We start from the raw sequence: 54,035 nt of genomic DNA on the forward strand, positions 1-54,035 counted from the left end.
GGCCGGACCGCCGGCCGTGCCCCCGGTGCAGGCCGGGCCGCCCGCCGGACCCCCGGTGGCCGAACCGGCCGGACCGCCGGCCGTGCCGCCGGTGGCTCCCGTTGCAGCGCCTGCGGTGCCGGTCGTCGAGCACGTCGTGTCCCCGGCCGTTGACGTCGTCGTGCCTCCGGTCGTCGAGACAGCGGTCCAGCCAGTCCTCGCGCCGGTCGCCCCGGTGCCCGCGCCGGTCGTTCACCCCGTCGCGAAGGACGTGCCGACCGCGGTCGTGCCCGTGGTCGAGGCGGCCGCCGAGCCGGCTGCACCGGCCGTCGCGACCACTCCGGCCGTCGCGACCACTTCGACCGTCGCGACCACTCCGACCGTCGCGACCACTTCGACCGTCGCGACCACTTCGACCGTCGCGACACCGACGGCCGGCAGTGCTCACGAACCGGTGGCCGCCACGACGCAGAGCGCCGTCGGCCAGCCCATCGTCTTCCCGACCGTCGGTGTCGCCGCATCGGTAGCCCAGGTGCTGGTCCCGCGTGCCGCCGCCGCACCGGGGACCGGACAGTCCGTCGAGTGCCGCGCGTCTGCTCCCCGCACCGCCGGCCCGGCTGACAGGACCGCGCCGGGGGAGCGCTCCTCAGGCTCGTTGCCCGTCGAGTCGCCGCTCGCCGGCGACCTCCCCACCGAGCCCGACTCCCCGGCCCCGCCGGAGCCCAGACCGATCGCGCCGACGGCGCCCACGATGTCGTCCTCGACGTCGCTGACCGCCATGGCCGCCGTCTGCACGGCCTGGGCGCCGCCCACCGTCGTCTGCACCGTCCGGACACCGGCGTCGGCTCCGGCCGTCGCGTCCGCCGCCCTGCGCGATCCGTCCTTCTCTCCCGACTGACCTCCTCACCAGGCGCGCACCAGCCGCCGGACGAGGTCGGGTTCCTCCCGTACCGCACCGCCGGCCGTGCGCTGCCTTCCCGGGCGTGGCCCCGACCTGGCTCCCGCTGGGTCCGGGCCACCGGGCGGGGAGGTATCGGGGATGGGGGTTCTGCACCGGCCGGTGGCCGAGGGGGCACCCCTGACCTCCCCGCCCAGCTATCAGGACGACGGGGGCGGTGGCCATACCGCGGCCCCCGCCCCCGTCGACCGCTACGACCGGACACCCGGACGACGCCGCGCGGCCATGCCTACGACACGGCCGCATGCTGTCATGACGTCATAACGACTACGCGCATGCTGCGTCCGCTGCCCGAACGCGCCACCGTCGTCGACGTGCACGGCTCCCGGTTCGTGCTCGAGTGGCTGGACCGGGACACCCTCGCTGATGCCGCAGAGACGGCCCGGCGCACCGGGGACCTGCCGGAGGAGCGCGCCGAGAGCTGAGGCGCGCGGACCTCTGTCGCGCGGGCCGGTCGTCGGGCACAGTCCCGCCCGTGTTCCCCGTCGTCGTCATGATCGTGGTCGTGTTGGTGATCGCCGGCATGTTCACCGCTGCGGCACGCCGGAGCCGAACAGCCGGTGGACACCGCTCCGGCGGCGACGGGTCCGGCTCCGGCTGGTCCGGTGACGGCGGCTCCTGGTCCGACGGCAGCCACCACGGCCACTCCGACGGCGGTGGCTGGGGCGGCGATGGTGGCGGTGGTGGAGACGGCGGCGGAGGTGGCGGCGGCGGGGACTGACCTGTCGCCGCGGTACGCCGAAGGATCCTGTCGCTAGGCGGGAGCGTGCCTCACCGTTCCGTCATGACGACCATCGTGGTGCTCGGCGTCCTGGCGACGGTCCTCCTCCTGGCCCTGGCCATGCAGCGGTCCCGGACGCAGGCCGAGGGGCGGTCACGCACCTGGGCGGCCGGCGGCGGCTACGGAGTGGGCGCGCGGACGGGCTCCGCCCACTCGCCGGGGTACCTGGCCGGCGGCGTCGTCGTCTCCGGCGCGGACGGCGGAGGAAGTGGCCTCGGTGACTGCGGCGGTGGCGGCGGAGGGGGCGACGGCGGCGGAGGCTGCTGACCCTCAGTCCGGCAGGCGGCGGGCGACCAGTCGCCCGTAGAGCACCGGCACGGCCGCCCACAGCACGAACGCCCACCGGTCGACCAGCGGGAACAGCGGCACCGAGACGAGGAAGCCGAGCGCACCGGGTGCCGCGCGCCGCCACGGGTGGGCGCCCACCGCGGCCGGCGCCGAGGGCGCGAACAGCCCCTCCCGTGCGGCCAGCGACACCATCGCCGCAAACACCAGCTGCAGCAGTGCCTGCGCGACGGCGAACATCCCGAACCGGACCGTGTCCAGGTCGCCCTCGGTCAGGACGCGCGTGAGGAACGGCGTCAGGACGATCAGCAGCAGCCAGGTGAGGGCCAGCGTGACCAGACGCGGGTGCTCGCCGACGAGCCAGCGGAACACGCGGTGGTGCGCCCGCCAGTGCGCGGCGACGACGAGGAACCCGATGAGGAACGCCAGGTACTCGTAGGCGTGGTCGCCCAGCGACCGCAGCACAGCCGCTGCCGTCGCGCCCTCGGGAGCCGGGAGCTCGAGCGCGAGCAAGGTGATCGCGATGGCCACGACCGCGTCGGAGAAGAACGTCAGCCGGTCGGCGGCGCCCCGCTGGACGTCGGCGGCGTCCGGGTCGAGCGGGTAGCCGTCGGCCATGCCGGGAGGCTAGTGCCGGCGCTCCTCGTCCCGCCGATGGCCGATGCCGCCGGGACCGTGGGAGGCCGGGACCTCCTCGCCGGGGGCCACCGGCCCGGGCGCGGTGCCGTCGCCGAAGGGGGCGCCGCCGAGCTCCTCGCGGCCGTGCGCCGTCAGCCAGTTGCGGGTGTCGGGGCCCATCGGGATGACCTGCGTCGGGTTGATGTCGGCGTGGACGACGTAGTAGTGCTCCTTGATCTGCGGGAAGTCGGTGGTGTCACCGAAACCGGGCGTCTGGAACAGGTCGCGCGCGTAGGCCCACAGCACCGGCATCTCCGCCAGCTTCTGCCGGTTGGCCTTGAAGTGGCCGTGGTAGACGGCGTCGAAGCGGGCCAGCGTGGTGAACAGCCGGACGTCGGCCTCGGTGATCGTGTCGCCCATGAGGAAGCGGCGGGTGGCCAGGCGCTCCTCGAGCCAGTCCAGCGCGGTCCACAACCGGTCGTAGGCCTTGTCGTAGGCGGCCTGGTCGCCGGCGAAACCGCACCGGTACACGCCGTTGTTGACCTCGGTGTAGACGCGCTGCATGACGTCGTCCATCTCGTCCCGCAGGTGCTCGGGGTAGAGGTCGGGGGCGCCGTCGCGGTGGTGCGCCGTCCACTGGGTGGAGAAGTCGAGCGTCATCTGCATGAAGTCGTTGGTGACGACGGCCTTCGTCGCGACGTCGACCATCGCCGGCACCGTGATCCCGCGCAGGTACTCCGGGTCGCGGGCGAGGAAGGCCTCCTGCAGCCGCTCGTAGCCCAGCACCGGGTCGCGGCCACCGGGGTCGAGGTCGAAGGTCCAGCTGCGCTCGTCGTGGGTGGGCCCGCAGATGCCCATCGAGATGACCGGCTCGAGGCCCAGCAGCCGGCGCACGATCGCCGCGCGGTTGGCCCACGGGCAGGCCCGGGCGATGACCAGGCGGTAGCGGTCGGGCTCCACCGGCCAGGGGCCCGAGCCGTCGGCGGTGATCCGGTCGGTGATGTAGTTGGTGTCGCGGCTGTACTCCTGGCCGCTGGTGACGTAACCGGATCCCTTGTCGTCGCTCACCCGACGAGCCTCGCCGACGGCGGCTCCCGGCGCCCGGCGGACGGTGCTGACCCGCAACTCCGTGCTCTGGGTCACCAGCGGACTCACGCCACGAGCCGGCGGGAGGTGTCCTGCGCCCGCTCGTGCTCTGCCCACACCTGTAGGCAGAGCACGACTGCGCGCGGGACTACAACCGGGACGTCGTCGCGTCGTCCTCCTCCCCGCTGAAGTACTGCTCCAGCACGGCCCGGAACACCGGTTGCGACGGGTCGGCGTGGGCGAACAGCGTCATCGACGAGCGCAGCTTCTGGGCGTCGACCGGGCCGAGCACCGCCGCGGCGTCGCGACCGGGCAGCTCGGTGAGCGCCTGCGCGCACTCGACCAGCCGCGCGCCGAGCACCGGGTGGGCGAGGTAGGCGCGCGCCTCGTCGAGGCCCGAGATCGCGTAGCGCTGCGCCGTCGCGCTGCGGCCGAGTCCGGCGACCTGCGGGAGGACGAACCACATCCAGTGGCTGGTCTTGCGCCCGGCGCGCAGCTCGGACAGGGCCTGCGCGTAGGTGTCGGTCTGCGCGTCGACGAAGCGGTGCAGCTCGTACGGGTCGTCGTCGGTCATGGCGGAGGGCTGCCCTCCACCTGGCCGACCGACACCCCGACCGGACCCCCGTCCCGCGCCGAACTGGAGCCTCAGCAGGCCTGTGCCGTCCCGGCGAGCGCCCGAGCGCCGGCCCGCAGCGACGCCGCGCGGGTCGTGGCGGGCACGGACCGCAGGCGCCGGACCGGCCGCGGCGGGAGGACGTCGCGGCACCACCGCTCGCAGTCGGCCAGCCGGTGGCCGGTGGAGAGTGGGCGCGGTACCACCCGGAGGGACTCGAGCCGGGTGCGGGGGAGCATGCGGTCCTCTCTGCAGGGGCGTGGTCGCGCCCGTTCCCCTCAGGTATCGGCAGGCCGGGTGCGCCCCGGAACGGTCGCCATCTCGGAGGCGATCATCGAGTTGTTGCCGCTCGCCGCGGCGTGTCCGCGTGTGTCGGCGGCCACGACTCGATGATCAACGTGGTGTCAGAGGTCGGCGCGGCACGACCGTGACGGCGCACCGGATGCCGGGCGCACGGGCCAGCCACCCGTCGGCGGTGACGACCGTGCAGTCGAGGGCCTCGGCCAGTGCCACGTAAGTGGCGTCGTAGGCGGTCAGGTTGTCGCGCAACTGCCAGACCCGGTCGAGCAGGCCGGAGGCGGGATGGCGCGTGACTCCGAGCCGCCGCCAGGTGTCCAGCGCCGCCCAGCCCTCGTCCGCCGTGACGGTGCCGGCGGACACGGTGCGCCGCAGTGCGCTGGCGACCTCCGTGTCGACCAGGTGGGGTACCTGGATCCGTTCACGCCCGAGCAGGTCGCGGGCGGCGCCGGCGTTCAGCAGCGCGGATACGATTGCCGAGGCGTCGGCGACGATCACCGTCCGGCGCGCTCGGCGTCCAGGCCGGCGATGACGTCCTCGGCTGGGACACCGAGATCGGGCAACGCGCCGAGCAGCGCGGGGTTGTCGGCGCGACGTGATGCCTCCGCGAGCTCGCGGACGGCCAGTGCACCCACGGACGTCGCCTCGTGGGCGGCCAGTCTCTCCAACCGGTCGACGACGTCGTCCGGGACGTTCCGCAGGTACAGCGTCCTCATGTCGCAAGATGCCAGCAGTCTGCAAGCAGGTTGGCTGAAGTCAGGCATGTAGCCGCAGGCCGGCGCAGTGGGTCCGCAGGTGCTCGCGGTGGTGGCGCATCCAGATGACGGTCTCGAGCGCGCGCAGGTCACCCATCGTCACGAGGCCGGCCTCCGCACGGGCCGCGGCGACGACGTCCCCCAACACCCCGCCGTCCGCGGTGAACGCCCACACCGCCCAGCCCCACGGGTCGTCCGTCGAGCCCAGTGCGCACAGCACGACCGGGTCGGGCACCGGCACCAGCAGCGGCCGCTTGCGGGCGAGCAGCGTCCCCGCCGTCCGGAGGTCCATCCCGACCGGCTCCTCGAGCAGGTCCCGCGCCATCCCGAGGAGCCGGAGCGGGTCGGGAACGAGCGGAGAGGCGACCGGCACGTCGGCGGGGACGTGCCGCAGCAGGTCCGCGACGTCGAGCCCGAGGTCGCCCTCCAGCAGGTCGAGCGCGACGCCGGCCGGCACGGAGACGCCGACCAGCGTCAGCGCCACCAGGTCGCCGGGGGTCACCCGGACCGGATCGACGTCGCCGAGGAACTCGAACCGCCGTCGCGGGTAGAACGGCGAGTCGGAGCGGCGCAGGTCCGCCACGGCGAGGGGGTCGTCGACGAGACGGAGCAGGTCCTCGAGCACGGCGACACCGTGCCGCAGGGGTCCGACGAACTCAGGCCGGCAGCAGTGCCTCGAGGCCCTGCTCGGAGTCGGCGGCCAGTGCCCGGCCGACAGCGACCGCGTGCGTCATCCGCAGCGACCCGGACAGCCACAGCAGGACGTCGTGCAGCCGCAGCCGGGTGAGCGGGCGGCCGAGCAGCGTCGCCGTCGCCGTCTCGAGCACGGCGAACGCCCCGGCGTTGGCGACGAGCTCGCGGTGGACGACCGCCTCGGGCCCGCTGTCGCCCTCGCGCAGGTGGCCCCACAGCTGGCGCCGCGTGACGCCGTCGACCAGCGGCACCAGCGCCGGGTGCCGGTGGTGCAGCGCGGCGACGACGTGCCGCGCGCCCGGGCCCTCGGCCAGCGAGCGCAGCGCCGCACCCACGGTGCCGGGCTCGGCCAGCACGGAGAACTCGTCGTCCGGCAGCTCCCAGAAGGCCCGACCGTCGGCGCGGCCGACCGCCTCGGCGGCGAGTGGCCAGGCGGCGGCCAGCCGCGCGCGGACGGCGGACCAGGCCGCCGGGTCGAGCCGGCCGTGCAGGCCCTCGGCGAGCAGGACGTCGCGGTCGGTGGCACCGTCGGCGGTCTCGGGCGGCTGGCCGTCGAAGCGGTCCATCGCGTAGGCGAGCACCTGCACCCACCGGCCCTGCGGCGAGCTGGGGGAGCGGAAGAACAGCGGCCGGCGCCCGCGCGCGTACCCGAGGACGGCGGCCAGCGCGGTGGCCATCGGGATCGGGTCGGGCCCCGCGCTCGGGAGCACGAGGGCAGCGACGTCCGGTCCCCCCATCACGGATCCCATTGAACGCCGTCGCCGACCCGGCCGGTGGACCGCTGAGTCCCCGGGCCCGTGGCAGTCGTACCCGCATGACGACCGACCTGGGACGGGCGGCGGCCACCACTGCACAGGTGGTCGCCGGGATCCGCGACGAGCAGCTGACCGCACCGACCCCGTGCGAGGGCACGCCCGTGGCGGGGATCCTGGCCCACCTGGCTGGGCTGGCGTACGCCTTCCGCATGGCCGGTGAGAAGACGCCGGTCGACGGTCAGGCTTCCCTCGACGCCGGGATGCTGCCCGCCGACTGGCACACCCGGATCCCCGCCGAGCTCGACGCGCTGGCCGCCGCCTGGCGCGACCCGGCGGCGCACGAGGGCATGACCGCGGCCGGCGGTGTCGAGATGCCGGGGGAGGTGGCCGCCGTCGTCGCGCTCGACGAGGTGGTCGTGCACGGCTGGGACCTCGCCGTCGCCACCGGCCAGCCCTACGACGTCGACCCCGCCGACGCCGACGCCTGCCGGGCGTTCGCCGACTCCTTCGGCGACGACCGGCCGCCGGGCCTGTACGGCCCGCGCGTGGAGGTGCCCGACGAGGCCCCCGCCCTGGACCGGCTGCTCGGCGCCACCGGCCGCGACCCCGGGTGGAAGCCGCCGGTCTAGGGGAGCCGCCAGAGCGTCGGCTCGCCGCGGCAGTCGCTGACGACCGACCCGCGGCCCGTGCCGTCCACGTCGGCCCCGTCGACGGCGCCGCTGTCGCAGAGCTCCACCTCGGCGACGACGTCCCCGGCCGACAGGTCCACGGTCCGCAGCAGCACGCGCGGGACCTCGCTGTCGGCCACGGTGTCGACGAGGGTGGCCTCCCCGCCGGCCGGGTCGACGACGAGGACCGCCGGCAGGTCACCGGCCACCGTGGCCAGCACCTCGGCGCCGCGGGTGATCCGGAGGTCGCCCCTGCCGCCGACCGTCGCGTACACCTCCCCGTCCACGACGGTCAGGGGGCCGGCCGCACCCGGACCGAGGGGCGTCTCCGTGACCGCGGCCAGGCCGGGGTCGGCGGTGACGACCACGGCGGTGCGGCCGGTGTCCGTGGCGACGACGACGCCGTCGTCCTCCGTCGTCCCGAGGTCGCGGGGTGTGCCGGGCAGCCCGACCTCGGCGCGGACGGCGCCGGTCGCGGGGTCGACGGCGAGCAACAGGTCGGTGCCGTCGATGCGGGAGAGCGCGAGGTACAGCACGCCTTCCGCAGCGGTGACGTCGAGGGCCGCGACGTCGGCGGCGCCGAGCGTCCCGACCGGCTGCGGCGCAGCGGCGCCCTGCGGACCGGCGGCCACGAGGGCGACCCGCCCGGCGGCGAACCCGACGACCACCACGCCGTCGCCCGCCGCGGCGATGCGGGTGAGTCCGGGCCGGTCGGCGTCGAGGCCGGGGAGGGGGACGGCGGTGGCGGTGCCGTCCGCCGCGACGTCCGCGAGGGTGAGCGGGCCGCCGGGCGGGGCCAGCAGCACGACCGACCGGCCGGCGTCGGGAGAGACCACGCCGAGCACGTCGGCGTCCACCCCGGCCACCTCCGCCAGGGACACCGACGGCGGCCGCTGTCCGGAGGGCGCCGCGTCCTCGACGGAGGTGCCGCCGCACCCGGTCAGCAGGACGGCGGCGAGCAGGAGCGCCGAGGGGCCGCGCACGGTCGGGGAGTCTGACAGGCCCAGCGGGCGGGGACGAGGACTCGCGGCGCGGTCGCCGGCGCGGCATCGTCGCGGGGCATGCGACCGCTGAGCGAGCAGACCGTCCTGATCACCGGCGCCACCGACGGTCTCGGCCGGGCACTGGCCCTCGACCTCGCCGGCCGCGGCATGACCGTGCTCGCCCACGGGCGCGACGAGGACCGGCTGCAGGCGCTGCTCGCCGAGCTGGGGCCGGCGGCGCGGTCCTACCGGGCCGACCTGTCGTCGCTGGCCGAGGTCCGCGTGATGGCGGAGACGGTCGAGGCCGACGTCGACCGGCTCGACGTGCTGGTCAGCAACGCCGGCATCGGCCGCGAGGTGCCGGGCGGGCCGGGGCGGCAGGAGAGCGCCGACGGCCTGGAGCTGCGGTTCGCCGTCAACTACCTGGCCGGCTACCTGCTGACGCGGGAACTGCTCCCCCTGCTCAGGGCGGCCGGGGAGGCGCGGATCGTCAACGTCTCCTCGGCCGCGCAGATGCCGATCGACTTCGACGACGTCCAGCTCACGAAGGACTACGGCGGCACCCGCGCCTACAGTCAGAGCAAGCTCGCGCAGATCCTCTCGACCGTCGACCTCGCCGAGGAGCTGCAGGGCACCGGCGTCACGGTCAACGCGCTGCACCCGGCCACGTTCATGCCGACGAAGATCGTCGCGAACCCGACGTCGACCATCGAGGAGGGCGTCGAGGCGACGGCGCGGCTCGTCGTCGACCCGGGCCTGGCCGGCGTGACCGGGCGCTACTTCGACGGCCTCCGCGAGACCCGCGCCCACGAGCAGGCCTACGACCCCGAGGCGCGCCGGCGTCTGCGGCAGCTGTCCGACGAGCTGGTCGGGTGACGGCGCCGCCGCCACCCGACCGCCGTCGTCAGGCCTGGCCCGCCTTCTCCTTCTCGTACCGCTCGGTCATCGTGGCCACGGCGGCCATCTGCGCGGCGGCGTAGTCCTCGCGCTTGCCCATCGCGTACTCCTTGGCGCCCAGCGTCGCCTGCGCGTGACTGATCTCCCCGCCCTGGAAGTGCGGCATGACGTGCTGCGCGATGAGCTCCCACGACCGCTTCGTGGCCTGCGGATTGGCCCACTCGTGGCCGAGCAGCAGCATCGCGCCGAAGCCGCCGGACTGGTCCCACAGCCGCTGCACCTGCGCGCGGGCGTCCTCGACGGTGCCGATCGCGCCGACGCCGGCCTCGTTGATGAAGTCGATCATCTCCGTGGCGTCGCCCCCCTCGACCGCCATCTGCGGGAACGCCGCCGTCTTCTGGAAGTACCGGAACCACGTCTCGATGCCGTGCTGGACCTCGGCGTAGGCCTGCTCCTTGGTCTCGGCGACGTGCATCAGCCCGACCAGCCGCCAGTCGCGCCGCGACACCGTCTGGCCGAAGTGCGCCGCCCGCTCCTCGACGACGTTCCAGTGGTGGGCGAGCGCGTCGAAGCCGTCCTTGCTGAGGGTGGCGCCGATCGACAGCAGCCCGATGCCGTGGGTGCCGGCCATGCGGGGCCCGGTGGGGGAGGCGACGGCGGCGACGGCGATCTCGAAGCACGGCTGGCTGTAGGGCCGCAGGTGCAGGCGAGCGTTGACCAGCTCGTGCGTGCGGGTCTTCTGCGTGACCGTCTCGCCGCGCAGCAGCCGCATGATGATGTCGAGGTCGACCTCGAGCAGTTCGCGGGTGTCGGTGGGGTCGAGCCCCAGCATCATCGAGTCGGTGGGCAGCGAGCCGGGGCCGCAGCCGAGCATCGAGCGCCCGCGGGTGAGGTGGTCGAGCAGCACCATGCGCTCGGCCACCCAGAGCGGGTTGTGGTAGCTGATCGACGTGACGCCGGTGCCGAGCTTGATGTGCTTCGTCCGTTCGGCGGCCGCGGCGATGAAGATCTCCGGGGAGGCGATGATCTCGGTGCCGGCCGAGTGGTGCTCGCCGATCCAGGCCTCGTCGTAGCCGAGCCGGTCGAGGTGTTCGACGAGCTCGAGGTCGCGCTGCAGCGCGAGGGTCGGGTTCTCGCCGGCGGGGTGGAACGGGGCCAGGAAGGTGCCGAAGCGCAGCCGGTCCATGAGGGTCTCCTCGAGGTGGGGGGAAGGCGCTCATCGTGGCGCAGGTCACACCCCGTTGACCATGGTCAGCCGACGACGAACGCGGTGGACGACGCGGCCTCGGCGGTGATGCACGAGCCGATCACGGTGAGCCGGTCGCCGGACAGCGCCACCCGGCCGAAGGCGGCCTGGCCCTCGCACAGCCGGACGTCGGCGAGCTGCTCACCGCTGGCCAGGTCGAGGGTGACCACGCCGGACTCGACCTCGAAGCCGGCCACCGGCAGGTGGGCCACGCGCCCGTCGGCGGAGACGGCGAGGTCGGCCAGGGGGCGGTCGGTGCCGGGGACGGCGTGCGAGGCCTGCACCTCGCCATCGCGGACGGTGACCACGCGGAACGGGTCGTCGCTCGACCCCGCGGTGAGGCTGACGACGGCGGTGCCGTCGTCGGCCAGGCGCAGCGCGGACGGGATGCTGGCCGGGCGGTCGGGGGCCAGCTCGACGAGGTCGAACTCCTCCAGGTCCTCGTCCCAGGTGCCCAGGACGGCGACGTCGGCCAGGTCGGGGGCACGGGCGTCGCTCATGAGCGCGGTCGGCCCGCCGTCGTCCGGCACCGCGAGCGCCACGACGGTGAGCCCCTCGTCGAGGTCCGTCTCGGCTCGGGTGTCCCCGGTCGCCGCGTCGAGGCTGACGAGCCGGTCGGCGGTGGCGGCGTAGAGGCGGCTGCCGTCGGGGGAGAGGGCGGCGGCGGCGAGCTCCTTGAGGACGACCTCGGTGACCGTGGGGGCTCCGCTCGCCGGAACGCTGGTGATCCGGTCGGGGCCGACGACGAGCGCGGTGCCGTCGGGGGCGACGAGGAGCTGTGTGCCGACGTCCTCGAGACGCCGGACCTCGCCCAGCCCGTCGTCGGTCAGCGTCGCCAGGTAGCCGACTCGCGGGTCGGCGGTGTCGCCGAGGAGGACGAGCGCGCCGTCGTCGGTGGGCCCGAGGCCGAGGACGTCGACGCCACCGGGCGCGACGGCGTCGAGGTCGACGGTGGCCTCGACGTCGGTGAACTGCTGGGGCGGCGGGGGCTCGTCGTTCCCGCCGGTGCAGCCCGTGACCGACAGCGCGACGAGGGCGACGGCGGCGCGGCGGGCGGGCATGGGGGCTCCGGGGGTCGGTGCGGCGAGTGTGGAGCCGGGCCGCGCGGGGCGGCAACCGCGCGCCGTGGTCTGATGCCCGGGTTGGTCCCCGGGCCCGCGGGCCCCAGATCCGGAGGTGCGCTCGTGGCTGACGCCGAGGTCCTGCTCGAGGTCGACGGCGGCGTGGCGGTGGTGACGCTCAACGCGCCCGACCGCCGCAACGCGCTGACGCCGGCGATGGCGTCGGAGCTGATCGGCGTCCTCGACCGGGTGGATGCCCAGCCCGAGGTCGGCGCGCTGGTGCTGCGTGCGGTGGGCAGGTCGTTCTGCGCGGGCGGGGACGTCGCGACCCTGACGAACGCCGGCAAGGACCCGGCCGCGCCCGAGAACTACGACGGCATGGGCCGGATCTACGACTCCTTCTACCGGCTGGGCCAGGTCAAGGTGCCGACCATCGCCGCCGTCCGGGGCTCGGCCGTGGGCGCCGGGATGAACATGCTGCTGGCGGCCGACCTGCGGATCGTCGCCGACGACGCCCGCCTGCTGGCCGGCTTCCTCAAGCGCGGCCTGCACCCCGGTGGTGGGCACTTCGTCATCCTGTCGCGGCTGATCGGCCGCGAGGCCGCCGCGGCGATGGCGCTGTTCGGCGAGGAGATCAACGGGACCCGCGCCGTGGAGCTCGGGCTGGCGTGGGAGTCGGTGGACGAGGCCGCCGTCGAGGACCGCGCGATCGAGCTGGCCCGTCGCGTGGCCGCCGACCCGGAGCTCGCCCGGGTGGCCGTGGGCAACTTCCGCAGGGAGGTCGTCAACGGCGCGGTGAGCTGGGAGGTCGCCACCCAGTTCGAGCGCCCCGCGCAGATGTGGTCGATGCGCCGCTCCGCCCAGGCCTGAGCCGCGGGAGCCCCGGCCCGGTACGAGGGTCGGGGCGCCGGCCGTGCTCACGCCTCGCCGCAGGCGCGGTACCCGCCCTGCTCCGCCACGACGAGCAGGTGCTCCAGACGGATCTCGTCGCCCCGGATGAGACGGACGTCGACGACGTAGGACCGCGGCGTGGAGATCCCGCGCGGCCGGACGTCTCCGACGTCGACGGTCACGCCGTCGGTGAGGGGTCCGGTGATGGCGACGGCCTCGTCGTGACTGCGGCTCCAGCGCTCGACCGTCCTGTACTCGGCCTGCACGTCGGAGCACACCAGCTCCCAGGGCCTCGCCAGTCGTAGCGCTGGTTGGCGGCGACGAAGGCCTCGGCCACCGCACGCGGTGAGCGCGTCGCCGAGGCGAACGTCAGGTGAGCGGCGATCCCGGCCACCAGCGCGACCACCGCGAGGACCGTTCCGCCGGCGACGAGATCGCGGCGCCGCCACGCACGATCTCCCGCGTCCGGCCGCGGTGGTGGTGCGAGGAGCCCGCGGTCCTCGGGCGACCAGCCGTACCGCACCGTCACCGGGGGCCGTCCTCGTCGCGGCTGGCCGTCGACCGCGCGACCTCGCCGAGGAAGTGGTGCGCCTCGACGAGCGGCTCGACCCGCCCTCCGGCGGCGAGGTGCAGGCTCCAGGCCTGGTCCAGCCCGTCGCCGAGGACGTCGTGGAAGGCGCACAGCCAGTCCGTGTCGATCTCGGTCTCGACCGGCTCGCCGGGACGGCACAGGGCCATCGCGAGCAGGACGTCGTTGGACCCGAGGGACGCGGCCACCTCGTCGTGGACGCCGAGCAGACCGCTGACCAGTCGCAGGTCGGGCCGGGCGGAGATGTCGTCGACGGGCAGGAGGACGGGGGACTGCCTGCCGTCCGGGCCGACCCAGCTCAGCCAGAGACTGCGGGTGTCGAAGAGCAGGGGCTGCAGGAGGCTCGCCCAGCGGCGGGTGAGCGCGAGCGGTGAGCGGACGGGGACGTCGGCGAGGACTGGTGTGGACATGCACGACACCGTGGCAGCGGCGGACGACCGGCCCGGGAGTTGTCCACAGGCTGCCCCGTCACTCGATCACGAAGGCGGTGGTCGAGGGGCCGTCGGCGCCGATGCACGAGCCGACGACGGTGAGGGTCCTGCCGTCGGCGGACGGCGCGATCGCGCCGAAGGCGCCGGCGCCGCCGCACAGCGCGACGGTCCCGGTGCGCCCGCCGGTCGCGAGGTCGATCGCCGTCAGCTCGGCCGGGTGATACGAGGCGGACAGCACCACGTAGGCCACGCGGCCGGTCGGGTCGACGGCGAGGTCGAGCGCGGTGTCGTCGGTGCCCTCCAGGTCGGCAACCGTCTGCACCCTGCCGTCGACGACGGTGACCAGCCGCCCGGCGTCCAGCGCCTCGTTCACGTAGGCGGTGACGACGACGGTGCCGTCGGCGGTCACCCGCAGGGCGGTCGGCGTGCCGCCCCCGGCGACGAGCTCGACCGGCTCGTCGTCCGGCCGCAGGTCGGGGCTGAGCCGGAGGAGGTCGACGCCGCCCCCGGGACGGGTGACCAGCGCGAGGAGGTCGCCGTCCGGAGCTCCGGCGAGGTGCGTGACCGGACCGGGCGCAACGGCGGTGACCCGGACCTCACCGGTGCCGGCGTCGACGGCGGTCAGCCGGGTGTCGCGGGCGAGGTTGAGGACGTCGCCGTCAAGGAGGACGGCGTCCGGCGGCCCGTCGAGGCGGAGCGGCAGGACCGCTCCGCCGACCCGGGTCAGCGCGGTGCCGACGATGAGCGGCGTGCCGTCGTCGGCGATGACCAGCTCGCTGTCCGGGTCGACGGCGGGGACAGCGGTGGGGGTGCCGCCCGCCAGCGGGACCAGCCAGCTTTCCGCGGCACCGGCCGCGCCGACCAGGGCCACGGGGAGGCCGTCGGGGCTGGGCGCGAGGTCGTAGACGACGACGTCCGTGCCGACGGCGGCGTCGAGGTCCACGGTGTCCACGACCGTGTCGAGCAGGGGAGGGACGTCGTCCCCGCCGGTGCAAGCGGCGGCGAGCAGGACGGCGAGCGCTATCGCGGCGGTGCGGGACATCTCGTCTCCCGGGCGGGGAGGCGAGGGTCCCGCCGGGGCGGCTCCCGGGGCAAGCGCCCGCTCAGCCGAGGGACGTCGTCCGCTCGGCGGGCCGGGCGGACTCGATGAACGCCCTGATGACAGGGTAGACCTCGGCCTCCCAGCGGGAGCCGCTGAAGACGCCGTAGTGGCCCACCCCGTTCTGCAGGTGGTGCCGTTTGCGCTCCTCCGGGATCCCGGTGCACAGCCGGTGGGCCGCCTCGGTCTGGCCGGGGGAGCAGATGTCGTCCTGCGCGCCCTCCACCGTGAGCAGCGCGGTGTTCCGGATGGCGCCGGGGTCGACGCGCTCGCCCCGCCACGTGAGGCGCCCGGTGGGGAGCTGGTGCTCCTGGAAGATGCGGCCGACCGTCTCCAGGTAGAACTCGGCGGGGACGTCCATCACCGCGCCGTACTCGTCGTAGAAGGCCTGGGTGGCCGCGGCCGCGGCCGTGTTGCCGGCCACCAGGTCGCGGTACATCCGCGCGTGCGCGCTCAGGTGCCTCTTCGGGTTCATCGACATGAAGGCGGTCAGCTGCACGACCCCGGGGTAGACCCGTCGTCCTGCGCCCGCGTACCGGCCCGGCACGGTGTCGATGAGCCGCCGCTCGAACCAGGACAGCGGCTTGGTGGCGGCCGCGGTGTTGACCCGGTTGGGGTTGACCCGGGTGTCGATCGGGCCGGCCATGAGGGTGAGGCTGGCCGGCTCGGCGGGGTCGCCCTCGGCGGCGAGCAGCGCGACGGCCGCCAGCACGGGGACGGCGGGCTGGCAGACGGCCACGACGTGGGTGCCGGCGCCGAGGTGACGCAGCGCGTCCATGACGTGGGCGATGTACTCGTCCAGCCCGAAGCGCCCGCGGTCCACGGGGATGTCCCTCGCGTTGTGCCAGTCCATGACGTAGACGTCGTGGTCGGACAGGAGCGTGCGGATCGTCGGCCGGATGAGCGTCGTGAAGTGGCCGGACATCGGGCCGACGACGAGCACGCGGGGCTGACCAGGGACCGACGGCTTGGCGAAGTGAAGCAGCGTGCCGAACGGCGTCGTCAGCGCCGGGCGCTCGACGACGTCGACGTCGCGGCCGCCGACCCGCACGGACCCGATGCCGTACGCCGGCCGGTCGTGGGTGGGACGCGCCTTGGCGAGGATGTCGCAGGCCGCCCGGACGTGCCGCACGGCCGGGGTGCGGGCCAGCGGAGCGGGCAGGGCGTGCAGGGCACGGGCGGTCAGCCCGGATGCCGCGACCACGGGCGCCCCCGCTCGACGGTTAATCTCGTAGGCGGTGTAGAGCATCGGCCTGCCTGTCGCGGAGTCGGCGTACGTCGAGTGACGTGCGTCACCCGCCGGTAACGTAACCGCAACCCGGGACGGCGGCGCGGCGACTCACGGCACGGATCACGGGGGAGCGCTCTGTCCCCGAGCGGGCTGCCATCGCTCGAGCTCCGCCATCAACTCGGCGACGACCTCGGCGGCCGGCCGGACGTCGGTCACCGCGCCGACGCCGGCGCCCGCGTACATGGCCATCGCGTCGAGGTGGCCCTCGGCGCCGGTCACGGGCGGGAGGCCGGACCCCCGGGGCACGGGGACCCGGGCGCCGCCCATGGACACCGTCCCGACGACGTCGTCGTCCAGCTCGGCGAGCCGGTCCACCGCGGCGCGCAGCACCCGGGCCCGTGGGCTGGTGGCGCAGAGCGGGCAGACGGCGAACGCGTCGGTGACGACGGTGCTGTCGTCGGCGGCGTCGACGACCGCCTGCTTGTACGCCGGGGAGGCGCCGGACTCCGTCGTCGCGAGGAAGCGCGTGCCGATCCGGGCGCCCGCCGCGCCGGCCGCCATGACCTCGGCAAAGGAGCGTCCGTCGGTGATGCCGCCGGCCGCGAGAACGGGGACCTCGACCGCGTCGAGGACCTCCCGCAGCAGGGGGAGGAGCGGCTCGGAGCCCCGGACGTGGCCGCCGGCCTCGACCCCCTGGACGGTGACGACGTCGCAGCCGGCGTCCACCGCGGCGCGCGCCTCCGCGACCGACCCGACCTGCCACCCCACGAGCGCCCCGGCCCGGTGGGCCACCTCCACGAGCCGGGGCGAGGGGTCGAACCAGAAGAAGTCGACGAGCCGCACCCGCTTCGCGACGTCGGTGAGCAGAGCCTCGTCGACGTCCGGGGTGACGACGTTGGCGGCCAGGACGCCGGACGAGCGCCCGCGCATCCCGTCCAGGAGCCGCAGCAGCGCCTCAGGTCGGAGACCGAGCGCGCTGACCGTGCCGACGCCGCCGGCGTCGGCGACCGCCACGGCCAGGTCCGGCGTCGAGACCGTCCCCATCGGCGCCTGCTGGATCGGGACGGAGCAGCCGACCAGTTCGGTGAAGGGCGTCTGCACGGCGGGTCCGGCGGCCCCGCGGTCAGGAGGCGCCGGCTCCCATCACGTCGGCCCACTGGCGGGTGTCGGTGTACTGCTGGAACCGGACCATCGTGCCGTCCCGGACGTCCCACACGTGCACGAACTGGGCGTCCAGGGGCCGGCCGGTCGCCCGGTGGCTGGTGGCGGAGTAGCGGCCCAGGGCGGCCACCGTGTCGCCGTCCACGAGGAAGCGGTGGATGTCGAGCCGGAAGTCCTCGTACTCGTCGCCGATCCTGGCGAAGACGCCGTCGACGATCTGCTGAGGGCCCACGAAGGGGTGTCCGAGGTACCAGGGATTGCCCTCGGCCTCGAACCACTCGGCATCCTCGGCGATCACACCGAGGACCGTGCCGACGTCACCGCGGGCGAAGGCCTCGTAGAGAGCCTCGACCGTCTCGAGGCTCGTGGTGGCTGTCTGCGTCATGGCGACCTCCCAGGAGAGCGGGTGCGGCCACGGTAGGGAGACGCCCGGTCCCGGTGAGGGGTGCGGCGGCTCGCGCGGGCGGTGCCCAGCGCGCCGCGCCGGTGCGTGACGCGGGTGCGCCGGGCGGTGGGGTCAGGGGCCCGTCACGTGCGCGGAGCAGTGACCTCGGGGTCGTAGCCGGGCAGCCACCGGCGGATCTCGCCGTCGACCGCGACGGTGGCGCCCAGCGAGCAGAGGACGCCGGTCATCCCGACGGCCACGCGCTGGAGCAGCAGGTGACGCGGCGGGATGGTCAGCCGGCGCTGGGTGCGGGCGGTGGCGCTGAACGGATCGGAGGCAGCCCGCGTCTGGTCCTGCATCCAGGCCCGGGTGAACGTGTAGGAGGGGCTGCGCAGCGGCTGCAGGTAGGGGTCGAGCAGCGCCATCAGGGCCTCCGGGGTCACCGCCTCCGGCTGCAACAGTCCGGCGGAGGCGGCGATGCGGTGCAGGGCCCCGGCGTCGCCGTCGCGGCCGGCAGCGAGCAGCGGGCCGAGCTTCACCGGCCAGCCGTCCGGCAGGGCCTCGGTGGCCCCGAAGTCGAGGACGCCGAGCCGGCCGTCGGGCAGCAGCCGGAAGTTGCCGGGGTGCGGATCGCCGTGCACCCGGCGGGCGCGCACGGGTGCGGAGGCGAACAGCCGCACGAGCAGCAGGCCGGCGCGGTCGCGGTCGTCCCGGGTGCCGTCGGTGATGACGCGGGACAGTGGTGTGCCGTCGACCCAGCGGCTCACCAGCACGTTCTCCTCGACGGCGAACACGTCGGGGACGGCGATGTCGGGGTCGTCGCGGAAGGCGTCGGCGAACGTCATCTGGGTGTCGGCCTCGAGGACGTAGTCGACCTCCTCGACCAGCCGCGCGCGCAGCTCCGCGAACAGCTGCCGGGCGTCGAGGCCGGGCATGGCCGTCTGCACGACCGGTGCCACCTTCTGCATCATCCCGAGGTCCGCGACGAGCGCCTCGCCGGCGCCCGGGTACTGGAGCTTCACGGCCACCGGGGTGCCGTCGGACCAGGTGGCGCGGTGCACCTGGCCGACGCTGGCCGCCGCGACCGGCCGGTCGTCGAAGTCGCGCAGCAGCTGGCGCCAGGTCCTCCCGAGGCCGGCCTCGAGCTGCTGGTGCACCAGCGCGGTGGGCATGGCCGGCGCCGCGTCCTGCAGCCGGACGAGCGCCTCGCGGTAGGGGCCGGCCAGCTGCTCGGGCAGCGCGGCCTCCATCGCCGACATCGCCTGGCCGACCTTCATGGCGCCGCCCTTGAGCTGGCCGAGGGTGGCGAACAGCTGCTCGGCGGTGCGCTGCTGCACCTGCGCCGCGACCGCCTCGGCGGGGCGACCGCCGAGGCGCTTGCCGATCCCGACAGCGGTGCGGCCGGCGAACGCCGCGGGCAGCGCGGCGAGCCGGGCGGTGCGGGCGAGGCGGCTGCCCGTCGGCCGGCCGGTCCCCGAGGTCACCGGCCGACCGACGTGCCGGGCGTGCTCAGCCCTCCGTCCCTGGCAGGGGTGGCAGTACACCCGCCATCGTCAACCAGCCGAACCAGTCACCGATGTGCCATGCCTCGGACACCCTGTCCCCGGTCCAGTGCAGGACGTGCACGCCCTCGGCGGACAGGTGGTTCCCGCTCGGTTCCACGCCCGGGAGCAGCGGCGTCGTCCCGGAGTGGACGGCCTCGGCCGTCCAGCGGTGGACGGAGGTGGTCCCGTCGACGACGTGCTCGTGCACCTGGACGTGGGCGTCGGAGAAGCCCGCCCGGAAGTGGGTGATGAACTCCCGCAGCTCGGCCCGGCCCATGTCCGGGAACGGGGGCCCGTGGTGGACGAGGTCCTCCGCGAACACCTCGTCCACGGCAGACAGGTCCCCCTGCTCCCAGGCCGCCATGAAGCGGGTCATCGCCTCCCGCGCCCGGTCCTTCGAGACCGCTGAGCTCGTGGTCTGGGTCATGGCACGGCTCCTTCCGCGTGTGTCTGCGACGTCCCCGATGTTCCTCGGACCGACGTGCCGGACGAGGGGCCTCCGCCCCTGAGTAGGTGGACGTCAGTGGACGTCGCGCTCCTGCCCGGACCAGTAGGGCTTTCGCAGTTCCCGCTTGAGCACCTTGCCGACGGGGGAGAGCGGCAGCGCGTCGACGACGTCCATCGACCTCGGGATCTTGTAGCCGGCGAGCCGGTCGGCGCAGAAGTCGTGCAGCTCCTCGAGGGTGACGGTGGCGCCGGCCGCCGGGACGACGACGGCGTGCACCCGCTCGCCCCAGGTCTCGTCGGGGACGCCGATGACCGCGCAGGTGGCCACCGCCGGGTGCTGGGCGAGCACGTTCTCCACCTCGACGGAGTACACGTTCTCCCCGCCGGAGATGATCATGTCCTTGAGGCGGTCGGTGAGGTGGAGGTAGCCGTCGTCGTCCATCCAGCCGGCGTCGCCGGTGTGCATCCACCCGCCGCGCAGCGCCTCGGCGGTCTCCTGCGGACGGTCCCAGTACCCGAGCATCACGTTGCCGCCACGGACGACGATCTCGCCGACCTCCCGGCGGGGCAGCTCGACGTCGTCCGGGCCGACGACGCGCACCTCCGCGTGCGGGGCGGCGCGGCCGACGGAGCGCCGGTGCCGCGGGTCCTCGTGGTCCTCGGGGGTGAGCACGGTGGCCGCCGGGGCGAGCTCGGTCATGCCGTAGGCCTGCATGAAGCGGGCGTTGGGGAGGGCCTTCATCGCCCGGCCGAGCAGCGCGTCGGACATCGGGGAGGCGCCGTAGAGGACCAGGCGGACGCTGGTCAGGTCGAACTCGTCGACCCGTGGGGAGTCGACCACCAGCTGGATCATCGTGGGCACCAGGAGCACGTCGGTGACGCCGTGCTCCTGGACGGCGGTCAGCACGGCGACCGGGTCGAACACCGGGATCATCACCTGCGTGCCGCCGACGACGGTGGCGCCGACCCAGTTGGAGAACGCGGCGAGGTGGAACATCGGCGCGGAGTGCAGGCCGACCAGGCCGGGCGGGAAGTGCACGCTGGCCAGCCCGCCCATGGACGACGTCAGCAGGTTGTCGTGACTGAGCATGACGCCCTTGGACCGGCCGGTGGTGCCGCCGGTGTAGAAGACGCCGGCCAGGTCGGCGCCGCCGCGGCGGGCGTCCTCGACCGGTTCCGAGGTCTCGATCAGCTCCTCGAAGGCGAGCATGCCGTCCGGGGTCGGGCCGTCGCCGGCGTGGACGACGTGCCGCAGCCCGCTGTGCGCCGCCCGGATGCCGTCGACGCACGCCGCGAAGACGTCGTCGACGACGAGGACCCGGGCGTCGACCTCGGCGAGGGAGTCGGCGATCTCGGGGACGCTCCAGCGGATGTTGACCGGGACGAGGACGCCACCGGCCCACAGCGTCGCGCCGAGGAACTCGTGATAGCGGTCGGAGTTGAGGGACAGGATGGCCGCGCGCTCCCCGTCCGTGACGCCCAGGTCCCGGAGGGCGGCCGCCAGCCGGGCGATCCGGTTGACCGACTCGGCGTGGGTCCGGGAGCGCCCGGCACAGACGGTGGCGACCTCGTGCGGGCGCTGCTGGACGTGGCGGTGCAGACCCTGGGTGACGTACACGGCGCCGACCTCCCGTCGCGGTGGGTCCGGAGCGTCGCGTGGACGGCGACCGCGCTGCCAGAGGCGGACGGCCCTGGGGGCGCGCAGGCGGCGTCGATCGGTGGGTCCTGACGTCGGGGCGTGATCCGCCGGTGCCACCTGGTGAGCACGCGCAGGTCGGAGGACAGGTCGTCGGCTGTTCGGCTGTACTGCCGTCCCGCGTCCCCCGAGGCTCGCGGGCGGGAGCCGCGGCGACGCGGCGCCCGCCAGCCGGGGACCGGATGCGGTCCCGCCGGTCAGATCAGAAGGGGCCGCCGTGGCCGTCTACCAGTACCGGTGCGCTGAGCACGGCGTGCTGGAGGTCGCCCGCCCGATCGGCACCGCGGCCGACTCCGAACCCTGCCCCGGCTGCGCGAACCCCGCGCCGCGGGTCTTCACCGCTCCCCGCCTGGCGCTGGGGTCGGCCCGCAACCGGGCGCTGATCGACCGGACCGAGCGCAGCGCCGACCAGCCCGCGGTGGTCCCCGCCCCGCAGTCCCGCCGAGCCGCACCACAGGCGCAGAACCCCGCGCTCGCGCGTCTGCCCCGTCCCTGACCCTGGAGGTCCGCCGTGCCCGAGGTCGTCTTCCCGCTCGACTCCAGCAGGTCGTTCACCGACCAGGAGCTGGTCGGCCACAACCGCTGGCACCCCGACATCCCGCCGGCGGTCACCGTGCGCCCGGGCGATGTCTTCCGGGTGCACTGCCGCGAGTGGTTCGACGGTGCCATCCACAACGACGACTCGGCCGACGACGTCCGCGACGCGCCGCTGTCCCGGGTGCACGCACTGTCCGGGCCGATCGCGGTGGAGGGAGCCGAGCCCGGGGACCTGCTGCTCGTCGACATCCTGGACCTGGGCCCGATCCCGCAGGAGGACTCCGGCCCGCTGGCCGGCCAGGGCTGGGGCTACACCGGCATCTTCGCGAGGACGAACGGCGGCGGTTTCCTCACCGACCAGTTCCCCGACGCCTACAAGGCCATCTGGGACTTCCGCGGGCAGACGGCCACGTCGCGGCACGTGCCGGGGGTGTCCTACACCGGGATCACCCATCCCGGGCTGATGGGCACCGCACCGTCGGCGGACCTGCTGGCGCGCTGGAACCGGCGGGAGGGCGCGCTGATCGCCACCGACCCGGACCGCAACCCGCCGCTGGCCCTGCCGCCGCTGCCGGACGACGCGATCCTGGGTTCGCTGTCCGGTGGGGCCTTCGACCGGGCCGCGGCGGAGGCCGCCCGGACCGCGCCGCCGCGGGAGAACGGGGGCAACCAGGACATCAAGAACTTCACGCGGGGCAGCCGGGTGTTCTACCCGGTGTTCGTGCCGGGGGCGAACCTGTCGGTGGGCGACCTGCACTTCTCGCAGGGCGACGGCGAGATCACCTTCTGCGGCGCCATCGAGATGGGCGGGTTCATCGACCTGCACGTCGATCTGCTCAAGGGCGGCATGCAGACCTACGGGGTGTCGGAGAACGCGATCTTCCTGCCTGGCAACGTCGAGCCCCGTTACGACCGGTGGCTGGCCTTCTCGGGCACCTCCGTGACGCTGGACGACGAGCAGCACTACCTGGACTCCGACCTCTCCTACCAGCGCGCCTGCCTGCACGCGATCGACTACCTGACGAAGTTCGGCTACAGCCCCGAGCAGGCGTACCTGCTGCTGGGCTCCGCGCCGATCGAGGGCCGGCTGTCCGGCGTCGTCGACATCCCCAACTCCTGCGCGACCGTCTACATCCCGACCGGGATCTTCGACTTCGACGTCGAGCCGTCGGCCTCTGGGCCAATGCGCATCGACCCGGGGATGGGCGCGCCCAGGTCGTCCGCCTGAGCGGGTCCGCGCACGACGCCGTGCCGCTCCGTGTCCTGAAAGTGACGCAGGGCAGCTAGCGTCGCCGCGCGTGAGCGCCGTGACCGAGACGCCCCTCCTGCCGAGTCCGCGGGAGGCGGTCGCCGAGCCGGCGCGGCTGGCTGCGATCGCGAGTTACCGGCTGGGCGGGCACGCGGGGATCGCCGACCTCGACGCCGTCGTGGCGTACATGGCGCGGACGGTGGACGCGCCGATCGCGATGATCAACCTGGTCGGCCCGGACCAGCAGTGCTACGCGGCCGAGCACGGCGCCGGGGCGCCGTACTCGCACGTGCCCGACGAGCTGTCGTTCTGCGCGTACGTGGTGGCGAGGCGGGCGCCGCTGGAGGTGACCGACGCGCTCGTGCACCCGGTATTCCGCGACAACCCGGCGGTGGCGGCCGGCGCAATCCGTTCCTACCTCGGGGTGCCGCTGATCGACGAGGAGGGCTTCGTCCTGGGCTCGCTGGGCGTGTTCGACGACGAGCCGCGAGAGTTCACGCGGGCGGAGTACGAGGTGCTCGAGATCCAGGTCCGGCTGGTGCGCAGCGTGCTGTCGCTGCGGCGTCAGGTGGCCGCGCACCGGTGGGACGCCGGGCTGCTGGCCGCGCAGGGGAAGACGCTGGAGGCGGTGGCGGCCGGGCTGCCGCTGGAGTCGGTGCTGGAGACGCTGACCTCGTCGACGGCCGAGCTGACCGTGGACGCGGATGTGGACCAGGCGGTGCGGCTGCAGCAGACGGTGGACCGGCTGACCGCGGTGGCCACCAAGGCCGACGGGTGGAAGCAGGCGCTGCTGCGCTCGGCGCGGCAGGACCCGCTGACCGGGCTGGCCAACCGCAGCCACCTGCTCGACACCGGCCGCGCGGCGCTGGCCGTCGGGGGAGCGGTGCTGTTCGTGGACGTCGACCGGTTCAAGGAGGTCAACGACCGCGGCGGGCACGCGGTGGGGGACCAGCTGCTCGTGCGGCTCGCCGACCGGCTGCGCCGGCACGTGGGGAGGGAGCTGCCGGGTGCGGTGGTCGGCCGGCTGGGTGGGGACGAGTTCGTGGCGGTCCTGCCCGGGGTGGACGCTGCTGCGGCGGAGGCCATCGGGCACGGGCTGGCTGCCGTACTGGTGGACGAGGTCGAGGTGGGACGGCGGACGGTGCGGGTGTCGGCCTCCATCGGGTTGGCGATGGCTACACCTGGGACGACGCTAGACACTGTCCTCTCGCTGGCGGACCGGGCGATGTACGGCGCCAAGGAGCGCGGCCGCGGCGTCCTGCACATGGTTGACGCCGAGGACTTGCCGGCCTAGCTCCCTTCATCTTCGCCAGCGCTGACCCCGCCGCCCCAGAGCGATCAGCTGATCGGGCTCATCAGGCCCTCAAGAAGGCGCTGAGTCTCCGCGTCGGTGGAGTACAGGTAGACACCACGCAATCCGCGGGTCAGCAGCACTTTGTAGACATTGCGCACCAGCAGGTCAAAGTCGGCGTCGCTGACCCGCGTAGTGCTCCGGAAGTCGGGGTCACGGTTGGCGCTGCGGACGGCTACCCACCGGTCGGTGCGCCACACGAGGTCCGGGCCGAGCAGGACGCCGTTCCATTCATACTCAAATCCCTGGGCGGTATAGACGCAACCGACCTGTCCGAAGCCCCGCTCGTCAGAGGCCCACAGCGGAGCCGGCGGCGCGCCGCCGACGGAGCGGTCGCCCTTGAGATTCCACGGCCGTGCCCAGTCGCCGATGCGGACGTCGGGGACGAGCGAACCATCCGGCCGGGGGTCGCTCCAGGTCCAGCAGTAGCCGGCGGCCATGCGCGCGTTCTGGTGAGCGGCCAGCTTGTTGGCGAGTGCCTGCTCCATGGCCGAGGGAGACGGCGCCGTTCGGACCTCGAATCGGATGTTGCCGGTCCACGGCTGCGGTCCGCCGGGTGTCAGTCCCAGAAGCCGCTCGACCCAGTCGACGTACTCGGCGCTGCCACCGCTGCGGTACTGCGTCGCGAGGTCGACCTGAAGGACGTCAAGGCCGCGCTCGCGCGCATGCTTCTCGATGTCCTCAATCGTGCCCATCTCGCCGGGGCGGACGACCTGGTGTTGGTCGAGCAGAAAGATCGGCACCCGGGCGGCGTCCATCAGCTCGTCGATCTGCCGGCGCGGTTCTCCGCGCAGCGCACGGGGCGTATACCGATCGACGGAGGTCTCGCGGATGCGGTGCGCCTCGTCGGCGACGAGAACGTCAAGGCCGTTGCGCTCGGCCGCCATGAATTGGTTGAAGTATCGGAAGAGCGCGCGGGTCCGCGGGGCCCGATCGCCGGTGACTTTGCGCAGCGTCTGGGTGAAGGACCGCGAGCCGGTTGCATGCACAACCCGCACCCCGCGGCGTCCCAGCTCACCGAGCAGTGACAGCGCGATGACGCTCTTCCCCGTGCCCGGTCCGCCGGAGACGATGACGACGCTCTTCGCGTCATCGCGCCGCGCCTTTTCCACCTCGTGCAGAACTAGGTCAAAGGCCACCCTCTGCTCGTCGAGGAGGACGAATTGCTCCCGGGTGCGCAGCTCCTCGGCGGCGACGGCGAGCAGTTGCCTACTGGGGGCGACCGACGAGCGCAGCAGCCGGTCGGCGTGGATCGACGCGTTCACCGGGGAGAGGCGGCTGCGCAGGTACCGCAAGAAGTCGCCACGGTCCTGAGCAGTGAAGAACCGGCCGAGCTCGTCCTGGGGGTAGTTGCGCAGCGCGCCCACGCGGTCGTCGGTGGCGTTGTGTAGATAGGCAGCGCCGGTGAGGACGTCGGAGGTGCCGTGCAGTGCGCCGAGGAAGTCGAGCATGTACTCGACGTAGCCGCGGACCTGGGCCACGGGGTGCAGGACCGGCCGCGGCCCGTAGGTGGGCTGGATGACCAGCTCTGGTTCGTCCTCGAACAAGGTGGCCTGCGTCCACTGTTTGAGCTCGACGACGACGTAGGACGGACCACCACGCTGCGGGTGCTCGCCGACGAGGACGACGTCGACCCGCTTGCTCGACAGCGGCAGCTGGTACTCGACCAGCACCTCGACGCCGTCGAGCTGCGCCTGCTGGAGGTCGGCGGCGAGTGCGGCGAGGCTGGCGTCCCAGGACCGCCGCTCGGCCTCGGACGCCGTGCGGTTGTAGCGGTGAGCCATCTGAGCAGCCAGTGTCGTCCCCAGGCGACCCGCGCGGGCGAGGTCGGAGAGACCGGCGGCAGACGTGCGAAGCAATGGCAAGGACCTGTCCCCGGGCAGCACGAATCAACGTGCGGGTGGGGGCATGTCCAGGAATCGGAAGCCAGTCGGGCCGCGGCGTCACTATAAATGCGGTTTCCGCTCTCCTCGGTCACCTGAGGTTGCCGCGTCGTGGACCGCGGCGCTGTCGGCAACTTGTTCGGCCGCCAGCGCCGCGGCTCGCTCGTCGCCCGTAGACGTCCATGTCACCGCGCGGCTTGCGATGCTGGCCTTGCGGACCCGTCGGCCATGTACTGAGGCTGGACGCTCACGCAGAAGCCGAGGGCGCGCAAGCTGGCCGGGGTCCTCGACTTTGTCCCCGGCCTGCAGGACGAGGCGGACGCGGTTGTCTTCGGTGTAGGCGTTCGTCGGGTCGGTCATGTCGTCGTGGCGGCCGCGTTTCCGCTGCAGGTGCTCGGGCGCCTCCCGCAGCCGGAGTTCGACGGCGGTACCGCGGGTGAAGCCGTTGCGACGAGCGACGCTCGAACAGACAGCTCCGTGTGAGGTCGATGCCTCTGTCTGGCCGCTGGCGGGTCGAGACCGTCGTACCCCGCGGGCAACCTAGGCTTCGACTGTTGTACCGAAGGGAGCCTGGTGAGCGAGACGCCGGATGAAATCCGCACACTTGATCTGTTCGCGGGGGCGGGCGGATTGAGCCTCGGCTTCGCTCGGGCGCGGAAGGGCTTCGTGCCTGTCCAGGCCGTCGAGGTTGATCAGGCGGCTGCGCGCACGTTCAAGCAGAACTTCGACTGCCCGGTACATGATGGTCCGATCGAAGAGCTGTCCGAGTTCGAGGAGGCTGACGTCGTTCTGGGCGGTCCTCCCTGCCAGGGGTTCTCTCCACTCGGCAAGAACCGCGACGCCGACTCCCGCGCTCGGCTCAACGCGCTCTGGGAGCAGTACCTGCGGGCGGTGCGGCTGGTAAGGCCGCGGGCCTTCGTCATCGAGAACGTCCCGCAATTCCAGAAGTCGGCTCAGTTCGCGGAACTGCTGCGGCTGATGGTGACGGACGAGGACCTGCGCGAGTATCAGTTCGCCTACGGGGTTCTCAATGCCGCTGACTACGGCGTCCCGCAGATCCGACGCCGCGGCATCTTCATGGCGGTCAAGGAGGTGGGAGCGGTGCCGTGGCCGCCCCCCGCCACGCACGGACCCAAGTCGAAGGCGCAGCGGCCCTACTCCACCGTGGAGGAGGCGTTCGAGGGCCTGTCGTGGACACCTGAGCGGTCCGACGTGGGGGTCGGCTCCGATGGTCGACAGGACCTCCACTTCGGCAGGAACGTCCGACCCATCTCTCTCGAGCGATACGCGCACATCCCGCCCGGGGGAAATCGTTTTGATTTGATGCGCAATGCTCCCGAGATCACGCCTCGGTGCTGGCTCGAGAAGCCAACAGGGACGACTGATGTCATGGGCCGGATGTGGTGGGAGCGACCGAGCGGCACCATACGGACCGAGTTCTACAAGCCGGAAAAGGGGCGCTACTTGCACCCCGAGGCGCATCGTCCGATCACCCACCGCGAGGCGGCCCGACTGCAGTCTTTCCCCGACGACTTCGAGTTCGTGGGTAACCGCGTCGAGATTGCTCGACAGATCGGCAACGCGGTACCGCCCGGGCTCGCCAGGGCCATCGCACTCCACTTGCACTCGCTGCTCGAACCCTCGGGTCGTGACTGAGGAGACCGCCTCGCGTCCTGGCGCCAGCTCACCCGGCGTCGCCGCCCGGATGAGCAAACAGGCGCGCGCCGACACGGGTCCTGAGCTGGCGCTGCGACGACTCCTGCACAGCAGGGGGAAGCGGTACCGGGTCGGCTGGCCGGTGCCGGGCATGCCGCGACGAAAGCTCGACATTGCGTTCACCAAGGCGCAGGTCGCGATCAACGTCCACGGCTGCTTTTGGCACGGCTGCCCGGTCCATGCCACCTGGCCGGCGTCGAACGCCGCCTGGTGGCGGCAGAAGATCGAGAAGAACAAGATGCGGGACGAGGAGACTCGCGCTCACCTTGAGAATCTCGGCTGGACGGTGGTGGAGGTCTGGGAGCACGAGACGCCGGAGGAGGCCCTGGAGCGGGTGATGGGCGCCTTGCAGCCCCGGCCAGCTGCCGGGAACGGCGAGTCGGCGTCGGGGACCGTCGACAGCGCTGGCTAGCGTGAGGCGGTGCGGGGGGTTGGTTTTACGTTGCTGGACCTGTTCGCCGGCTGCGGAGGAATGACTCGCGGGTTCCTCGATCAGGGGAGCTTCACGAGCGCAGGGGCCGTGGAGATCGACCGGGCTGCCGCCGCCACCTACGCCGCGAACTTCGACCCGACGGGCGTGCACACCCACGCCGGCGACATCACCGGCTACATCGACGTCCCCCAGGTCGACGTCGTCATCGGTGGGCCGCCGTGTCAGGGCTTCTCCGCTCTCGGGAAACGTGACCCGGCGGACGTCCGCAACCAGCTGTGGCGGGAATTCGTCCGAGTCGTGCGCGAGTCAGGCGCGCGGATGTTCGTCTTCGAGAACGTCGACCGGTTCGCCAAGACCAGGGAGTTCCGGCTGCTTCGAGAAGCGGCGAGTGAGGACGGTGAACTCGCCGACTTCAACACCCAGGTCTTCCGGTTGAACGCTGCTGACCACGGCACGCCGCAGAAGCGCATCCGCACCATCGTCGTGGGGTCGCGGGTCGGCCCGGTCGATGAGCCCCGGCGGACACACGCGAAGACCCCAAGCGGGGACCTGGACCGATGGGTCAGCCTGCGGGAGGCGTTCCTCCAGGGATCGGTCGTCTTGGAGCCGATTGTCCGCGAGGCATGGCTTCCCGAAAGCGTCGTCGAGTTTCAGGGGCACGAGGTCCCGGGGGCCTTCAAGCTCCCGGACTTACACGTCACACGGAACCACGACCTCCTCTCGGAGATCCGTTATGCGCACATTGCACCAGGACAAGGGCGCTTCGACCTCCCCGAGGAACTCCGATATCCCTGTTGGCGGCGGCACACCAGGGGAGCCGGGGACGTCCTGGGTCGACTCCAGTGGGATCAGCCTTCGGTGACCATCCGGACGGAGTTCTTCCGGCCCGAGAAGGGGCGATTTCTCCATCCGCAGTGGCAGAACGGCGGCGAACAGGTCAACCGAGCGCTCACGCATGCGGAGGCGGCGGTCGTCCAGGGCTTCGACGACCGCCACCTCTGGTGCGGCAGTAAGTCGGAGATTGCCCGGCAGATCGGGAACGCCGTGCCGCCACCTCTGGCGAAGGCCATCGCCGACGTCATCGCCAGTCGACTCGCCTCCGACTGATCCCGAGGCAGGCGTCGCGTCTCCTCAAGCCGCCCGGCCTGAGGGCTGGGCGTCGAGCGAGGCACGACTCGAGCCGACTGCAATCGTCACCATCTCGGGACGGGGCCCTGGGGCGGGAGGGCGGTCAGGCCTCGGCGTGGCGGGGTCCGGCACCCAAGGCCCGGGCGCTCAGGAGGGCTGCTGACTCAGCGGCCACGTCCTGGACCTGGCGTTGGAGCTGATCGAAGTCGAGTGACTCGAAGTCGATGACAGCCCCCAATCGGGACAGCCGCTTGAGAACGTCGATGAGCACGTCCCGCTCAGCGACCCCGCCTCGATCGATCGACGGCCAGACCTCGGCGAGCATCCGGACGAGGGTGCGACTGCCGCCGATCGATTTTCGTCGAGCGAAGATCTGGTCGAAGGCCGCCTCGCCGAACGTGTCGAGGAGGCGGTACCGCCGGTACTGCTGCGGGACGGCCAGGAGGTGCGCGCGCCACCACAGCCGGCCCCAGACATGGCGGGTGATGTCGGTCCCCAGGACGCGGTCGCCCGGAGGACGCGGGTACCGCCAGTAAGAGACGTCGGGCAGCAGGACCAACGCGAGGAAGGCCCAGATCGGCCGCACGGCTGCCTCGCCGGCGACCAGACCGCAGCGCTCGTGCAGGAGTTGTGCGATCTCCAGGTCGAAGGTGACGCGCTCTTGTCGCCGGCCTTCGCCGGGGAAGCCCGCTCGCATCGCGACCTCGAGCACGTCACCGCGCAGACGGTCGAGCTCGTCGAGGGTGACCCGCCGGCCACCTGTTGCGGCAAACACCGCCGAGGGGTGTCGCAGCTCGTGTCGACCGCTGAGCTCGGCGACCGACAGCTGCAGGTACTTCTGGTGCAACCCGCGGGCGGCATCACCGAGCAGGCGGGGATAGAGGACGCTCACGGACCCACCAGCAGCTGTGCGGTCTCCTGCAGTCGGCTGCTGAACAACGCCGGTGCCGTCTGCCTCTCCCTGCGGAGTGCCTCCATCGAGAATGCCGGAAAGGCATTTCGCACGACTGTGGTCAGCAACGCGCCGAGAGACCCGACGGGGTGATCGGTCTCCTCCGTCAAGTCCTCGTCAGTGAGCGCTCGTTCGACCAGCGATCTGAGCACATCCGCCCGCAGCGTCGAGAGAACCCGACGATCGGCCTCGGTGGGTGACGCGGCAGCCTCGACAGCGCGCATGACCACCTCATGGCGTTCGTTGACCAGCAAGAGGATCGACCCGAGAGCCGCACCCTCGAGGTCTTCGTCGATGTGCAGGTACCAGCCCGCGCCGGTCGGATAGGGCAGGTCGTGAAAGTCGGCGGTCGCGATGGGGAACAGCGTGTTGTCGCCCTCGAGGAGCACGCGCTGTCGGTCGGACCAGAGCACGCTCCCCGCTCTCCGGGCCGCGGCTTGTGACCGTCCGGAGCCCGGTGCGCGCAGGACGACGTTCGTCACCAACTCAAGCGTCCCCCCCAGGTCGTCTCCGGGGAGCCGGAAGTCGACCGGCGCCTCGAACGCGTCGTCAACGGGCAGGGTCAGCCGCCATGCCTGGCCTCGCAGCAGCGAGCTGGTCGAGTACCACTGCACGCTCAGATCGACCTCGGCGTCCTCGGCGAGTCCGCTCAGCTGCCGAAGCCGAAGGCCGTCCACCGTCACCGGGCGGTGCAGGGACAAGGTGGTGCTGTAGTCCCAGTCCAGGAGGGTGTCCGGTAGGAGCTCGCTGCCGTCCGGCGTGAGACGCGACCAGGGGCCGGTCGTGACGACGTCGGCAGGCGGCCGCAGGTACGGATAGACCCGGGTCACGCCGCACCTGCGTCGCTGAGGTCCATCACAGGTGTAGCGACGATGTCCATCTCCGTCGCGGTATCGGGTACGGGGACGACCAGGAGGTCCACCTCGGCAGGACCCTCGACGGTGCAGACGTCACCGGCGATTCGGGTCCGCCCGACCAGCCAGTGCAGGACCCGCGGTCGAGCGGCGCCGGCGGGAGGATCGTCCTCCCGACCCTCCCACGTGACGACCGACAGGCGCGCGTCCAGCCGGACGGGGCCTTCAGCCGCGACGCCGTATCGCGCGACCAACACGATGCCTCCGTCCGACTCCTCGATGTGGGGTTCGCTGAGGACCGTGACACGTGCACGCCCCGACGCATTCGACGCGCTCCTGGTGGACGAGCCCTGCCCATCCGCGTTTCCAGGGCTCGCAGTCGTCGTGGTGCCCGAGCCGGCCCCACGGCTCGCGGTCGCCCTTGCCGTGCCGTCCCCGGCGACACCAGCGAACGCCGCAGCGACCAGGCCGCCCAGGTAGTTGCTGGCGGCGCCCAACGTCGCGCGGGACGTCGTGGACACTGCCTGCTGCACCGGGGCTCGGAAGACGGCCAACTGCTCCCGCAGCCGAGTGAAGGTGACCTTGACGAAGGTGCGCTCGTGCCCGGTCAGCTGTTCGTGGACCCAGTTGTCGTGGGTGGGCGGCTCCGACCGGGCGTAAACGGAGTCCAGTTCGTCATCGGCTCGAAAGACGCCTGCATAGACGCTGTGCACCGAGCTCGTCGTCGGGCCCTCGTAGTACCTGACGACGAGTTCAGGTGACCGCATCAGACACACGTGGTGCGGATCCCCTTCTACGCCCGCGTAGCTGGCGGCCTCCGACGCCGCATCGGGTGCCATCGGGACGACGACCGCCTTCTCCAGTGCGAAGCGGCCCAGGCGCTTGCGGGGATTGCCACTCTCCAACGTCGTCGCAGAGTCGGTCGGTAGTCGGCGGTAGGCGTTGACGAACATCCGGAGCGGATAGAGACGAGCGGGGTCGGGCACAGGGAAAGAGCGCCCGCTCGCCACCACGCTGGGGACGAGGCGCTCAGCGCCTCGCTCGGGCAGCATGATCGGCCACAGATGCCAGGCGATGGTCTCGGCGAGGTGCTGAGCGGCTTCGTCGGGGGTCTCGAACTCCTCGAGGTCCGGGTCGATGACGACGAGGGTGGTTCCCGACTCGTCGGGGCCGAACGGAGTCAAACCGAGAGCGCGGGCCACGTCGTCCGCCTCGCTCCCGACCACGGGCTCGACGTGGTCCTCGCGGACGTCTCCCCACCAGTGACGCCCGGTGAAGGGCCTGCTGTCCGTGTCGACCCGGGCGGAACTGTCGAAGGAGCTACCCAGTGCGATCCCGATGAGGCGTGACGACAGCCGGCCGGAGTGGTCCTCTGGGGTCCGCGTGTAGACGAGAATGGTGCCGACACGGGACAAGCGGTAAAGCACCGCCTTGCCGTAGCCGTACGTGCCGCCGCCCATCTCGGTGTCCCGCTTCTCGCCCACGTTGAGGACGAAGGAGATCCAGTCACGGCGACCGACGGCGAGCTGGTCCGCCCGCGTGGGTCCGCCCAGTCCCTTCGTCCCACGGTCGACGACGGAGAGCAGTCGGAGGTTGGGTGTCCTCACCGCGCGACCGACCCCCAGGTGTTCCTGTGCACCTGCCGGCGGGGTGAGCAGCCGCTCCCAAGTCGGCCGGTGGGTCGGCGCGACGGTTGTCAGTTCCAGGCGGTAGGCGGTTTCCACGCCGGGGAGGCGCGCGTCCCACGAGTTCTGAGCGGTCTCGCGGACGAACACGGTCAGAGGGTCTACCGGTGGCCGCCCGAGTTGGTTACGGATGCCCTCGGACGCGATGGCGCCCGTCGGAGGGAACGGCTGCGACCACCAGCGGGGTGTCGTCACGCGTGCTCCAGCAGGAAGAGCGCCGGATCGAGGTTCGTGCGACGGGCCTCCGCCTCCGCGGCACCGAGATCCACCGCGTACTCGATCGGTCCGACTCCACCCAGGACCGCATCCCCGGACAGCCCGGCGGGGACGATGCGGGGGAAGCCGGGACCGACGAGGTAGCTCCGGTGCTCGACGACCTCGAAGCGCTGTCGGGCGTAAAGCTCGCGATGTACCTCGTGGTAGCCGACTTTCCGCAGCAGGCCCCGCAGACGTGCGCTGTCGTCCGTCAGGTCGAGGGTCGCCTCCACCAGCTCGGGGACGGACACCCCTTCCCCCACCTGTAGTCGTGACCAGTGCAGTACCAGGCGGCCGGGTGGCGTGACGTCGAGCTGATCGGCGCCGTGGACGATGACGGTGTTCCCCTCGGGCGACGTTGTCGTCTTGACCTCCACGGCGTCCAGGCCGCGGTGGAAGTCCTGTGCCGACCCCGTCGGCCCGGTCCAGAACGTAACCGCACCCGGGTCCCGGACGAGCAACTCCCGCAGGAGGCGGAGCTCGCCGAAGAGGCCGGCAAGGGCCGAGGGTCCGAGCACCTCGTGATTCCCGGCGAGCAGGGCTTTCCAGTCCCTGAGCGCCTCACGGAGCGCCGCGATGGCCCGGTCGGGTTCGGCGGCGACACGGTCCGACACCTCGACGCAGAGCGTTGTGAAGAGCACGTCCAGGCGCTGATCCACGAGCTCAAGCGAGGCGTACTCCTGGTACCGGCGCTCGTCCTCCAACGCGCGCCGGCGCAGCAGTACCGCCTTTCCCTCCAGCTCCTCACGCAGCGTGTGCCGGGCGGCGATCGGTACGAGGAGGTGCCGATGCCCCTCTGCGTCGACGCCCGCGAGGACCGGTCCCTGCGCTGTATCGACACCCACTTCGGCCGTCCGGAAAGCGGACACGACGGGTTGCCCGGCTGCCGCCGTCCAGAGTCGTTCGAGCTGCTCGCCGTCGATCGTCACGCGGCCTCGTCGTCGTAGTCCAGAACCGAGGCGTCCTCCTGCTCGACGGCGACACTGGACAGGTCCGCACTCCAGTACTCGACATCCGAGTCCGCCGTCCCCGGCAGCGGTCGGGGGAACACCAGTGCGACACCGATGACGACATCGTCGGTCGGGGCGGCCAACGGACGACGCCCCTGCGTGTCGGTGCGCGACTCCGGCTCGATCGGGTACAGGAGGACCAGGCCCTGACCGGGCCGCTGTGCGTTGCGCAGGCCGAGGATCTCGTCCCGGTTGCCCAGACTCTTGCCGGACACGTCCAGGTCGATCGTCTCGTCCCGTCGGCTGCTGAGAGTTTTGATGTCCGCGACCGCGTCGAGAACGACCTCGGACTCATGGCCCAGTCGCGCGCGCTTCACCATCCGCACCTGCACGCCGGCGCCGAGGTCGCACCGGTGCGTCTTGGCGGCAGGCGACGAGTTGCCGACCACAGCGACGCTCCACTGCGTCAGCGCGCCGTTGCGGACCCGCTTGGCGATGTAGTCCAGGAGGCGCGCGCGGTCACCGTCCTCTGAGCGCTCGTGGAAGGAGTAACTGCTCAGAAACGCAGTGACGTCCTCATGAGGGACCTGCGTGAAGACGGCGGTCTCGGCGCGCGGCGCGGTCTCCTGGAGGCCGTGTTGTCCAGCATCTCTGACGAGGGTACGGGCGGCGGCCGCATTGGCCTCCAGACGCGCCTTGCCACCGGGGGACACGTCGAAGAAGCGGCTCTCCACGAGGGTCCCGCCGTATGCGGCGTGCGCGAGGACCGCGGACTTCATCTTCGCCTTCGACGTGATGCTCATCTTCGGGTGCGAGCGCAGTCGGACGGCGAAGGTCAAAGGGGTCTCCGCCGGGTTGTGCATGTACCGCTCGATGTCACGGCGCATGTCGGCCTCCACCGTCGCGAGGTGGCTGAACCACTCGGCGAGCTCCTCGGTCATCCAGATCCGGGGGAGGTCGGCGTATCTGTCCCGGTAGCCGAACCACCGCCCCATCTGCAGGAGCGTGTCGTAGGCCGACACAGCCCGGACGAAGAGACTCGACACCAGACCCTCGAGGGTCAGGCCGCGAGACAGCGTGTTACCGCCGACGGCGATCGCGGTGACCGGGCCGGACTCGTAGTTCAGACGGTCGGTGCTCCGGTAGTTGTCGATCACGACCTTCGTCTCGTGGACGACGGTCGGCAGGTGTTCCAGTACCGCGTCGAACGGCACCGGGGTCTCGCCGAAGTCAGTGGCCTGCACCAGGGGGGTCTCGCGCTCCCAGGCTGCGCGGAGGCGGTCCAAGGTCCTCCTGTCACCGTCGCGGAGCCGTTCCGCCACGTTCGCACGGAGGTGCAAGAGCGGCGCCTTGAACGCCTCGTGCACTGCCGTCTCGGTCGTCGTGTGGACCAGCATCGTCGAGTGCGGGTTGCCGCCACCACGCGCCCGTCGGGCTGCGGTCGCGAGCCAGAACCACTCCACTGCTGCCTGCAGCGACCGCGTCACCGCCGGCTGGAAGGTCGCGGCCTCCTTCTTGTTGCGCGGCTTGAGGTCGTCCACCTCGTCGTCCGGGACGATCCGCACCATGTCGTAGCCGCCAGGCAGGTCGGCCGGGTCCTCCCCGTCGAGGAGTTCCCGTCCGAAGAGCACCTCGGTCCCGTGGTAACCCACCGGCTGCGGCAGGTTGACGATGAAGTCGCGGGGATAAAAGTCCTCGTCGACGGACGGGTCGATCAGGAGGTTGGCGAACGGCGTCGCCGTGTAGCCGACATACCCAACCTTGGGGAACTTGCTCAGGACATCGAAGAGGAGCGGATTGATCTTCGCCGTCGCGACTGTCGACTGGTCCGCCTCGTCGTCGATGATCAATGTCGGACAGTTCTCGAGGTACTCGCCGGCGTTCTTGAGCCAGGTCCGCAGCTTTCGCAGCACGGCGGCGTTCTTCTTCACCACGAGGAGGAGGTGCTGGTCGGACGAGGCAAAGAAGGCCTTGGGGTTGGGCGGCGGTACGAAGTCATGCGTCTCGCTCGTGACCTGGTGCCACTGCCCCGGATTGGCCTCCACGAGGTCCTTCACGAGGCGGATCTGCGTCTGCCGCCGGAGGGTGTTGTGGATGCCGGACAGGACGATGAAGAGCTTGTAGCCGCGGTCCGCGGCCTTCGCCATGACGGCGGTGAAGTTGGTGGTCTTGCCGGACTGAACGAATCCGACGACCAGTCCCCGGGTGCGGAAACCGTCCTGCTTGGGGTGGTCGAGCAGTGCGACGATCTTCGTCGACGACTTGTCGATCGACGCGACGTTGGCCTCGCCGAAGCCCTTGCGTCGCATCGACGACTCGAGAGCTGGCCAGTTCCGGTCGTTGTCCATGTCGGGGCCCGTGTACCAGGTGCGACGACCGTCCAGGAAGACCGATGAGGGCTCGTCGAGATTGCGGATCTTGAGGCTTTCCGCCTCGTGCCGCTCACGGACGGCCCGGATGATCGACTCGTTAGCCCCGAAAAGCTGCAGGTTCTTCACTGCGTCGTGCGGCGTCATCGACTGCGTGAACTGCAGGAAGACCCTGTAGAGCTGGTCGACCTCGTCACTCGTGCCGGCTGTCATCGAACTCCCCTGTGCGGACATGGCTGCTGAGAGGGTAATCGGCCGTCTTGACTGTGAGTGTTCACGCGACACGATCTCGTTAGCAGTGGGACAGTGGTGGGCGATGCCTCCGCGGAGTCAGCGCTGGCCCGCCAGACACATGGTCAAGGCGGTCGACATCAGCGCCGAGCCGCTGTCCTCCGATCGCAGGAAGTCGTGCGCCACGCTCACGATGGGGTCCGGTCCTGCTGATGTCCTCGTCGCGCCGTCCCGTCCGGACCCGGTGAGTCGAGAGGAACCGCACGACCGCTCACCGAGCGGACGCCGTGGGCGCTCGCCGTCGCCGGATGCTCCCGTCCGACGATGCCCACAACTACGACGTCGTCCTCCGCGCCTTCGATCCGGCGTTCAGGCCGTGGCGTGGCGGCGGAATGGCGAAAGAGCCCCCAGGCACTGTTCCTCCGGCACGGCCTGGCCCGGCTCGCCGGAGACGCCGTCTGGATCGACGACCCGAGTGACCTCCCCTTAAACCCGCCTCCGCGGCCTTCGCGGGCATGTCACAGCCACGCCTCGATCGCGTCCAACTGCGAGTGAGTCAGGCCGACGGACAGGTCCGGGGCGACCACCAGCACGTGCGGATTTGCCGCCAGCCAGTCGCCGGTGTCGTCGGCCTGCTCAGCCAGGTCGTCGTCGATCCACACGATCCGCCGGTCCGGCTCCGCGGCGGTGACCTCCTGGGCGACGGCCAGCTTCCACCAGCCTGACGCGCCGTCGAGTGACCCCAGGAAGCCGGTCGGCGCGCTGTCGGCACGGGCGTGGGTCTTGAGCCCACGCGGCAGGCCCATCGGCCCGGCCAGCAGCCGGTCGGCGTCGGTGGTCCAGGTGGTCAGCCACTGGATCTCCACCCGGCCCGACTCGTGCAGCTCCCGCAGGCGGGCGGTGATGGTCGGGTCCCAAGACAGCCGGAAGCCGTTGAACGTGCCCTGCTGCCAGCCCTCCGGCAACTGCCGGCGCGGTGCGTTCAGCACCCCATCGACGTCGAGCAACAGGATCGGACGGTCATCGGTCGAGGCCATGGTCGATCCTCCGCGTGCGACGGACGTGCGGTCGAGACGTCCCTACCCCGGGTCCAAGGAGCCATCGTCAGGGGAGGAGCGCCTCCGGGGACCCGCTCCCAGTGACGTCGAGCACGGGTTCTTGAGCGGCAGGCCCCCGGCTTGACCCCAGCGGGTGATGGGGGCCTGGGTTCCGTCGGTCCTGCCCGGTACCAATCCCGAGGACTCCGATCCGATCGAGTTCCGTTGGTCCGTTGATGTTCTGACAGGCGGGTGCTTCCCGCGGCAGGGGAGAGATGTTCCGGGAACCGCTGCGCCGGGAACCGCTGCGCCGGGATCCGCTGGTCGTGGGCTGGGCCGTGGTCCTGCTGCTGGCCGGCTTCGTCGCGCTGAGCAACAACACCGAGTGGAGCGGCCACCTCGAGGCCGAGCGCGTCGCCGGCTTCCTCAAGGACCTCGCCGAGGCCTTCCTCTGGTCGTTCTTCCTCCTGCTGCTGCTCGCCTGGGTGCGTGCGAAGGGCTGGTTCGGCGACCCCGGCGCCCCGGCGCCCCGGCACGCCAAACCCGAACGGCCGGCGTCCTCCTTGCCGTGGACCGACCGCTGGCTCCGCGACTCCCGCGAGCAGGCTGCTCGGACCCGGACGGTCGACGACGGTGAGCCGGAGCTCGTCGCATGCCGGCACGGCGTTCCTGTCGGCCCCGCGGCCGAGGGGCAGATGCCGGTCCTGCGTGCCCTGTCGGTCAGCCACACGATCGTCCGGCCCGGCTCGTCGGTCCTCGTCACCTGGTGCTTCGAGCACGCGCGTGACGTCCTCGTCGACGGCCACGGCGGCCACCCGCGATGCGGCGAGGCCCTCGTCCGCATCGACAGCAGCCGCCGCGTCGACGTCACCGGCCGCAACCGCTTCACGACGACGCCCGCGGCCACCCCCGTCATCGCCGCTGTAGCCGTTCCGCAGCTCGACCTCCCGAGCGTCGCGGCGCCGCCGCTGGTATCGCTGCGCGCCGACGTCGCCGCCACCGTCGGGGCGCCGTCGCCGGTCACCCAGCGGCTCGACGCCTTCTGGGCCACCCAGGACGCCCTCCGCCCGCAACTCGAGGTGTCGCCGCGCTTCGTCGGCGTCCCCGAGTCCCTCGTCCAGAGCCTGCGCCGCGCCGAACCGAAGGATCACCAGTGAGCAACCCCACGTCCCGCCGGTCCGTCCGCGCAGCCCTCGCGGAGCAGCTGCTCACCGTGGCCGGCGCCAATCGCGAGGTGCTGCGCGACGCGCCCAAGGAGCGCGGCAAGCAGGTCGCGATGGGTGCGGTGCTCGTCTCCACCGCCGGGCTCGCCGCGGTCTCGGCGAGCTACGCCCTCCACTTGGCGCTGCACCTGCCGTGGCCGTTCGCCGTCGTCGGCGGCCTCGCCTGGGGGCTGGTGATCCTCAACCTCGACCGCTGGCTCGTCGTCTCCACACCGCGGTTGAAGAGCAAGACCGGCACGATAGGTATGGCGCTGCCCCGAGTGCTGCTCGCCGTCCTCATCGGCGCTGTTGTCTCCACGCCGCTCACCCTCGCCGTCTTCAGCGCCGAGATCGGCACCGAGGTCCAGAAGATGGCCGCCGAGGAGGAGGACGCCTTCACGCAACAGCTCGCCGAGGACAGCCGCTACGCCGAGCTGCCGGCCATGCGCGAGGAGATCGCGACCCTTCAGGCCGACATCGCCGACGGCGTGACGCCGGCTGATGTCGACGCGGACCCCGCCGGCTCATCGCGTTGGGCGAGGAGAAGGTAGAGGAGCGTGTCCGGCTGCGGATGCAGACCGAGTACGAGGAGGCCGAGGTGCTCGCGAAGTCGGCGCTCGCGGCCGCCGAGGCACGCGCTGCGCGGACGCTGGAGGCGGAGTCGCGGGCGACGGGGATGGTCCTCGAGGCTCAGCTCGAGGTGACCCGCCAGGGTGTCGAGCGGTGGCGGGACCAGCAGCTCACCCCAGCGGGCACGAGAGGCGACAATGGCATCGGCGCGAGCTTCGTCAAGCAGCCTCGTCCCGGGCCGCGACCCGACCCATGGCCGGTCGGGACCCAGAACTGAGGAGGACCCGGTGGCCCTGACCGAGCGGACGCTGTGGGCGCTGGCCGTGGCCGAGTACCCCGTCGTCGACGCACACGACTACGACGCCGTCCACCGCACCTTCGGTCCGGCGTTCGGGCCGTGGCTGCCGGTCGCCGTCCGCCACGGAAGCGGCGCGGTGACGGTGCTCGCCGTCGGCGGCAACACGGATCCGGTCCGGGCCCTCACCGCAGTGGTGGGCGAGTGGGCGCGCTGTCCCGAGGCCCCGACCGCCGGCGATGTCGCCCGAGAGGCCCCGCAGGGACTCCTCCTGCGGCACGGTCTTGCCCGGCTCGCCGGCGAGGTCGTGGGGATCGACATCCCCGGGGACCTGCCGCTGCGCTGACGGCGCGTGTCTCGCCCGGCTCTCGGTCCGTGCGCACGAGTCACAGCCGTCCCGCGCTCACCCGCACGAGGCGTCAGACCGTGGTCTTCCGAGTCGCGGTGAGGCAGCATCCCGAGCCGGTCCGCCACCGTTCCGGATCGAGCGGCCACGTGCCGCGCGGTGCGGCGACCTGCCGTCCCGCAGCTGGGAACACCAGGGGAGAAGAACACCATGACTGTCGTCCTCGCCAAGGGTGGGAACGTCTCGCTATCCAAGGAGGCCCCCGGCCTTAAGGCCATCAACGTCGGTCTCGGTTGGGACGTCAACACGTTCTCCAACTTCGAGTACGACCTCGACGCCTCGGCGATCATGCTCGACGCCAGCGGCAAGGTGACGCCGGACGACTCCGGCTTCGTCTTCTACAACAACCTGCGCAGCCCCGACGGGTCGGTCCTCCACACCGGTGACAACCTGACCGGTGAGGGCGACGGGGACGACGAGATGATCCAGGTCGACCTGACCGCCGTCCCGCAGTTCGTCCAGAAGATCGTCTTCCCGGTGTCCATCCACGACGCCGACAACCGCCGGCAGAACTTCGGCGGCGTCCGCAACGCCTTCATCCGCGTCGTCGACCAGGTCACCGATCGCGAGATCACCCGCTACGACCTCACCGAGGACGCCTCCATGGAGACGGCGATGGTCTTCGGTGAGCTCTACCGGCACAACGGCGACTGGAAGTTCCGCGCCGTCGGCCAGGGCTACGCCTCCGGTCTGCGCGGCATCGCCCAGGACTTCGGCGTCAACGTCGCCTGACCAAGCCGTCAGCGGTCCGGTCCGGCGTCCTCGAGCGCGGGCCGGACCGCTTGCTGTGCCCTCACCTCACAGAACAGACAGGTCATGATCGACTACACCCGTCCGCCCAAGCAAAAGCCCGGTGGGGTTTCCCTCGGCAAGGTCACGCTGACCAAGGCGGCTCCGTCCGTCTCGCTGTCCAAGGCGCAGGGCGCCCGCGGGCAGATGCGCGTCAACCTCAACTGGACGCAGCGGCCCGGTCGCGGCTTCCTCGGCAAGCGCGAGGCCGTCGACCTCGACCTCGGCTGCCTGTGGGAGACGACCGACGGCGACAAGGGCGTCGTCCAGGCTCTCGGCAACTCCTTCGGTGACCTCGACTGGCCGCCCTACGCCCTCCTCGACGGCGACGACCGGTCCGGCGCCAACAGCGGGGGCGAGAACCTGATCGTCAACCTCGACCACCTCGACGAGATCAGGCGGGTCCTCGTCTTCGCCTACATCTACGACGGCGCTCCGAACTGGGCCGCCGCGGATGGCGTCGTGACCCTGCACCTGGTGGACGGCGGCGAGATCACGGTCAAGCTGGACGACCACGCTCAGGACACCCGCTTCTGTGCCATCGCCATGCTGACGAACCAGCGAGGCCAGCTGCACGTCCAGCGCGAGATCCGCTACCTGCACGGCGACCAGGAGGACCTCGACCGTGCCTACGGCTGGGGTCTGCGCTGGAAGGCAGCGCGCAAGTAGTCCGCTCTCAGATCCCACTCCCGACCGCCCTCGCTGCGGTCACCTGAAAGGCATCCGTTGATCCGCTACTTCGGTTTCTCCGTCTTACTGACGGTCGCCGCACTCGTCACCGCCGTCGTCTTCGGCGGGCCGGCCGCGCTGCTCGCCGTGGCCGTCCTCGGCGTCCTCGAGGTGTGCCTGTCCTTCGACAACGCCGTCGTCAACGCCAAGGTCCTCCGGAACATGAGCCCGCTGTGGCGGAAGCTGTTCCTCTACGTCGGCATCTTCATCGCCGTGTTCGGCATGCGGTTGCTGCTGCCGATCGTGCTCGTCGCGGTGACGGCTCAGCTGTCGATCCCCGAGGTGTGGAACCTGGCGCTCACCGACCAGGAGACCTACGCCCGCAACGTCGAGGCCTCCGCCGAGGCGATCTACACCTTCGGCGGCATCTTCCTCTTGATGATCTTCCTCAACTTCGCGTTCGACGAGGAGCGGGAGATCCACTGGCTGGCGTGGCTGGAGCGCCCGCTCGCGAAGGCCGGGAAGCTGCCGTACCTCGCCATCGTCATCGCGCTGGCCGTCATCTACACCGGCTCGCAGATGGCCGACGACGACAAGTACGCGACCGTGCTGGTCTCCGGGCTCGCCGGTCTCTTCACCTACCTGCTCATCGGCGGGCTCAACGAGCTGATGGAGTCCGACGACGACGAGGACGAGGACTCGCTGCCGTCGGCCACCGGCACCGCCACCAAGGCGGTCGCCGGCGCAGGCGCGGCGGCGTTCCTCTACCTCGAGGTGCTCGACGCGTCGTTCTCCTTCGACGGCGTCATCGGCGCGTTCGCCATCAGCAGCGACATCCTGATCATCGCCCTGGGCCTCGGCATCGGCGCCTTCTGGGTGCGGTCGCTGACGATCTTCATGGTCGACCGCGGCACGCTCGAGCAGTACCGCTTCCTCGAGCACGGCGCGATGTGGGCCATCGGCGTGCTCGCCGCGATCATGATCCTGGAGCTGCGGTTCCACATCAGCGAGTACGTCACCGGCCTGACCGGCCTGCTGTTCATCGTCGCGGCGGTGATCGCCAGCGTCGTAGCGCAGAGGCGGGAGGAGACCCACGAGGTCCCCGCGGTCTCCGACGAGGACCCGCAGACCGAGCGGGAGACCGTCTCCGTCTGACGCCCCCTCGCCCGACCCGGTGCCCCGGCCGCCCGCGCGGCCGCGGCACCGGCGTCTCAGCCGACGAGGACGACCAGGTCGGCGTAGTCGTCCACCTCCAGGCACGCCGCGCCGGCGGCCAGCGTCCGCCCGTCCGCGGACAGCGCCGGCGGGGTCGCGCTACCGAACTCGCACAGCGGGACGTCGGCCACGACCGCGCCGGTCGCCAGGTCCACCGTGGCCACGCCCGCACCGCCGCCGGGCCACGAGTGGGACAGGTACACGTGGCTCCCTGCTGGCTCGGGGACGAGACCGTGGGCCGTGCCGGCCAGGACCGTGCTCGCCTGCACGGCGCCGTCCCGCACGGTCACCAGCCGCGCCGAGCCGGTCTCCCACCCGCCGTCGAGCACGGAGGCCAGGACGGCCCCGTCCGGCAGCACCGCGACCGCGAAGCCGATGCCCAGGTCCCGCTCGAGCACGTTGACCGGCTCGCCGACCGGCTGCAGGTCCTCGTCGTACCGGACCACGAGGACCTCCTCCCCGCCGCCCGCGGCGTCCCGGTCGACCGTCACCAGCGCGACCAGCCCGCCGTCCGGGTGCAGGGCGATCTGCACCTCGACCGCCTGACCGGGATCGTCCGCCCCCAGCGGCGCGCTCGCCTCGATCTCCCCGGTGGCGACGTCGACCTGCGCCAGGCGGCTGATGAACCGCCCGTCGACGGACCACTGCAGGACGCCGTGCAGCGTCTCGCCGTCGGGGGAGAGGACGGCGCTGAAGGTGTCCGGAGTGTCCAGCTCGGGATCGGCCCCGACGGGCACGACCTCCGGCTCGTCGGCACCGGGCTCGAGCACCGCGAGGACGACGTCCTGGCCGTAGGGGTCCTCGCGCCGGCGCGGGTCACCGGGCTGGATCAGGACGACGCCGGTCGACACCACCGTGCCATCGGGCGCGACGTGCACGTCGTCGGCCACGGCAATAGGCCCGCCCTCGGTGGCGGTGCCCGCCGTGAGGCCGCCGCCGTCGCCGGGGACGAGCTCGAGCAGCACGCTGGAGTGCTCGAGCGGGTCCTCGCTGGTCAGCAGGACGACGAACCCGCCGTCAGGGGTCGCCGCGACGTCCCGGGCCTCGAGCCCGTGCCCTAGTTCGGCGTCGGCGTCCACCCGCCCGACCTCCTGGGTGAGCGGGCCGGCCGCCGTCGGCACCACCCGCCCGGCGACGGTGGACGAGCAGCCGGCCAGCAGGACGGCGGAGCTGAGCAGGACGGCGGTGCCGGTGCGCACGGTGGACCCCTCGGGACGGGGCTCGCGGCGGGTCAGCCGACGAGGAAGGCGAGTTCGGCGGTGTCGTCGTCGCCGTGGCAGGCGGCGGTGGCGGCCAGCGTCCGGCCGTCGGTGGCGAGGGCGAGCGGGTCGGGGGAGCCGTCGGTGCAGGTGGGGACGTCGGCGACGGTCTCGCCGGTGGCCAGGTCGACCGTGGCGACGCCGGTGCCGGCTCGGGGGCGCCCGTGGGCCAGGTAGACGTGCTGCCCGCCCGGCTCGACGACGAGGTCGACGCCCGTGCCGGGCAGGACCGTGGTCGCCTGCACCGCGCCGTCCCGGACGGTCACCAGCCGCGGCTCGCCGGTGTTCCACTCGCCGGCCACGACGGAGACGACGACGGCGCCGTCGGATAGCACTGCAAGCGCGTAGCCGGTGCTCTCCTCCTCGTCGACCACCTCGACCGGGTCGCCGAGCGGCTGCAGGTCGGCGTCGTACTGGACGAGGACGGCGCCGTCGACGTCGCCCTCGGCGTCCCGGTCGGTGGTGACGAGCGCGGCCAGGCCGCCGTCGGGGCGCAGCGCCACGTCGTACGCGACGGCCGAACCCGGCGACTCGACGCCCAGCGGCGCGCTCGCGGTGACCTCACCCGTGGCGACGTCGACGGCGGCCAGCCGGTTGACGGTGTCGCCGTCGACGGACCAGCGCAGGCTCGCGTACAGCGTGGCGCCGTCGGGGGAGAGGACGCCGGTGCCGAGGTTCGGGGTGCCCAGCTCGGCGTCGGCGGCGATGCGGCGGAGGTCCGGCTCGTCGCTGCCCGGCTCGAGGACGAACAGGGCGAGGTCCTGCTCGCGGCCCCCGCCGCTGGTGTCCGCGGGGACGACGGGCGCGAGGGTGACCACGGTGCCGTCGGGGGCGACATGCACCTCGCCGAGGTCGACGGCGGGCGGGCCCTCGATGACCTCGCCGACGGCCAGGCCGCCGTCCTCTTGGTTGAATTCAACGAGGACGCTCCGGTGGTTGCTGGCGACGTCGCCGGTGAGCAGGACGACGAAGCCGCCGTCGGGGGCGGCGGCGACGTCGGAGATGCGGACGTGGCCGTCGACCTCCGCGTCGACCTCGACCTGCGCGAGGAGCTCGGTGAGCGGCCCGGCGGCGGCCGGGCCGGCGTGCTCGGCGGTCCCGACGACGGAGGACGAGCAGCCGGCCGCGAGGACGGCGGTACCGAGCAGCGCGGCGGCGCCGATCCGGGGCGAGCGCATGAGTGCGGACTCCTGGGTGCGGTGGTTGGTGCTCGCACCCTGTTCGGGGTCCCTTGCGGCGTCCTTGCGTCTCGCTAACGCGGGTGACCTCGACCGCGCGGCGACGCCGTTCCGGTACGCGAGCGCGTCAGGGTGGGAGACATGCTCTCTGACTCGTCGAGCACTGTGCGCATCGGCACGTGGAACCTGGGTCTGCAGGCGGCCGCGCCCACGGCGGATTGGCAAGCCAAGGCAAGGTGGCTGGACGCGCGCAGTTCGCGTCTCTGGCTGCTCACCGAGGCACATCAGAGCTGGGATCCACGAGATGGTCATTTGACCGTCTCGCCACCACGGAAGCTGGACCCAGAACACGGACGGTGGGCTGCGATCGAGACGACGCTCGACACCGGTGAGCCGCCGGCACAGCGCAATGCGGGCCACGCGGCCGAGGAGGGCCTGGCTCTGGCACGCGTCAGGATCGCCGGCCGGGACGTTCTGGTTGCCTGTTCCGTCCTTCCATACGACGGCATCGACGCCTACTGGGATGGGCTCCCGACCGACGCGGTCGAACAGTTCGCCTACGTGCTCGACCACCACGTCCTGCGCATCAGGATGGAGCGGCGGACGGGGGAGCCACTGATCTGGGGCGGCGACTTCAACCAACCCCTGGTGCCTCCGTTCTCCGGCGGGTCCAGGGACTGCGGCGCCGCTCTGTGCTCAGCGCTCAGGAAGCTCGGCCTCACGTCCCTGACCCAAGGCTTGGCTCACCGGAACGGGCAGATGTATTCGGTTGATCACCTGGCCATCAGCGGTGAGTTCCTAGCTGAGCATGTGGAGATGCACCGGCCAGTACGAGGCGACGACAGCAGCATGAGTAGTCACGCCGCCTACACCGCCGACCTCGTCCTGCCCCGGACCTGAGGGAGGTCGCTCGCCGCGTCGGACAGCACCATGAGAGGTGCATCGAGGTCGGGCCGTCAGCCCTCGGTAATGCGTGGCGGGCCCTCGAGGTCGACATGGATCACTGGCCGAGGCGCTCCAGGGCTTGGGCGAAGCGGGGGAGCTCCCGGTCGAGGACCCGGTCCAGCAGTTCGCGCTTGCCGTCCCGCTCGAAGTAGTCACGGACGGCTTGCCGGGCGATGTCGTCCTGTACGGACCGGCTCTCCAGTTCGGCACTGCGGCGCAGGGCCTCGCTTACGTCGCCACGAGGCGGCTCTTGTCCAGCTGAGCAAGGTGGACGGGGCATCAGTCGAGGTCCTCGATCGGCCTCCGAGCGAGGTACTCGGCGAGTGCATCCAGGTCATCGGCTTCGATGTCCGAGGCGAGGATGGTTGCGTCACGCGCCGCGAGCTGCCGGCGGCGTTCGCGTTGGAGTGCCTGAGTGACCATCGCGGCGCGAGACGCCGCTTGGCCGCCAGAGACAAGCTGATCGACGAACGCCACGAGCTCGTAAGGTAGGCGGACCGCGATCCGAGTGCTCACCGGTCACATGATCCCCAGTCGGGATGCACGGGGGACTTGAGCAGTCAGCGATGGCGGACGAACCGGTGCCGCCCTTTTGGCGCAGCAAACAGCTGATGACGCTGCCAAGGTGCATATATGCCGGTGACGATGACCATCCTCGACGTTCCGGACGAGACCCGCGACGAGCTCGCCGCACGCGCCGCCCGAGCCGGTCAGTCGCTGCAGGAGTACGTGCGCGCCCAGCTGATCGAGCTGGCCCGGCGTCCGAGCCGCATCGACTTCTGGGACCGGGTTGAGCACCGGGTCCGGTCCACCGAAAGCAGTCTCGCGGCGCAGGAGATCCTGGACCTCCGCAAGGAGGACCGCGGTGATCGTGGTCGTCGGTACCTCGACCGCAGGCTCGCCGGCGCATCCGGACCGCGGTGCTGGTCTCCGGACTCCTTGACCGAACGACGAGGGCCGCCCTGCCGGCGGCTATCGGCCATGGCAGGACGGCCCCGTCAGGAGTGCGTCAAAAGGTGACGAGATCGATTTCGTCGGCCTCGTCCCCGGCGCTCCCGAGATGAAGGCGATGACGTCCTCGGTGTCGATTTGGTAGGCGAAGCCGGTGCCGGCGCAGGCGCCGTTCATCACGAACGAGTTGACCGCCGTCGCCGTGTCGCCGATGAGGATCGGACCGCCGGAGTTGCCGAAGCAGGTGCCGCCGCGGCCGCCGCCCGGGTTGGTCGTCAGCTTCACGCTGTAGCCGCCGGCGTTGGTGCCGTTGAGCCCGATGATGAATCTCTCGGCGGCAGCCGCTCCCGGTAGGCGACCTGCTTGGTTGAGCTGCCGCCGCTCTCCTGCACGCCGTAGCCCGAGATCATCGCTGTGGCCGAGTTGCCCGGGTGCGCCCTCGTAGCTGTCGAGCGAGCCGGCGGTGGCCGGTGAGACGTAGTCGGTGATCCCGGGGTAGACGGCGGTGACCGGCTGGTCAAGGACCACGGGCGCCGACGTCGCGCATCTCCGGGATGTTGCCCAAACCCTCGTAGTCGTGCGGTTAGAGCTCGTACGACGTCACGCCACCCGATGTCGCCTGCTGCTCGTCCTGCTCGGAGCACACCGCGCCGTCTCGGCCTCGGTGCCCTGGTCGTCCAGGGTCACGCAGTGCCGCCGTCAGGAAGACGTTGTTGGTGAGGCAGTGTCGGAGCAGCGGTGGGACGCCGTGCCGTCCGGGTTGCAGAAGATGACCAAGCCCACGTGGTCGTGCTCTGGTCGTTCGGCAGGATTGCCGTCGAGGCGTGCAGAGTTGCAGCCATGGCAATCGGGGACGTCGCTGGCTGGTTTGCTGCGCTTGGGGCTCTTGCCGCCCTGTACTTCGCCGGCCGGCAATTGCAGTTGCTCCGTGAGCAGCAACGAGACGAGCGCGAGGTTGAGAAGAGCGGCGTCGCGGTTATGTGGCGGGTCCTCGATGCGCCGACGACCAGCGACGCAGACGGGACCGTCGCTGCTACGTACGAGTTCACTGCCTACAACCCCGGAAAGTTTCCGGTTCGCGAGGTTGAGGTGCGGGTGGATCTGCCGATCGAGGTCCGCCGAGAACATTTCGACAGGTCCCTAGAGGGCCCAACGAGGACGCTGCTGATTGATACCCCGGTGATCGCTGGCGCCCGACACCGCACTTGGAGAAGGAGGCTCCGCGTCCCGTTCGCCGACAGATCAAAGCTGCGCGACCTTCAGGTAGCGATCACCTTTTTGGACCTGGCAGGAGCCAGTCACACGAATCGGTGGGGTCGCGGCACCGGCGGTAGCAGCAGTCGTAGTAGTTGACCGGACGTTCCGTCCAGGCTGCGACGGAGCGCGCACGCAGGTCTTGTCACCTGGCGGTGGCCGAACCCTCCAGGTCACCCCAGGCTCTTTGAGCGCTCAGTCCAGCTTTCGACATGTCCCGACGCGAGCCGGACCATGCCGTTCGGTGGCGTGGGACGGGTGTGACGACGGCGTCCCGTCCCGCACCGCGGCTGCCGATGGCTCAGGGGAGCGGCGGACGAACCACGACCCCCGGCGCTCGGGGAGTGCAACGCACATGGCTGGACGACGACGACTCCAGGACCGTCTCGCGGTCCTCGGTGGCGCGCGGCCCGACCTGCTCGAGGCAGCGCCCGGGGCGCGCCCGCGGTTCGCCGCGCTCGGCGGCGTGCTGCTCAGCACCGGCGGTCTCGCAGTCGCCTCGGCGGCGTTCGCGTTGCACATGGCCCTCGGCGTCTGGTGGCCGTTCGCGCTGGTGCTCGGCCTCGGCTGGGGCGCCGTCGTGGTCAACCTCGACCGGATGCTGCTCGTCGGCATGGCGCACGACGCCTCGCTCAAGCGCAATCTCGCGCTGGCGGTGCCACGCGTGGGCTTGGCGCTGATCCTGGGCGTCGTCGTCGCCACGCCCCTGACGCTGCAGGTGTTCCATAAGGAGATCGACGCCGAGATCACCGTCATGCAGGCCGAGGCCGCGGACGCGTACCGGCAGTCGCTGGAGTCTGACGCGCGCTTCGCCGGCCTCGCCGACCTGCAGGAGCGGGTGACGCAGGGGCAGGACGTCGTCGCCACCGGCGGGCAGAGCGACCCGGCACTGGTCGCCGTGCAGGCCGACGTCACCGCCAAGCAGTCCGCCTACGACGCCGCCCTGGTCACCCAGCGTGACCTCGAGGCGCGCGCCCAGTGCGAGCTCGACGGCACCTGCGGCACAGGCGACCCCGGTACCGGCGACGCCTACGTGCAGGCCCGCGCGGCCGCCGACGCGCAGGCCAGGATCGTCGCCTCGGCACGGGCTGCCCTCGACGACGCGCAGGGGACGGCGTCCGACGCCGAGTCGCGCAGTGCCGACCTCGCCGCCGCGTCGCTGACCACCGACCAGGCCGAGCTGGCCCGGCTGACCGCCGAGCTCGACCGGCTGCAGGCCGCGTTCGACGCCACCAACGAGGGTTCCGGCGGCATCCTGCTGCGGCTGGAGGCGCTCGACCGGCTCAGCGACAGCAACGCCACGCTCGCCGTCGCGAAGTTCATGCTGTCGCTGCTGTTCATGTGCGTGGAGATCCTGCCGGTGCTCATGAAGGTGCTGCTCAACTTCGGTCCGCCGACCGCCTACGACAAGCTCGCGGCGCTGCGCGACAGCGGCGACGTCGACATCGAGGAGCTGCAGCAGCAGTCGCGGCGCACCGTGGCCGAGGCCAAGGAGGAGCTGCTGGTCATGGCCGAGCAGGAGCGCCTCGACCGGCAGAAGGCCGTCATCCGTGCCCGCCACCTCGCCGCGCTGGCGCAGGCCCAGGTCGAGGCCGAGGAGGCCTCCCGCCCGGTGCCGCAGCCGGCTCCTGCCCCGGTCGACGAGCCCGCCCGCCAGCTCTGGGACACCGGCCCCATCCGCCTTGCCCGCTCCGCTGCGCGCACCATCCGCCCCTCCCGCCGGCCGGGCACCCGGGCCACGACGACGGTCTGACGTCGGTCAGGACGGGTCGTCGTCGAGCGCGCACAGCGTCCGGCGTCGACGCGACACTGAGCGGGTGCTGGAGCTCGATCACGTGCTGTGCATGGTCGACTCGTACGACGCCTGGGCGGAGCGGCTCCCGGCGGCCGGCTAGGATCTGGACGCCGGTACGGCCACCTGGCCAGGGCACCCGGAACCGCCGGCTCGTGCTGGCCGGCACTACCTGGAGCTGGCCTGGATCGAGGATCGCGCCGAGGCCCGCGCCAACCCGCTGAGACTCGACCGCCGGGCCGACTGGGCCACCACGGGTGCCAGTCCGTTCGGGATCGGGCTGCGCGGGCGGCTCGCCCCGGAGGAGGAGCCGGCCTTCTGGCTGTATGCCGACCTCGGCTTCCTGATCTGGGTGCACCGCGACGACGAACACCGCCCCGGCCGGCCCCTGGTCTTCGTGCTCGACCTCCCGCCCCGCCGACCCGCGGTGGCGACCGGGCCGGCCGGCGCGCTGCAGTGCGTGCACCACGTCGGTCCCGCCGCTGCGGACGTTCCCCGCTACGCCGGTCCGCGCGTCGTGCACCGCCCGGGCCGGCACCGGCTGGAGCTGGTGGTCGACGCCGGCCGCCCCGTCGAGGTGAGTGACCTGCTGGCCATCCACATCCCCGACGTCTGACGCCGGCCTGGCTCACTCGAGCAGCTCGTCGTCGGGGGTGGCCGGCGACGGGGCGAGCTCGTCCCACTCGTCAGCCGGCATGCCCAGGGCCCGGCGGACCCGTCCCCGGGACACTAGCAGGTGGGCGGCCTGGCGCAGCACCTGGTCCTCCGAGGCGTCGTCGCCATCGATCACGTCGTCCAGCGCCCGCCGGACCCCCAGCGTCAACCAGCGGTGCGCCTCGCGCAGATCGCCGTGCACCTCGTAGTCCTCGCCCAGGAGCAGGTAGACGTCGACGTCGGACGGGCGCTCCCGACGCAACTGCCCGGCCAGCTCACGCGCGGCGTCCACGTCCCCCACCTCGAGCAGGGCGTGGTGCAGGAAACAGCGCACGTCGGGGTCGACCGGCTCACCCGTCGCGACGGCCCGGCGGAGCACCCGCAGTGCCTCCTGCACGTCACCGACCCGGCTGAGCTGGCTTCCGGCGAACACCAGCAGTTCGGCGGCGTTGACCTCGTCGCCGGGCCGCGTGCCCTCGGCGGCCCACGCCTCCAGCTGCCGCGCCACGGCGCGGCTCTGCTCCGGCGTCTGGCCGGGGGAGTACGTCGCGTCGAGGTCGTCCTGCGTGCGCGGCCTCCGCATGGCCCGAATCTACGGCCCGGATATGACGCGGGGTTCTTGACGATGTGCGCTCACGGGGCATTTCCGGTTGGGGAATGCGCCGTGAGCGCACATCGTCCGGCGGCGGCGGTGAGGCGGGAGCTCAGCCGCGATCCCAGGCGGTGGTCGGCTGTAACACCGCCTCGGTCAGCGCCTCCGTGCGGAAGTGCGTGACCTGCTGGTACTCCTGGTCGGCGACCATGCGGCTGAACGCCTCCCGCGAGGGATAGCGCACGAGCAGCACCGCGTCCCAGTCCTGGCCCGGCTCGGCCACGAGCGGGGTGCCGCCCTCCCCGGCGTAGAGCACCTCGCCGCCGTAGCGGGGAAGGAACGTCTCGCGCAGGGCCTGGGCGTAGCGCGCGTAGGACTCGCGCCCGCCCTCGGCGAAGCGGAGCAGGTTGAGCATCACCACCGGCCCGCCCGGGTCCTCCTGGAGGTAGCGCTTGAGGTCTGCACCGCGGGGATCGATCGCCATCCCGCGACACTAACGAGAGGTCATGGCCGACCCGGCTGGCCAGAAGTCTGGCTAGAATAACCCCGTGACGACCATCCCGCTCAGCGAGGCCAAGGACAAGCTGTCGGCGTTGGTCGAGGCGGCCGAGAAGACCCACGAGATCGTCACGATCACCCGCCACGGACGGGAGGCCGCCGTCCTGATGGCGAAGGAGGACCTCGACTCGCTGCACGAGACCCTGTTCTGGCTCTCGCAGCCCAGCGTCCGCCGGGACGTCGACGAGGCCCGCGCGGAGGCTGAGCGCGGTGAGACCACCTCCGGAGAGGACCTGAGAGCCGAGTTCGGCCTCGACGGTTGACCGCGCCGTTCGAGGTCCGGATCTCCTCGTCGGCACGGCGCCAACTCGGACGCCTGCCCGCCAAGGTGGCGGCGGCCGTCGTCGAGTTCCTCACGACAGTCCTGCCCGTGAACCCGCTCCGCCTCAGCAAGCCGCTGACCGGGGACCTCGCTGGGCTGCGTAGTGCGCGGCGAGGTGACTACCGGGTCCTCCTCGAGGTCGACGAGGACCGCCGGCGGATCCTCGTGGTGCGCATCGCCCACCGGTCCGACGTCTACCGACCTCCGCCGCCGACCGGCGCGGGGTGACGCCGGGTCCCCGACCGCACGCCTCAGCCGCTCCGCGGGCGGGCCGCAGGAAGTCGGTCAGATCCCCTCGCCGTATTGCGGGCAGTAGGCCGCTACGGCGGCGCCGACGATGGTCCCTGCCTGGGTCGCCGTCGCCTCTCCCGACTGGAGGACCATCACGCCTGCGTCGGCCAGGTCGCCCTGACCGGTGGAGATGTAGGCGCAGACCAGCCGCCCGACCTCGATGACGGCCTGCTCGTCGGTCCCGGGCGTGATGAGGCCGGCGTCGGACAGGGTGCCGAGGTAGCGGGCGTCCGCCTCGGGGTTGACGTCCATGACCTGCTCACCGGGCCGTGGCAGCGTCCTGGTCGCCGTCGAGGTGGTGGCGGAGGAGGACTCCGTGGGCAGGGAGTCGTGGGGAGCGCTCGTGCTGGTCGCCGCGGCCGTCGGCGGGGGCGCGGCAACGGGGTCGTCGCGCCCCAGCACGACGAGCGTCACGGCGACCGCGGCCGCGAACAGGGCCATCGCCAGCGCAGTCACGACGACGGCTGTCCGCCTGGTCAACATCCCGGGGTCCCGTCCGTCGTCGCCACCGTCGCCGTACTCAGTCGAGTGAGTGCTGCGGACACAGGGCGACGATCGCGGCGCTGGTGACCTCGGAGGACTGCCTCGAGGTCATCCCGGAGGAGACCCCGATGCTGACGATGCGCGCCCGGGTCTGGTCGCTGTTGCCGTAAGTGTCGAGGTAGTCGCAGGTGACGTCACCGATCTCGACGAGGGTCGCGTCGTCCACGGTGCGGAACGCCGGGTCGGTACTCCGGAGGAGTCGCAGGTACTCCTCGTAGTCCGAGGTGCCCGGTGCAGCCGCCTGCTCGGCCTGGGACCGGGCTGCCTCCGCCTCCCCCGCCCTGGTCGACGCCGCAGCGGCAGCCGCCTCCGCCTCGGTGGCCTCGACGGCGAGATTGTCGACGCCGCGTTGTGCATCCCGCAGGTCGGTGTCCTGCTGCTCGTCCTCCGCGCGCTCGGCTGCAGCCAGGTCGGCAGCAGTGGAGCGCGAGTCGATCAGGAGAGCAGTGAGGACGCCGACGCTCGTCAGCAGGACGGCGGCCGCGATGGCGAGCGCGATGACGAGGCCGTTGCGCCGGGACCGAGGCGCCGGCTGAAGGGGTCCGGACGGCGTGCCGTCGCCGTCGGCCTGCCACGGGCCGGGGTCGACCAGGAGCGGTACGGGCGCTCCGGGGAGAGGCTGGGACATGGGTGTCCTCCATTCGGGGACGCAGCGGGGCTGTCGGGGCCCCGGCTGTGGCGGAGTCGTGACGTGCGGCTCCGGCCGACGCTCGTCGTCGGCGGGGGAGCCAGTGAGGTCAGGAGCCGTACTCGGGGCAGAGGATCTGGGTC

General features: G+C 72.1%; 66 protein-coding genes (1 of these 66 cut by a window edge). 26 read left to right on the forward strand and 40 right to left on the reverse strand.

Features of this window, described 5'->3' with window-relative positions; all coding sequences use genetic code 11:
- The 3 genes from BM414_RS30195 to BM414_RS28365 all read right to left on the reverse strand — a co-directional run.
- The coding region (locus tag BM414_RS30195) for a hypothetical protein (RefSeq protein ID WP_342716148.1) at positions 1–235 on the reverse strand (235 nt) is incomplete at its 3' end.
- Positions 232–390, reverse strand: coding sequence for a hypothetical protein (locus BM414_RS29320; protein WP_175551546.1), 159 nt, complete (start codon positions 388–390; stop codon positions 232–234). The genes BM414_RS29320 and BM414_RS30195, both read right to left, overlap by 4 nt.
- Positions 391–423: 33 nt before the next feature.
- Complete coding sequence (locus BM414_RS28365; protein ID WP_139245798.1) at positions 424–804, reverse strand: hypothetical protein; 381 nt, start codon at positions 802–804, stop codon at positions 424–426.
- Between the two features lie 408 nt (positions 805–1,212).
- Between BM414_RS28365 and BM414_RS29325 the strand changes: the two genes are divergently transcribed.
- From BM414_RS29325 to BM414_RS29330, 3 genes are all read left to right on the forward strand, one after another.
- Positions 1,213–1,362, forward strand: a complete 150-nt coding sequence (locus tag BM414_RS29325) for a hypothetical protein (RefSeq protein ID WP_175551547.1) — start codon at positions 1,213–1,215, stop codon at positions 1,360–1,362.
- A gap of 50 nt (positions 1,363–1,412) precedes the next feature.
- Positions 1,413–1,658, forward strand: a complete 246-nt coding sequence (locus BM414_RS11095) for a hypothetical protein (RefSeq protein WP_175551548.1) — start codon at positions 1,413–1,415, stop codon at positions 1,656–1,658.
- A gap of 63 nt (positions 1,659–1,721) precedes the next feature.
- Complete coding sequence (locus BM414_RS29330; protein ID WP_093579495.1) at positions 1,722–1,985, forward strand: hypothetical protein; 264 nt, start codon at positions 1,722–1,724, stop codon at positions 1,983–1,985.
- 3 nt (positions 1,986–1,988) lie between these two features.
- On the opposite strand, the gene BM414_RS11105 is transcribed toward BM414_RS29330, so the two are convergent.
- The 8 genes from BM414_RS11105 to BM414_RS11140 form a co-directional block, all read right to left on the reverse strand.
- Entirely contained in the window at positions 1,989–2,621 is a 633-nt protein-coding gene (locus BM414_RS11105) for a TMEM175 family protein (protein ID WP_093579496.1), read from the reverse strand.
- Positions 2,622–2,630: 9 nt separating this feature from the next.
- Positions 2,631–3,689 carry a glutathione S-transferase family protein gene (locus tag BM414_RS11110; RefSeq protein ID WP_093579577.1) on the reverse strand — a complete coding sequence of 353 codons (1,059 nt, stop codon included), beginning with the start codon at positions 3,687–3,689 and terminating at the stop codon, positions 2,631–2,633.
- A 166-nt stretch (positions 3,690–3,855) separates the two neighbouring features.
- Positions 3,856–4,281 carry a DUF1810 domain-containing protein gene (locus tag BM414_RS11115; RefSeq protein WP_093579497.1) on the reverse strand — a complete coding sequence of 142 codons (426 nt, stop codon included), beginning with the start codon at positions 4,279–4,281 and terminating at the stop codon, positions 3,856–3,858.
- A gap of 71 nt (positions 4,282–4,352) precedes the next feature.
- Entirely contained in the window at positions 4,353–4,559 is a 207-nt protein-coding gene (locus tag BM414_RS11120) for a hypothetical protein (RefSeq protein WP_093579498.1), read from the reverse strand.
- A gap of 154 nt (positions 4,560–4,713) precedes the next feature.
- Complete coding sequence (locus BM414_RS11125) at positions 4,714–5,115, reverse strand: type II toxin-antitoxin system VapC family toxin (protein ID WP_093579499.1); 402 nt, start codon at positions 5,113–5,115, stop codon at positions 4,714–4,716.
- Positions 5,112–5,333 (reverse strand): antitoxin, encoded by a 222-nt coding sequence (locus tag BM414_RS11130; RefSeq protein ID WP_093579500.1) that lies wholly within the window; start codon positions 5,331–5,333, stop codon positions 5,112–5,114. The genes BM414_RS11125 and BM414_RS11130 overlap by 4 nt, the downstream gene beginning before the upstream one ends.
- 40 nt (positions 5,334–5,373) lie before the next feature.
- A complete protein-coding gene (locus BM414_RS11135; protein ID WP_093579501.1) occupies positions 5,374–5,997 on the reverse strand; it encodes a DUF6308 family protein in 624 nt (207 codons plus the stop codon).
- A gap of 31 nt (positions 5,998–6,028) precedes the next feature.
- Positions 6,029–6,802: a hypothetical protein gene (locus tag BM414_RS11140; protein WP_093579578.1), complete on the reverse strand. Its 774-nt coding sequence runs from the start codon at positions 6,800–6,802 to the stop codon at positions 6,029–6,031.
- Positions 6,803–6,879: 77 nt separating this feature from the next.
- Between BM414_RS11140 and BM414_RS11145 the strand changes: the two genes are divergently transcribed.
- Positions 6,880–7,449 (forward strand): TIGR03086 family metal-binding protein, encoded by a 570-nt coding sequence (locus BM414_RS11145; RefSeq protein WP_093579502.1) that lies wholly within the window; start codon positions 6,880–6,882, stop codon positions 7,447–7,449.
- Here BM414_RS11145 and BM414_RS29335 read toward each other — a convergent pair.
- Entirely contained in the window at positions 7,446–8,471 is a 1,026-nt protein-coding gene (locus BM414_RS29335; protein WP_093579503.1) for a hypothetical protein, read from the reverse strand. The two genes, BM414_RS11145 and BM414_RS29335, sit on opposite strands and share 4 nt — an antisense overlap.
- A gap of 78 nt (positions 8,472–8,549) precedes the next feature.
- On the opposite strand from BM414_RS29335, the gene BM414_RS11155 reads away from it, so the two are divergent.
- A complete protein-coding gene (locus BM414_RS11155) occupies positions 8,550–9,347 on the forward strand; it encodes an SDR family NAD(P)-dependent oxidoreductase (protein WP_093579504.1) in 798 nt (265 codons plus the stop codon).
- Positions 9,348–9,375: 28 nt separating this feature from the next.
- On the opposite strand, the gene BM414_RS11160 is transcribed toward BM414_RS11155, so the two are convergent.
- Positions 9,376–10,554: an LLM class flavin-dependent oxidoreductase gene (locus BM414_RS11160; protein WP_093579505.1), complete on the reverse strand. Its 1,179-nt coding sequence runs from the start codon at positions 10,552–10,554 to the stop codon at positions 9,376–9,378.
- Between the two features lie 65 nt (positions 10,555–10,619).
- Positions 10,620–11,675, reverse strand: a complete 1,056-nt coding sequence (locus BM414_RS29340; RefSeq protein ID WP_093579506.1) for a WD40 repeat domain-containing protein — start codon at positions 11,673–11,675, stop codon at positions 10,620–10,622.
- Between the two features lie 123 nt (positions 11,676–11,798).
- Between BM414_RS29340 and BM414_RS11170 the strand changes: the two genes are divergently transcribed.
- The gene (locus BM414_RS11170; protein WP_245784644.1) at positions 11,799–12,545 is read left to right on the forward strand and encodes an enoyl-CoA hydratase/isomerase family protein; all 747 of its coding nucleotides are present in this window, start codon (positions 11,799–11,801) and stop codon (positions 12,543–12,545) included.
- Positions 12,546–12,592: 47 nt separating this feature from the next.
- On the opposite strand, the gene BM414_RS11175 is transcribed toward BM414_RS11170, so the two are convergent.
- From BM414_RS11175 to BM414_RS11215, 9 genes are all read right to left on the reverse strand, one after another.
- Positions 12,593–12,832 (reverse strand): hypothetical protein, encoded by a 240-nt coding sequence (locus BM414_RS11175; protein ID WP_139245800.1) that lies wholly within the window; start codon positions 12,830–12,832, stop codon positions 12,593–12,595.
- Positions 12,833–13,091: 259 nt separating this feature from the next.
- Positions 13,092–13,565 carry a hypothetical protein gene (locus tag BM414_RS11180; protein WP_175551549.1) on the reverse strand — a complete coding sequence of 158 codons (474 nt, stop codon included), beginning with the start codon at positions 13,563–13,565 and terminating at the stop codon, positions 13,092–13,094.
- A 58-nt stretch (positions 13,566–13,623) separates the two neighbouring features.
- Positions 13,624–14,628: a YncE family protein gene (locus BM414_RS11185; protein WP_093579509.1), complete on the reverse strand. Its 1,005-nt coding sequence runs from the start codon at positions 14,626–14,628 to the stop codon at positions 13,624–13,626.
- A gap of 61 nt (positions 14,629–14,689) precedes the next feature.
- Positions 14,690–15,934 (reverse strand): polyhydroxyalkanoate depolymerase, encoded by a 1,245-nt coding sequence (locus BM414_RS11190; protein ID WP_093579510.1) that lies wholly within the window; start codon positions 15,932–15,934, stop codon positions 14,690–14,692.
- Between the two features lie 102 nt (positions 15,935–16,036).
- Entirely contained in the window at positions 16,037–17,017 is a 981-nt protein-coding gene (locus BM414_RS11195) for an NAD(P)H-dependent flavin oxidoreductase (RefSeq protein WP_093579511.1), read from the reverse strand.
- Between the two features lie 22 nt (positions 17,018–17,039).
- Positions 17,040–17,462 (reverse strand): nuclear transport factor 2 family protein, encoded by a 423-nt coding sequence (locus tag BM414_RS11200; protein WP_093579512.1) that lies wholly within the window; start codon positions 17,460–17,462, stop codon positions 17,040–17,042.
- Positions 17,463–17,605: 143 nt separating this feature from the next.
- The gene (locus BM414_RS11205; protein ID WP_093579513.1) at positions 17,606–18,946 is read right to left on the reverse strand and encodes an ABC1 kinase family protein; all 1,341 of its coding nucleotides are present in this window, start codon (positions 18,944–18,946) and stop codon (positions 17,606–17,608) included.
- A gap of 25 nt (positions 18,947–18,971) precedes the next feature.
- Entirely contained in the window at positions 18,972–19,433 is a 462-nt protein-coding gene (locus tag BM414_RS11210) for an ester cyclase (protein WP_093579514.1), read from the reverse strand.
- Positions 19,434–19,526: 93 nt separating this feature from the next.
- Complete coding sequence (locus BM414_RS11215; RefSeq protein WP_093579515.1) at positions 19,527–21,071, reverse strand: acyl-CoA synthetase; 1,545 nt, start codon at positions 21,069–21,071, stop codon at positions 19,527–19,529.
- Between the two features lie 295 nt (positions 21,072–21,366).
- On the opposite strand from BM414_RS11215, the gene BM414_RS11220 reads away from it, so the two are divergent.
- From BM414_RS11220 to BM414_RS11230, 3 genes are all read left to right on the forward strand, one after another.
- Positions 21,367–21,645, forward strand: a complete 279-nt coding sequence (locus BM414_RS11220) for an FmdB family zinc ribbon protein (RefSeq protein ID WP_093579516.1) — start codon at positions 21,367–21,369, stop codon at positions 21,643–21,645.
- A 15-nt stretch (positions 21,646–21,660) separates the two neighbouring features.
- Complete coding sequence (fmdA, locus tag BM414_RS11225; protein WP_093579517.1) at positions 21,661–22,914, forward strand: formamidase; 1,254 nt, start codon at positions 21,661–21,663, stop codon at positions 22,912–22,914.
- Between the two features lie 70 nt (positions 22,915–22,984).
- The gene (locus tag BM414_RS11230; protein ID WP_139245802.1) at positions 22,985–24,229 is read left to right on the forward strand and encodes a sensor domain-containing diguanylate cyclase; all 1,245 of its coding nucleotides are present in this window, start codon (positions 22,985–22,987) and stop codon (positions 24,227–24,229) included.
- 44 nt (positions 24,230–24,273) lie between these two features.
- Here the strand turns inward: BM414_RS11230 and BM414_RS11235 are convergent, their stop codons facing one another.
- Complete coding sequence (locus BM414_RS11235; protein ID WP_093579579.1) at positions 24,274–26,070, reverse strand: DUF2075 domain-containing protein; 1,797 nt, start codon at positions 26,068–26,070, stop codon at positions 24,274–24,276.
- Between the two features lie 672 nt (positions 26,071–26,742).
- Between BM414_RS11235 and BM414_RS11240 the strand changes: the two genes are divergently transcribed.
- Genes BM414_RS11240 through BM414_RS11250 form a run of 3 tightly spaced genes read left to right on the forward strand, consistent with a single transcriptional unit; the run spans position 26,743 to position 29,425 of the window.
- Positions 26,743–27,825, forward strand: a complete 1,083-nt coding sequence (locus BM414_RS11240; RefSeq protein ID WP_093579519.1) for a DNA cytosine methyltransferase — start codon at positions 26,743–26,745, stop codon at positions 27,823–27,825.
- Positions 27,818–28,297: a very short patch repair endonuclease gene (locus BM414_RS11245; protein WP_245784645.1), complete on the forward strand. Its 480-nt coding sequence runs from the start codon at positions 27,818–27,820 to the stop codon at positions 28,295–28,297. Before BM414_RS11240 ends, BM414_RS11245 begins: the two co-directional genes overlap by 8 nt.
- A gap of 9 nt (positions 28,298–28,306) precedes the next feature.
- Complete coding sequence (locus BM414_RS11250) at positions 28,307–29,425, forward strand: DNA cytosine methyltransferase (protein WP_093579521.1); 1,119 nt, start codon at positions 28,307–28,309, stop codon at positions 29,423–29,425.
- 124 nt (positions 29,426–29,549) lie between these two features.
- Here BM414_RS11250 and BM414_RS11255 read toward each other — a convergent pair whose 3' ends face one another.
- The 6 genes from BM414_RS11255 to BM414_RS11280 form a co-directional block, all read right to left on the reverse strand.
- Entirely contained in the window at positions 29,550–30,338 is a 789-nt protein-coding gene (locus BM414_RS11255; RefSeq protein WP_093579522.1) for a DUF6339 family protein, read from the reverse strand.
- Positions 30,335–31,228, reverse strand: coding sequence for a hypothetical protein (locus tag BM414_RS11260; protein WP_093579523.1), 894 nt, complete (start codon positions 31,226–31,228; stop codon positions 30,335–30,337). Before BM414_RS11260 ends, BM414_RS11255 begins: the two co-directional genes overlap by 4 nt.
- Positions 31,225–33,027, reverse strand: a complete 1,803-nt coding sequence (locus tag BM414_RS11265; protein WP_139245804.1) for a hypothetical protein — start codon at positions 33,025–33,027, stop codon at positions 31,225–31,227. Before BM414_RS11265 ends, BM414_RS11260 begins: the two co-directional genes overlap by 4 nt.
- 101 nt (positions 33,028–33,128) lie before the next feature.
- Entirely contained in the window at positions 33,129–34,121 is a 993-nt protein-coding gene (locus BM414_RS11270) for a PD-(D/E)XK motif protein (RefSeq protein WP_175551550.1), read from the reverse strand.
- Complete coding sequence (locus BM414_RS11275) at positions 34,118–36,745, reverse strand: Z1 domain-containing protein (RefSeq protein WP_217644669.1); 2,628 nt, start codon at positions 36,743–36,745, stop codon at positions 34,118–34,120. Before BM414_RS11275 ends, BM414_RS11270 begins: the two co-directional genes overlap by 4 nt.
- A 515-nt stretch (positions 36,746–37,260) precedes the next feature.
- On the reverse strand, positions 37,261–37,779 hold the full coding sequence (locus tag BM414_RS11280) for an HAD domain-containing protein (protein WP_093579527.1): 519 nt from the start codon (positions 37,777–37,779) through the stop codon (positions 37,261–37,263).
- Positions 37,780–38,054: 275 nt separating this feature from the next.
- Between BM414_RS11280 and BM414_RS29345 the strand changes: the two genes are divergently transcribed.
- The 7 genes from BM414_RS29345 (at position 38,055) to BM414_RS11310 (ending at position 42,865) form a co-directional block, all read left to right on the forward strand.
- A complete protein-coding gene (locus BM414_RS29345) occupies positions 38,055–38,936 on the forward strand; it encodes a hypothetical protein (protein WP_175551551.1) in 882 nt (293 codons plus the stop codon).
- Positions 38,933–39,532 (forward strand): DUF4407 domain-containing protein, encoded by a 600-nt coding sequence (locus tag BM414_RS29350; protein WP_175551552.1) that lies wholly within the window; start codon positions 38,933–38,935, stop codon positions 39,530–39,532. The genes BM414_RS29345 and BM414_RS29350 overlap by 4 nt, the downstream gene beginning before the upstream one ends.
- A gap of 20 nt (positions 39,533–39,552) precedes the next feature.
- Entirely contained in the window at positions 39,553–39,828 is a 276-nt protein-coding gene (locus BM414_RS11290) for a hypothetical protein (RefSeq protein WP_093579528.1), read from the forward strand.
- A 10-nt stretch (positions 39,829–39,838) separates the two neighbouring features.
- On the forward strand, positions 39,839–40,192 hold the full coding sequence (locus BM414_RS11295; RefSeq protein ID WP_093579529.1) for a hypothetical protein: 354 nt from the start codon (positions 39,839–39,841) through the stop codon (positions 40,190–40,192).
- Positions 40,193–40,402: 210 nt separating this feature from the next.
- Complete coding sequence (locus tag BM414_RS11300; RefSeq protein ID WP_093579530.1) at positions 40,403–40,984, forward strand: TerD family protein; 582 nt, start codon at positions 40,403–40,405, stop codon at positions 40,982–40,984.
- Positions 40,985–41,068: 84 nt separating this feature from the next.
- Positions 41,069–41,710 carry a TerD family protein gene (locus BM414_RS11305; RefSeq protein WP_093579531.1) on the forward strand — a complete coding sequence of 214 codons (642 nt, stop codon included), beginning with the start codon at positions 41,069–41,071 and terminating at the stop codon, positions 41,708–41,710.
- A 57-nt stretch (positions 41,711–41,767) separates the two neighbouring features.
- Positions 41,768–42,865, forward strand: coding sequence for a DUF475 domain-containing protein (locus tag BM414_RS11310; protein ID WP_217644670.1), 1,098 nt, complete (start codon positions 41,768–41,770; stop codon positions 42,863–42,865).
- A gap of 56 nt (positions 42,866–42,921) precedes the next feature.
- Here BM414_RS11310 and BM414_RS11315 read toward each other — a convergent pair whose 3' ends face one another.
- Positions 42,922–44,124, reverse strand: coding sequence for a YncE family protein (locus BM414_RS11315; protein WP_093579532.1), 1,203 nt, complete (start codon positions 44,122–44,124; stop codon positions 42,922–42,924).
- 32 nt (positions 44,125–44,156) lie between these two features.
- Entirely contained in the window at positions 44,157–45,362 is a 1,206-nt protein-coding gene (locus BM414_RS11320) for a hypothetical protein (protein ID WP_093579533.1), read from the reverse strand.
- Positions 45,363–45,503: 141 nt separating this feature from the next.
- Here BM414_RS11320 and BM414_RS11325 point away from each other — a divergent pair, with 141 nt between their 5' ends.
- Positions 45,504–46,262: a hypothetical protein gene (locus tag BM414_RS11325; RefSeq protein WP_093579534.1), complete on the forward strand. Its 759-nt coding sequence runs from the start codon at positions 45,504–45,506 to the stop codon at positions 46,260–46,262.
- A gap of 100 nt (positions 46,263–46,362) precedes the next feature.
- Here BM414_RS11325 and BM414_RS11330 read toward each other — a convergent pair whose 3' ends face one another.
- The gene (locus BM414_RS11330) at positions 46,363–46,587 is read right to left on the reverse strand and encodes a hypothetical protein (RefSeq protein WP_093579535.1); all 225 of its coding nucleotides are present in this window, start codon (positions 46,585–46,587) and stop codon (positions 46,363–46,365) included.
- Positions 46,587–46,823, reverse strand: a complete 237-nt coding sequence (locus BM414_RS11335) for a YlcI/YnfO family protein (RefSeq protein ID WP_093579536.1) — start codon at positions 46,821–46,823, stop codon at positions 46,587–46,589. The genes BM414_RS11330 and BM414_RS11335 overlap by 1 nt, the downstream gene beginning before the upstream one ends.
- A 129-nt stretch (positions 46,824–46,952) precedes the next feature.
- On the opposite strand from BM414_RS11335, the gene BM414_RS30200 reads away from it, so the two are divergent.
- On the forward strand, positions 46,953–47,327 hold the full coding sequence (locus BM414_RS30200) for a FitA-like ribbon-helix-helix domain-containing protein (RefSeq protein ID WP_217644671.1): 375 nt from the start codon (positions 46,953–46,955) through the stop codon (positions 47,325–47,327).
- Here BM414_RS30200 and BM414_RS28385 read toward each other — a convergent pair.
- Positions 47,280–47,786 (reverse strand): hypothetical protein, encoded by a 507-nt coding sequence (locus BM414_RS28385; protein WP_139245806.1) that lies wholly within the window; start codon positions 47,784–47,786, stop codon positions 47,280–47,282. The genes BM414_RS30200 and BM414_RS28385 overlap by 48 nt on opposite strands.
- Before the next feature lie 255 nt (positions 47,787–48,041).
- Between BM414_RS28385 and BM414_RS11345 the strand changes: the two genes are divergently transcribed.
- From BM414_RS11345 to BM414_RS11355, 3 genes are all read left to right on the forward strand, one after another.
- Positions 48,042–48,611, forward strand: a complete 570-nt coding sequence (locus BM414_RS11345) for a hypothetical protein (RefSeq protein WP_093579538.1) — start codon at positions 48,042–48,044, stop codon at positions 48,609–48,611.
- A gap of 256 nt (positions 48,612–48,867) precedes the next feature.
- Complete coding sequence (locus BM414_RS11350) at positions 48,868–50,265, forward strand: DUF4407 domain-containing protein (RefSeq protein WP_093579539.1); 1,398 nt, start codon at positions 48,868–48,870, stop codon at positions 50,263–50,265.
- 391 nt (positions 50,266–50,656) lie between these two features.
- Positions 50,657–50,920, forward strand: coding sequence for a hypothetical protein (locus tag BM414_RS11355; RefSeq protein ID WP_093579540.1), 264 nt, complete (start codon positions 50,657–50,659; stop codon positions 50,918–50,920).
- Between the two features lie 12 nt (positions 50,921–50,932).
- Here BM414_RS11355 and BM414_RS11360 read toward each other — a convergent pair whose 3' ends face one another.
- A complete protein-coding gene (locus tag BM414_RS11360; RefSeq protein ID WP_093579541.1) occupies positions 50,933–51,541 on the reverse strand; it encodes a tetratricopeptide repeat protein in 609 nt (202 codons plus the stop codon).
- Between the two features lie 121 nt (positions 51,542–51,662).
- A complete protein-coding gene (locus BM414_RS11365; protein ID WP_093579542.1) occupies positions 51,663–52,034 on the reverse strand; it encodes a DUF1330 domain-containing protein in 372 nt (123 codons plus the stop codon).
- Positions 52,035–52,098: 64 nt separating this feature from the next.
- Between BM414_RS11365 and BM414_RS11370 the strand changes: the two genes are divergently transcribed.
- Both BM414_RS11370 and BM414_RS11375 read left to right on the forward strand, forming a co-directional pair.
- The gene (locus BM414_RS11370) at positions 52,099–52,371 is read left to right on the forward strand and encodes a type II toxin-antitoxin system Phd/YefM family antitoxin (protein ID WP_093579543.1); all 273 of its coding nucleotides are present in this window, start codon (positions 52,099–52,101) and stop codon (positions 52,369–52,371) included.
- On the forward strand, positions 52,368–52,658 hold the full coding sequence (locus BM414_RS11375; RefSeq protein WP_093579544.1) for a type II toxin-antitoxin system RelE family toxin: 291 nt from the start codon (positions 52,368–52,370) through the stop codon (positions 52,656–52,658). Before BM414_RS11370 ends, BM414_RS11375 begins: the two co-directional genes overlap by 4 nt.
- A gap of 57 nt (positions 52,659–52,715) precedes the next feature.
- Here the strand turns inward: BM414_RS11375 and BM414_RS11380 are convergent, their stop codons facing one another.
- The 3 genes from BM414_RS11380 to BM414_RS11390 form a co-directional block, all read right to left on the reverse strand.
- On the reverse strand, positions 52,716–53,177 hold the full coding sequence (locus tag BM414_RS11380; protein WP_175551553.1) for a DUF732 domain-containing protein: 462 nt from the start codon (positions 53,175–53,177) through the stop codon (positions 52,716–52,718).
- Between the two features lie 64 nt (positions 53,178–53,241).
- Complete coding sequence (locus BM414_RS11385) at positions 53,242–53,892, reverse strand: DUF732 domain-containing protein (RefSeq protein ID WP_093579546.1); 651 nt, start codon at positions 53,890–53,892, stop codon at positions 53,242–53,244.
- Positions 53,893–54,001: 109 nt separating this feature from the next.
- On the reverse strand, positions 54,002–54,035 hold the end of the coding sequence (locus BM414_RS11390) for a DUF732 domain-containing protein (protein WP_093579547.1). It continues 548 nt past the right edge of the window; only the last 34 of its 582 coding nucleotides appear in the window; its start codon lies off the right edge, out of view; its stop codon occupies positions 54,002–54,004.

The sequence above is a fragment of the Geodermatophilus amargosae genome (assembly GCF_900116515.1).
Classification (GTDB): Bacteria; Actinomycetota; Actinomycetes; order Mycobacteriales; family Geodermatophilaceae; genus Geodermatophilus; species Geodermatophilus amargosae.

Bases quoted from the DNA above. Each gene is read 5' to 3' on its own strand.
- BM414_RS11140 (WP_093579578.1), bottom strand. From the start codon at position 6,802: ATGGGGGGACCGGACGTCGCTGCCCTCGTGCTCCCGAGCGCGGGGCCC.
- BM414_RS11385 (WP_093579546.1), bottom strand. From the start codon at position 53,892: ATGTCCCAGCCTCTCCCCGGAGCGCCCGTACCGCTCCTGGTCGACCCC.
- BM414_RS11305 (WP_093579531.1), top strand. From the start codon at position 41,069: ATGATCGACTACACCCGTCCGCCCAAGCAAAAGCCCGGTGGGGTTTCC.
- BM414_RS11180 (WP_175551549.1), bottom strand. From the start codon at position 13,565: ATGTCCACACCAGTCCTCGCCGACGTCCCCGTCCGCTCACCGCTCGCG.
- BM414_RS11290 (WP_093579528.1), top strand. From the start codon at position 39,553: ATGCAGACCGAGTACGAGGAGGCCGAGGTGCTCGCGAAGTCGGCGCTC.
- BM414_RS11130 (WP_093579500.1), bottom strand. From the start codon at position 5,333: ATGAGGACGCTGTACCTGCGGAACGTCCCGGACGACGTCGTCGACCGG.
- BM414_RS11365 (WP_093579542.1), bottom strand. From the start codon at position 52,034: ATGGCGATCGATCCCCGCGGTGCAGACCTCAAGCGCTACCTCCAGGAG.
- BM414_RS29325 (WP_175551547.1), top strand. From the start codon at position 1,213: ATGCTGCGTCCGCTGCCCGAACGCGCCACCGTCGTCGACGTGCACGGC.
- BM414_RS11155 (WP_093579504.1), top strand. From the start codon at position 8,550: ATGCGACCGCTGAGCGAGCAGACCGTCCTGATCACCGGCGCCACCGAC.
- BM414_RS11275 (WP_217644669.1), bottom strand. From the start codon at position 36,745: ATGTCCGCACAGGGGAGTTCGATGACAGCCGGCACGAGTGACGAGGTC.
- BM414_RS11190 (WP_093579510.1), bottom strand. From the start codon at position 15,934: ATGCTCTACACCGCCTACGAGATTAACCGTCGAGCGGGGGCGCCCGTG.
- BM414_RS11300 (WP_093579530.1), top strand. From the start codon at position 40,403: ATGACTGTCGTCCTCGCCAAGGGTGGGAACGTCTCGCTATCCAAGGAG.
- BM414_RS11330 (WP_093579535.1), bottom strand. From the start codon at position 46,587: ATGCCCCGTCCACCTTGCTCAGCTGGACAAGAGCCGCCTCGTGGCGAC.
- BM414_RS11235 (WP_093579579.1), bottom strand. From the start codon at position 26,070: ATGGCTCACCGCTACAACCGCACGGCGTCCGAGGCCGAGCGGCGGTCC.
- BM414_RS11115 (WP_093579497.1), bottom strand. From the start codon at position 4,281: ATGACCGACGACGACCCGTACGAGCTGCACCGCTTCGTCGACGCGCAG.
- BM414_RS29330 (WP_093579495.1), top strand. From the start codon at position 1,722: ATGACGACCATCGTGGTGCTCGGCGTCCTGGCGACGGTCCTCCTCCTG.
- BM414_RS11145 (WP_093579502.1), top strand. From the start codon at position 6,880: ATGACGACCGACCTGGGACGGGCGGCGGCCACCACTGCACAGGTGGTC.
- BM414_RS29340 (WP_093579506.1), bottom strand. From the start codon at position 11,675: ATGCCCGCCCGCCGCGCCGCCGTCGCCCTCGTCGCGCTGTCGGTCACG.
- BM414_RS11120 (WP_093579498.1), bottom strand. From the start codon at position 4,559: ATGCTCCCCCGCACCCGGCTCGAGTCCCTCCGGGTGGTACCGCGCCCA.
- BM414_RS30200 (WP_217644671.1), top strand. From the start codon at position 46,953: ATGACCATCCTCGACGTTCCGGACGAGACCCGCGACGAGCTCGCCGCA.
- BM414_RS11185 (WP_093579509.1), bottom strand. From the start codon at position 14,628: ATGTCCCGCACCGCCGCGATAGCGCTCGCCGTCCTGCTCGCCGCCGCT.
- BM414_RS11160 (WP_093579505.1), bottom strand. From the start codon at position 10,554: ATGGACCGGCTGCGCTTCGGCACCTTCCTGGCCCCGTTCCACCCCGCC.
- BM414_RS11105 (WP_093579496.1), bottom strand. From the start codon at position 2,621: ATGGCCGACGGCTACCCGCTCGACCCGGACGCCGCCGACGTCCAGCGG.
- BM414_RS11280 (WP_093579527.1), bottom strand. From the start codon at position 37,779: ATGGCCTCGACCGATGACCGTCCGATCCTGTTGCTCGACGTCGATGGG.
- BM414_RS11350 (WP_093579539.1), top strand. From the start codon at position 48,868: ATGGCTGGACGACGACGACTCCAGGACCGTCTCGCGGTCCTCGGTGGC.
- BM414_RS11325 (WP_093579534.1), top strand. From the start codon at position 45,504: ATGCTCTCTGACTCGTCGAGCACTGTGCGCATCGGCACGTGGAACCTG.
- BM414_RS11320 (WP_093579533.1), bottom strand. From the start codon at position 45,362: ATGCGCTCGCCCCGGATCGGCGCCGCCGCGCTGCTCGGTACCGCCGTC.
- BM414_RS11200 (WP_093579512.1), bottom strand. From the start codon at position 17,462: ATGACGCAGACAGCCACCACGAGCCTCGAGACGGTCGAGGCTCTCTAC.
- BM414_RS11210 (WP_093579514.1), bottom strand. From the start codon at position 19,433: ATGACCCAGACCACGAGCTCAGCGGTCTCGAAGGACCGGGCGCGGGAG.
- BM414_RS11360 (WP_093579541.1), bottom strand. From the start codon at position 51,541: ATGCGGAGGCCGCGCACGCAGGACGACCTCGACGCGACGTACTCCCCC.
- BM414_RS29345 (WP_175551551.1), top strand. From the start codon at position 38,055: ATGTTCCGGGAACCGCTGCGCCGGGAACCGCTGCGCCGGGATCCGCTG.